At 69.8% G+C, this 56005-nt stretch carries 56 protein-coding genes, 1 tRNA gene, 6 pseudogenes and 1 riboswitch (1 of these 64 cut by a window edge); of the genes and pseudogenes, 27 read left to right on the top strand and 36 right to left on the bottom strand.

All coding sequences use genetic code 11. The features are described from left to right. Together SNR22_RS19915 and SNR22_RS19910 are read left to right on the top strand one after the other, a co-directional pair. A protein-coding gene (locus SNR22_RS19915; RefSeq protein WP_320068127.1) for a cytochrome P450 crosses the window boundary here: on the top strand, positions 1-226 show its 3' portion. Its footprint begins 977 nt before the window's first position; 226 of the gene's 1203 nt are visible here — the last part of the coding sequence; the start codon falls outside the window, past its left edge; it ends in the stop codon at positions 224-226. Between the two features lie 17 nt (positions 227-243). Beyond that, the gene (locus SNR22_RS19910) at positions 244-492 is read left to right on the top strand and encodes a ferredoxin (protein ID WP_320068126.1); all 249 of its coding nucleotides are present in this window, start codon (positions 244-246) and stop codon (positions 490-492) included. Between the two features lie 90 nt (positions 493-582). On the opposite strand, the gene SNR22_RS19905 is transcribed toward SNR22_RS19910, so the two are convergent. From SNR22_RS19905 to SNR22_RS19885, 5 genes are all read right to left on the bottom strand, one after another. After that, on the bottom strand, positions 583-990 hold the full coding sequence (locus SNR22_RS19905) for a pyridoxamine 5'-phosphate oxidase family protein (protein WP_320068125.1): 408 nt from the start codon (positions 988-990) through the stop codon (positions 583-585). Position 991: 1 nt separating this feature from the next. Further along, entirely contained in the window at positions 992-1327 is a 336-nt protein-coding gene (locus SNR22_RS19900) for a YkvA family protein (protein WP_320068124.1), read from the bottom strand. A gap of 76 nt (positions 1328-1403) precedes the next feature. After that, entirely contained in the window at positions 1404-2303 is a 900-nt protein-coding gene (locus SNR22_RS19895; protein WP_320068123.1) for a hypothetical protein, read from the bottom strand. Positions 2304-2426: 123 nt separating this feature from the next. Continuing rightward, positions 2427-2840: a hypothetical protein gene (locus SNR22_RS19890; RefSeq protein ID WP_320068122.1), complete on the bottom strand. Its 414-nt coding sequence runs from the start codon at positions 2838-2840 to the stop codon at positions 2427-2429. A 143-nt stretch (positions 2841-2983) separates the two neighbouring features. Next, positions 2984-3322: a helix-turn-helix transcriptional regulator gene (locus SNR22_RS19885; protein ID WP_413775661.1), complete on the bottom strand. Its 339-nt coding sequence runs from the start codon at positions 3320-3322 to the stop codon at positions 2984-2986. 214 nt (positions 3323-3536) lie between these two features. On the opposite strand from SNR22_RS19885, the gene SNR22_RS19880 reads away from it, so the two are divergent. Further along, positions 3537-4313, top strand: a complete 777-nt coding sequence (locus SNR22_RS19880; RefSeq protein ID WP_320068120.1) for a carbonic anhydrase — start codon at positions 3537-3539, stop codon at positions 4311-4313. A gap of 94 nt (positions 4314-4407) precedes the next feature. Here SNR22_RS19880 and SNR22_RS19875 read toward each other — a convergent pair whose 3' ends face one another. Both SNR22_RS19875 and SNR22_RS19870 read right to left on the bottom strand, forming a co-directional pair. Beyond that, the gene (locus tag SNR22_RS19875) at positions 4408-5430 is read right to left on the bottom strand and encodes a hypothetical protein (RefSeq protein ID WP_320068119.1); all 1023 of its coding nucleotides are present in this window, start codon (positions 5428-5430) and stop codon (positions 4408-4410) included. A gap of 3 nt (positions 5431-5433) precedes the next feature. Next, positions 5434-5565, bottom strand: a riboswitch (cyclic di-AMP (ydaO/yuaA leader). Between the two features lie 129 nt (positions 5566-5694). Then, a complete protein-coding gene (locus SNR22_RS19870; RefSeq protein WP_320068118.1) occupies positions 5695-6045 on the bottom strand; it encodes a hypothetical protein in 351 nt (116 codons plus the stop codon). 115 nt (positions 6046-6160) lie between these two features. Here SNR22_RS19870 and SNR22_RS19865 point away from each other — a divergent pair, with 115 nt between their 5' ends. Together SNR22_RS19865 and SNR22_RS19860 are read left to right on the top strand one after the other, a co-directional pair. Further along, positions 6161-6883 (top strand): hypothetical protein, encoded by a 723-nt coding sequence (locus SNR22_RS19865; RefSeq protein ID WP_320068117.1) that lies wholly within the window; start codon positions 6161-6163, stop codon positions 6881-6883. Positions 6884-6971: 88 nt separating this feature from the next. Further along, complete coding sequence (locus SNR22_RS19860) at positions 6972-7601, top strand: DUF305 domain-containing protein (protein ID WP_320068116.1); 630 nt, start codon at positions 6972-6974, stop codon at positions 7599-7601. 67 nt (positions 7602-7668) lie between these two features. Here the strand turns inward: SNR22_RS19860 and SNR22_RS19855 are convergent, their stop codons facing one another. Beyond that, positions 7669-7971, bottom strand: coding sequence for a metal-sensitive transcriptional regulator (locus SNR22_RS19855; protein WP_320068115.1), 303 nt, complete (start codon positions 7969-7971; stop codon positions 7669-7671). A gap of 147 nt (positions 7972-8118) precedes the next feature. Here SNR22_RS19855 and SNR22_RS19850 point away from each other — a divergent pair, with 147 nt between their 5' ends. From SNR22_RS19850 to SNR22_RS19830, 5 genes are all read left to right on the top strand, one after another. Beyond that, on the top strand, positions 8119-8328 hold the full coding sequence (locus SNR22_RS19850) for a copper ion binding protein (RefSeq protein ID WP_320068114.1): 210 nt from the start codon (positions 8119-8121) through the stop codon (positions 8326-8328). A gap of 29 nt (positions 8329-8357) precedes the next feature. Next, the gene (locus tag SNR22_RS19845; RefSeq protein ID WP_320068113.1) at positions 8358-9353 is read left to right on the top strand and encodes a hypothetical protein; all 996 of its coding nucleotides are present in this window, start codon (positions 8358-8360) and stop codon (positions 9351-9353) included. A 13-nt stretch (positions 9354-9366) separates the two neighbouring features. Next, entirely contained in the window at positions 9367-11625 is a 2259-nt protein-coding gene (locus tag SNR22_RS19840) for a heavy metal translocating P-type ATPase (RefSeq protein ID WP_320068112.1), read from the top strand. 170 nt (positions 11626-11795) lie between these two features. Further along, positions 11796-11969, top strand: coding sequence for a CsbD family protein (locus tag SNR22_RS19835; protein ID WP_320068111.1), 174 nt, complete (start codon positions 11796-11798; stop codon positions 11967-11969). A 173-nt stretch (positions 11970-12142) separates the two neighbouring features. After that, positions 12143-12637, top strand: a complete 495-nt coding sequence (locus SNR22_RS19830) for a hypothetical protein (RefSeq protein ID WP_320068110.1) — start codon at positions 12143-12145, stop codon at positions 12635-12637. Positions 12638-12701: 64 nt separating this feature from the next. Here SNR22_RS19830 and SNR22_RS19825 read toward each other — a convergent pair whose 3' ends face one another. Next, positions 12702-13973, bottom strand: coding sequence for a DUF2786 domain-containing protein (locus SNR22_RS19825; protein ID WP_320068109.1), 1272 nt, complete (start codon positions 13971-13973; stop codon positions 12702-12704). Between the two features lie 280 nt (positions 13974-14253). Between SNR22_RS19825 and SNR22_RS19820 the strand changes: the two genes are divergently transcribed. Further along, positions 14254-14610 (top strand): STAS domain-containing protein, encoded by a 357-nt coding sequence (locus SNR22_RS19820; RefSeq protein ID WP_320068108.1) that lies wholly within the window; start codon positions 14254-14256, stop codon positions 14608-14610. A 130-nt stretch (positions 14611-14740) separates the two neighbouring features. On the opposite strand, the gene SNR22_RS19815 is transcribed toward SNR22_RS19820, so the two are convergent. Then, entirely contained in the window at positions 14741-15190 is a 450-nt protein-coding gene (locus SNR22_RS19815; protein WP_320068107.1) for an ATP-binding protein, read from the bottom strand. Between the two features lie 63 nt (positions 15191-15253). Then, positions 15254-15563: pseudogene (locus SNR22_RS19810) on the bottom strand (SDR family oxidoreductase); the annotation flags it as partial. Between the two features lie 150 nt (positions 15564-15713). Here SNR22_RS19810 and SNR22_RS19805 point away from each other — a divergent pair. The 3 genes from SNR22_RS19805 (at position 15714) to ileS (ending at position 21176) form a co-directional block, all read left to right on the top strand. After that, on the top strand, positions 15714-17234 hold the full coding sequence (locus SNR22_RS19805; RefSeq protein WP_320068106.1) for a glycosyltransferase family 2 protein: 1521 nt from the start codon (positions 15714-15716) through the stop codon (positions 17232-17234). An 88-nt stretch (positions 17235-17322) separates the two neighbouring features. Then, positions 17323-17658, top strand: a complete 336-nt coding sequence (locus SNR22_RS19800; RefSeq protein ID WP_320068105.1) for a YnfA family protein — start codon at positions 17323-17325, stop codon at positions 17656-17658. A gap of 395 nt (positions 17659-18053) precedes the next feature. Next, positions 18054-21176: an isoleucine--tRNA ligase gene (gene ileS, locus SNR22_RS19795; protein ID WP_320068104.1), complete on the top strand. Its 3123-nt coding sequence runs from the start codon at positions 18054-18056 to the stop codon at positions 21174-21176. Here ileS and SNR22_RS19790 read toward each other — a convergent pair. The 4 genes from SNR22_RS19790 to SNR22_RS19775 are packed head-to-tail and all read right to left on the bottom strand — an operon-like array spanning position 21130 to position 23391. After that, entirely contained in the window at positions 21130-21738 is a 609-nt protein-coding gene (locus SNR22_RS19790) for a hypothetical protein (RefSeq protein WP_320068103.1), read from the bottom strand. The genes ileS and SNR22_RS19790 overlap by 47 nt on opposite strands. Then, positions 21735-22472, bottom strand: coding sequence for a hypothetical protein (locus SNR22_RS19785; RefSeq protein WP_320068102.1), 738 nt, complete (start codon positions 22470-22472; stop codon positions 21735-21737). The genes SNR22_RS19790 and SNR22_RS19785 overlap by 4 nt, the downstream gene beginning before the upstream one ends. Beyond that, positions 22448-23122: an ABC transporter ATP-binding protein gene (locus tag SNR22_RS19780; protein WP_320068101.1), complete on the bottom strand. Its 675-nt coding sequence runs from the start codon at positions 23120-23122 to the stop codon at positions 22448-22450. Before SNR22_RS19780 ends, SNR22_RS19785 begins: the two co-directional genes overlap by 25 nt. Next, on the bottom strand, positions 23119-23391 hold the full coding sequence (locus tag SNR22_RS19775; protein ID WP_320068100.1) for a hypothetical protein: 273 nt from the start codon (positions 23389-23391) through the stop codon (positions 23119-23121). The genes SNR22_RS19780 and SNR22_RS19775 overlap by 4 nt, the downstream gene beginning before the upstream one ends. Before the next feature lie 55 nt (positions 23392-23446). Between SNR22_RS19775 and SNR22_RS19770 the strand changes: the two are divergent. Further along, positions 23447-24575: pseudogene (locus SNR22_RS19770) on the top strand (IS3 family transposase); the annotation flags it as partial. A 168-nt stretch (positions 24576-24743) separates the two neighbouring features. Here the strand turns inward: SNR22_RS19770 and SNR22_RS19765 are convergent. Next, positions 24744-25145 carry a VOC family protein gene (locus tag SNR22_RS19765; RefSeq protein WP_320068244.1) on the bottom strand — a complete coding sequence of 134 codons (402 nt, stop codon included), beginning with the start codon at positions 25143-25145 and terminating at the stop codon, positions 24744-24746. 563 nt (positions 25146-25708) lie between these two features. Here SNR22_RS19765 and SNR22_RS19755 point away from each other — a divergent pair. Continuing rightward, positions 25709-25781: transfer RNA gene (locus tag SNR22_RS19755), tRNA-Arg, on the top strand. 225 nt (positions 25782-26006) lie between these two features. Here the strand turns inward: SNR22_RS19755 and SNR22_RS19750 are convergent. From SNR22_RS19750 to SNR22_RS19700, 11 genes are all read right to left on the bottom strand, one after another. Beyond that, positions 26007-27389, bottom strand: a complete 1383-nt coding sequence (locus SNR22_RS19750; protein ID WP_320068099.1) for a site-specific integrase — start codon at positions 27387-27389, stop codon at positions 26007-26009. Further along, entirely contained in the window at positions 27386-27571 is a 186-nt protein-coding gene (locus tag SNR22_RS19745) for a helix-turn-helix domain-containing protein (protein WP_320068098.1), read from the bottom strand. The genes SNR22_RS19750 and SNR22_RS19745 overlap by 4 nt, the downstream gene beginning before the upstream one ends. Before the next feature lie 20 nt (positions 27572-27591). Beyond that, entirely contained in the window at positions 27592-29385 is a 1794-nt protein-coding gene (locus SNR22_RS19740; RefSeq protein ID WP_320068097.1) for a replication initiator, read from the bottom strand. Further along, positions 29382-30014: a DUF2637 domain-containing protein gene (locus tag SNR22_RS19735; RefSeq protein ID WP_320068096.1), complete on the bottom strand. Its 633-nt coding sequence runs from the start codon at positions 30012-30014 to the stop codon at positions 29382-29384. The genes SNR22_RS19740 and SNR22_RS19735 overlap by 4 nt, the downstream gene beginning before the upstream one ends. Beyond that, the gene (locus SNR22_RS19730; protein WP_320068095.1) at positions 30011-31447 is read right to left on the bottom strand and encodes an FtsK/SpoIIIE domain-containing protein; all 1437 of its coding nucleotides are present in this window, start codon (positions 31445-31447) and stop codon (positions 30011-30013) included. Before SNR22_RS19730 ends, SNR22_RS19735 begins: the two co-directional genes overlap by 4 nt. Next, positions 31438-31665, bottom strand: coding sequence for a hypothetical protein (locus SNR22_RS19725; RefSeq protein ID WP_320068094.1), 228 nt, complete (start codon positions 31663-31665; stop codon positions 31438-31440). The genes SNR22_RS19730 and SNR22_RS19725 overlap by 10 nt, the downstream gene beginning before the upstream one ends. Before the next feature lie 166 nt (positions 31666-31831). Then, a complete protein-coding gene (locus SNR22_RS19720; protein ID WP_320068093.1) occupies positions 31832-32260 on the bottom strand; it encodes a hypothetical protein in 429 nt (142 codons plus the stop codon). Positions 32261-32638: 378 nt separating this feature from the next. Next, the gene (locus tag SNR22_RS19715; RefSeq protein WP_320068092.1) at positions 32639-33364 is read right to left on the bottom strand and encodes a GntR family transcriptional regulator; all 726 of its coding nucleotides are present in this window, start codon (positions 33362-33364) and stop codon (positions 32639-32641) included. Positions 33365-33440: 76 nt separating this feature from the next. Continuing rightward, positions 33441-33716, bottom strand: a complete 276-nt coding sequence (locus SNR22_RS19710; RefSeq protein WP_320068091.1) for a hypothetical protein — start codon at positions 33714-33716, stop codon at positions 33441-33443. A gap of 5 nt (positions 33717-33721) precedes the next feature. After that, a complete protein-coding gene (locus SNR22_RS19705; protein ID WP_320068090.1) occupies positions 33722-33955 on the bottom strand; it encodes a hypothetical protein in 234 nt (77 codons plus the stop codon). Continuing rightward, on the bottom strand, positions 33948-34205 hold the full coding sequence (locus SNR22_RS19700) for a hypothetical protein (protein WP_320068089.1): 258 nt from the start codon (positions 34203-34205) through the stop codon (positions 33948-33950). Before SNR22_RS19700 ends, SNR22_RS19705 begins: the two co-directional genes overlap by 8 nt. Before the next feature lie 383 nt (positions 34206-34588). Between SNR22_RS19700 and SNR22_RS19695 the strand changes: the two genes are divergently transcribed. From SNR22_RS19695 to SNR22_RS19685, 3 genes are all read left to right on the top strand, one after another. Beyond that, entirely contained in the window at positions 34589-35812 is a 1224-nt protein-coding gene (locus tag SNR22_RS19695; RefSeq protein ID WP_320068088.1) for a helix-turn-helix domain-containing protein, read from the top strand. Positions 35813-35836: 24 nt separating this feature from the next. Continuing rightward, positions 35837-36304: an NUDIX hydrolase gene (locus SNR22_RS19690; RefSeq protein WP_320068087.1), complete on the top strand. Its 468-nt coding sequence runs from the start codon at positions 35837-35839 to the stop codon at positions 36302-36304. A gap of 125 nt (positions 36305-36429) precedes the next feature. Beyond that, positions 36430-37422, top strand: coding sequence for a DUF262 domain-containing protein (locus SNR22_RS19685; RefSeq protein WP_320068086.1), 993 nt, complete (start codon positions 36430-36432; stop codon positions 37420-37422). A gap of 1260 nt (positions 37423-38682) precedes the next feature. Here SNR22_RS19685 and SNR22_RS19680 read toward each other — a convergent pair. Beyond that, a complete protein-coding gene (locus SNR22_RS19680) occupies positions 38683-39459 on the bottom strand; it encodes a hypothetical protein (RefSeq protein ID WP_320068085.1) in 777 nt (258 codons plus the stop codon). 379 nt (positions 39460-39838) lie between these two features. Here SNR22_RS19680 and SNR22_RS19675 point away from each other — a divergent pair, with 379 nt between their 5' ends. Then, positions 39839-40342 carry a hypothetical protein gene (locus SNR22_RS19675; protein ID WP_320068084.1) on the top strand — a complete coding sequence of 168 codons (504 nt, stop codon included), beginning with the start codon at positions 39839-39841 and terminating at the stop codon, positions 40340-40342. An 87-nt stretch (positions 40343-40429) separates the two neighbouring features. Here the strand turns inward: SNR22_RS19675 and SNR22_RS19670 are convergent, their stop codons facing one another. From SNR22_RS19670 to SNR22_RS19660, 3 genes are all read right to left on the bottom strand, one after another. Further along, on the bottom strand, positions 40430-40942 hold the full coding sequence (locus SNR22_RS19670; protein ID WP_320068083.1) for a hypothetical protein: 513 nt from the start codon (positions 40940-40942) through the stop codon (positions 40430-40432). A gap of 2 nt (positions 40943-40944) precedes the next feature. Next, positions 40945-41310 carry a hypothetical protein gene (locus SNR22_RS19665; protein ID WP_320068082.1) on the bottom strand — a complete coding sequence of 122 codons (366 nt, stop codon included), beginning with the start codon at positions 41308-41310 and terminating at the stop codon, positions 40945-40947. Between the two features lie 264 nt (positions 41311-41574). Beyond that, positions 41575-42165, bottom strand: a complete 591-nt coding sequence (locus SNR22_RS19660) for an SLATT domain-containing protein (RefSeq protein WP_320068243.1) — start codon at positions 42163-42165, stop codon at positions 41575-41577. A gap of 1252 nt (positions 42166-43417) precedes the next feature. On the opposite strand from SNR22_RS19660, the gene SNR22_RS29420 reads away from it, so the two are divergent. Next, positions 43418-43642: an aminotransferase class I/II-fold pyridoxal phosphate-dependent enzyme gene (locus SNR22_RS29420; protein ID WP_413775666.1), complete on the top strand. Its 225-nt coding sequence runs from the start codon at positions 43418-43420 to the stop codon at positions 43640-43642. Next, a pseudogene (locus tag SNR22_RS19655) lies at positions 43603-43882 on the top strand (tryptophan--tRNA ligase); the annotation flags it as partial. The gene SNR22_RS29420 and the pseudogene SNR22_RS19655, both read left to right, overlap by 40 nt. Positions 43883-43932: 50 nt before the next feature. On the opposite strand, the gene SNR22_RS19650 reads toward SNR22_RS19655, so the two are convergent. Both SNR22_RS19650 and SNR22_RS19645 read right to left on the bottom strand, forming a co-directional pair. Continuing rightward, positions 43933-44496: a dihydrofolate reductase family protein gene (locus SNR22_RS19650; protein WP_320068081.1), complete on the bottom strand. Its 564-nt coding sequence runs from the start codon at positions 44494-44496 to the stop codon at positions 43933-43935. 738 nt (positions 44497-45234) lie between these two features. Continuing rightward, positions 45235-46497, bottom strand: a complete 1263-nt coding sequence (locus SNR22_RS19645; RefSeq protein ID WP_320068080.1) for a glycosyltransferase family 2 protein — start codon at positions 46495-46497, stop codon at positions 45235-45237. 135 nt (positions 46498-46632) lie between these two features. Here SNR22_RS19645 and SNR22_RS19640 point away from each other — a divergent pair, with 135 nt between their 5' ends. From SNR22_RS19640 to SNR22_RS19630, 3 genes and pseudogenes are all read left to right on the top strand, one after another. Further along, a complete protein-coding gene (locus tag SNR22_RS19640; protein ID WP_320068079.1) occupies positions 46633-48240 on the top strand; it encodes an amidohydrolase in 1608 nt (535 codons plus the stop codon). Between the two features lie 103 nt (positions 48241-48343). Further along, positions 48344-49129, top strand: a pseudogene (locus SNR22_RS19635) (AraC family transcriptional regulator); the annotation flags it as partial. A 151-nt stretch (positions 49130-49280) separates the two neighbouring features. Beyond that, the gene (locus tag SNR22_RS19630) at positions 49281-51047 is read left to right on the top strand and encodes an adenylyl cyclase (RefSeq protein ID WP_320068078.1); all 1767 of its coding nucleotides are present in this window, start codon (positions 49281-49283) and stop codon (positions 51045-51047) included. An 80-nt stretch (positions 51048-51127) separates the two neighbouring features. Here the strand turns inward: SNR22_RS19630 and SNR22_RS19625 are convergent, their stop codons facing one another. After that, positions 51128-51727, bottom strand: coding sequence for an ATP-dependent Clp protease proteolytic subunit (locus tag SNR22_RS19625; protein WP_320068077.1), 600 nt, complete (start codon positions 51725-51727; stop codon positions 51128-51130). 381 nt (positions 51728-52108) lie between these two features. Then, positions 52109-52360 (bottom strand): annotated as a pseudogene (locus SNR22_RS19620) (helix-turn-helix domain-containing protein); the annotation flags it as partial. A 184-nt stretch (positions 52361-52544) separates the two neighbouring features. On the opposite strand from SNR22_RS19620, the gene SNR22_RS19615 reads away from it, so the two are divergent. Together SNR22_RS19615 and SNR22_RS19610 are read left to right on the top strand one after the other, a co-directional pair. Then, positions 52545-53561, top strand: coding sequence for a potassium channel family protein (locus SNR22_RS19615; protein WP_320068076.1), 1017 nt, complete (start codon positions 52545-52547; stop codon positions 53559-53561). Between the two features lie 332 nt (positions 53562-53893). Further along, entirely contained in the window at positions 53894-55666 is a 1773-nt protein-coding gene (locus SNR22_RS19610) for a trypsin-like serine protease (protein WP_320068075.1), read from the top strand. Positions 55667-55776: 110 nt separating this feature from the next. On the opposite strand, the pseudogene SNR22_RS19605 reads toward SNR22_RS19610, so the two are convergent. Next, positions 55777-56005: pseudogene (locus tag SNR22_RS19605) on the bottom strand (2-oxoacid:ferredoxin oxidoreductase subunit beta); the annotation flags it as partial.

Here is a 56005-nt window from a genome sequence, read left to right as displayed (position 1 = left end):
CGCCGACCGGATCGACCTGGGGCGGGAGGCCAACCCGCACCTCGGGTTCGGACACGGCGTGCACCACTGCATCGGCGCCCAGCTCGCCCGGATGGAGCTCCAAGTGGTGCTGGAGACCCTGCTGGACCGGACCCCGCAGCTGCGGCTGGCGGTGCCCGAGTCGGAGCTGACCTGGAAGAGCGGGCTGCTGGTGCGCGGCCTGACCGCGATGCCGGTGGCCTGGTGAGGCGGAAGGAAAATCAGGTGAACGCGGAGGAGGAGACGACCGCCGCCGGGTGGCGGTTGCACGTGGACCCGACCCGGTGCATCGGCGTGGGGATCTGCGCCGGGGCTGCGCCCGAACACTTCGTGCTGGTGGAAGGGCTGTCCCGGCCGGTGGCCGACCGGGTGGCGCCGGCCCCGGCGGTGATCTACGCCGCCGACTCCTGCCCGATGGAGGCGATTCTCGTCTCAGATGTGGACACTCGTCGGCGGATCGCCCCCGGGTCCTGACCCGACGGTACGCACGAACACCGACCGCCACGCCCCGTCGTGGGCGTGGCGGTCGCCGTACGCGAGGGCCGGCTTCGGTCGGTCAGACGGTCAGAGGCTGCCGAGAATCCGGGTCACGGTGATCTCGATGACCACCCGACTCGGGTTGGGACGTGGGGTGCGGTAACGCTCGGCGTACCGGCGCTCGGCCTCGGCGACCGATGCCGGGTCGGCGCGTACCACCGCCCGCCCCTCGACGGTCAGCCAGCGCCGTCCGTCGACGTGACAGACCGCCACCGGGGTGCCGACCGTGCCGGCCGACGCGACGTGCCGGGCCTTCGCGGACGTCCCCGAGGTGATCACCCGGGCCAGGCCGGCGTCGGCGTCGAGGGTCATCCCGACCGGTACGACGTGCGGCGTCCCGTCGGTGCGCAGGGTGGTGAGGGTGGCCAGGTGCCGTTCGCGGCAGAACGCCGTGACCCGCTCGTCACGGATGTCCAACCGATGGTCGCCCGGCATGTCAGGACACCGGGCGACGGGTGTCCTCGTCGCGGGGCTCCGCCTGGCCGGGTAGTTGCCGTTGGGCGGCGCGGTGCTCCCGGACGAGCTTGCCCAGGTAGAGCAGGGCGGCGGCGAGCACGCCGATGTCGTCCAGGTAGATCGGGTCGGGGAGCACGTCGATCGGGAAGATCGTGTAGACCATCGCGCCCCAGAAGGCGACCTTGCCGCCGACGCCCAGCGTGCCGAGCATCTGGCGGGTGCGGAACACCCGGATGGCGAGCAGGACGGCACCGACCAGCGTCGCCAGGACGACGAGCCCGACCAGCACCGCTAAGATCCACTGCTCCTGCGACATGTCGCCACGCTAGCCCAGAACCCAAGATCCCGCTGTCGGGTGCTGCCGTTTCAGGGGCGGGGAATTGCCGGTGGCGTCACGCCGTGACGGCGGCGCGGCCCCGGGCGACGGCGGCACGGCCCCGGCCAGCGGGCGGCGTCTCGCGGGCGACGGCGGCGCGGCCCCGGGCGACGGTCGGCAGGTCACGGGTGGCGGTGGGCGTCTCGCGACTGACCACCGGCATCTCGCGGGTCTGCTCGGCCGCCGGCGGCTGTTCGTCGCTCACCCCGGGCAGCAGGGACTGCTCCTGCGCGGCGGGCGCGGTCGCGGCGTACGCCTCCTCCCGGAGGCTGCGCGAGGCGACGGTGGCCTGCTCGGCGGCCCGCCAGGCGGCTTGCTCCCGATCCCGGGCGACCTGCTGCCGGGCGCGCAGGTGGTCCCGCACGGCGCGGCGCAGCATCAGTTCCTGGTCGACCGGGTGCAGCCGGGGGTTCCAGCCGTTGCGGTGGGCGAAGACGTCACTGAGCTGCTCCTCGGACAACTCCCGACGCCAGTACGCGTTCAGTGCGGCCCGGTGCAGGTAACGCTCGCGGTCGGCGTACTCGGCGGGGGTGCGCTCGGTGTGCGGGCAGCGGTGGGCGGCGGCGGTGGCCAGCCGGCGGACGTCGGCCTCCGCAGCCTCGGACGCCTGCCAGACGGCCTCGACCTCATCCTGGGTGGACAACCACTCGGCTCGCAGCCGCTGGGCGGTGGCCGCCGCCCGCTGCGCTGCGGTCGCCACCTCCTCGGCGTAGCGGCGGCGTTCCCGGTCCGCCGCCGCCTGCTCCAGCGGGCTCGGCATGGCGGCCTCGCGGAACCGCCCGCCGATCACGGAGCGCAGGAGGTTCGGCCGGACGACCAGACAGGTCACCGCGACGGCGACGACGCCGAGGAGGGCCAGCCAGATGGCGGCGGCCAGGGGTACGTCGATCAGGACGGAGGAGAGCGCGGTCTGCATGAGGGGCACCTCGGGTGGGACGACATGGACTGACGGCTGGGGCCCGCCGTGCTCCCGGAAACCATGGCCGGCCGGGGGGAGGCCCGCCCGGACGGCCCGTGATCGACGCGAGGCGGCCCGGGGTCAGTGCCGGGGTGGTCCGCGTCGGACGAGGGTGCCGCCCGTCGGGTCGACGGCGGGGCGGTCGAGCGGAACGATCCCCACACCGACGCCGGCCGGCGGGGTCGGCGCCGGGCGCCGGGTGCCACCGAGGGCCCGCGGCGCAGACTGGTCGGCGCGTAGCGCGGCGGCCGGGCCGGGCCCGGGGCGCAGCACGTCCACCCGGCTGGTCACCACGATGGGACTGGTCGCCTCGGCGGCGGAGGCGGGGGCGGCGGAGGCCAGGGCGGACCCGCCGCCGAGGCCGACGGCGAGGACCAGGGCGGTCAGCGCGAGGCGACCCAACTCCCTGATGCGCCGCAGCGTCGCCTGCCACTGCGGGCGGGACCCGCGCAGCGCCACCGGCCGGGAAGGGCGGGTGAACGCTGCGGGCTGCATCACACCAACCTATCCCCGTCCGGTCCGGACCGCAGCTCCGGCGAGCGCAGGCCGGGGGTGAGCCGGGCCACGGCCCGTCGCTGCGGACGGAGGCCTTCCGGCGGGGCAGGACCGTGGACCGCTGACCGTGGTCGGTGCCGCGGTCAGGAGCCGGTGCCCTCTTCGGCCTGGTCGCCGGTGAAGAGGGCGAGCAGGTCGCCGACCTGGCGGTCGGACTCGGCCGGGTGGCGGAAGTGGCCCCTCGGGTTGACCGTGTACTCGTTGCGCCGGCCCACCCGGGTACGCCGGAGGTAGCCGCCGGCCTCCAGGTCCGCCACGATCGCCTGGGCGGCCCGTTCGGTCACGCCCACCTCGTCCGCGACGTCGCGCAGCCGGGCGGTGGGATTTCGGGCGATGGCGAGCAGCACGTGCGAGTGGTTGGTGAGGAACGTCCAGTTCCGGGTGGCCCCGCTCGCGCCTGCGGTCGTCGTCATGTCCGACATGCTAGGGCGGTCCCGGCGCGCCCACGGCCCGGGGCGGCTGAACCCCCGCCTCCGCCCGCGGCTGACGGTAGGCTGCTGCCCCGGGTGCACGCCCTTCCCGAACGCAAGACCGTCCCGACGTATGAAATGTGTATCACGTAATGCTTGACGTGCCTTTGGCTGCGTGTGACCGTGGGGGAGCTGGTCTTACGGCCGAAGGGCGAGGTGGTGGGGCATGAGTCATTTCAGTGCATCGATGGCCGAGTCGAGCGTGGGGCGGGCCGATCCGCTACCGGACGCCGGCCGCCCGGGCAACCACCGGGGCCCGGTCGCCCCGGGGCGGGCCGTCGTCGAGCTGCTCGACGGCAACCGCCGGTTCGTCAACGGTGTGCCACGTCACCCGAACCAGGACGCCGGCCACCGCGCCGCCGTCGCCGACGGCCAGCATCCGTTCGCGGTGATCGTCGGCTGCTCCGACTCCCGGCTGGCCGCCGAGATCATCTTCGACCGGGGACTGGGCGACCTCTTCGTGGTCCGCACCGCCGGGCACACCATCGGCCCCGAGGTGCTCGGCAGCGTCGAGTACGCGGTGACCGAGCTGGGCGTACCCCTGGTCGTGGTGCTCGGCCACGACTCCTGCGGCGCCGTTCAGGTCGCCAGGGCGGCGGTCAGCAGCGGCAAGCCGCCCGCCGGCCATCTGGGGGCCGTAGTGGACGCCGTGGTGCCGAGCCTGCGCAGGGCCGCCGAGCGCGGGGTCGAGGACATCAACGGGATCGTGGACATCCACATCGCACAGACCGTCGAGGCGATGCTCGCCCGCTCGTCCATGCTGGCGGCCGAGGTCGCCGCCGGGCGGTGCACGGTGGTCGGGATGTCGTACCGGCTCAACGCGGGCGAGGTGCGGACGGTGGCCGCAGTACCGGCCGTCAGCGACGCCTCGGTGGTCAGCGACGCCTCGGTGGCCGCCCCGGCCGTCCCCCCGGCCCGGGGTGCGGCCCCGGCTGCGGCCTGAGGCGCTCCGCGGCCTGAGGCGCTCCGCGGGCCGCGACCCGGCGAGGGCCGCCCCGCACGGCGGCGGGACGGCCCTCGATCGCGTGGTGGGCTCGTCAGAGCAGCGACATGTGCACGTGGTCCGTGTGGTTGGAGGGCCCGCTGTAGGACTTCCAGCCGGTCGCCGGGAACCAGATCTGCCGGTTCCAGATGACGTAGTAGATGCCGAGCCGGTCGGCGTTGCGGATGAGGAACGCGGCGAGGTTGTTGCCGTACATCCGGGTGTCGTTGTTGTGCCAGGAGGAGAACCCGCTGTTCTGCAGCGACCAGTCGCAGGCCCGGCCCTTGGGGTGTTCCCACGGCCCACCCGGTCGGTAGCAGCCGACGAAGCGTTTGAAGCCGGCCTTCTTGGTCTCCTTGTACGCGTGCAGTGTGCGCGGCGTGATGCAGCCGGAGGTGGTCGGGTCGTCCGCGCTGCACGACTCGGAGCGCCAGTCGCCGTCCGAGCCCAGGCCCGGCGCGATCTTTGCGACCGGGGACGTGGCGTTGACCAGGCCGCCGGTGAAACCCTCGCCGCCGACCAGCGCGAGGGACTTCTCGGCGTCGTACTTCTTCTTCGCCATGATCGAGGTCTGCTTCTGCTGCTCGCGGATCTCGGCGTCGAGCGCGAGCTTGGCCTGCTCCGCGCGCTCCTTGGCCTCGTTGACCTCGGCGAGCTTCCGGGCGTTGATCATGTTGAGCTGGTCGAGGGCGGTGGCGCGCTTGACGAACGAGTCCGGGCCGCCGCTGTCCAGCAGCACCGTCAGCGGGCCGATCCGCCCGGTCCGGTACGACCGGGCGGCCATCTCGCTGACCTGCGGGATGAGCGCGGTCAGTTCCTGTTCGGCCTGCTTCACCTCCTTGGTGCGCTGAAGCTGGAGCTTCTTGGACTTCTCGAGCTTCGTCTTGGCCTGGGTGTATTCCCGGTTGGCCGCCTCGATGACGTCAGTGATCAGCTTGGGCTCGTCGTCCTCCTCGTGCCCCGAGGGTTTGGGGGTGGAGGGCGCGGCGAACGCTGGGGCTGCCGGTCCGGCGAGAATCGCGAACGCGGCGAACACGGCCACCACAGGTGTCAACCAGCGGCGCAGGGGTGCCGTCACAGTGTTCCCTTCCATCGACCGCCGACCGGGTTAGCTGACGGGTTCGGGGCGGAAGTGGCCCCTACCGCTGTCGCGGATTCACCCCAGTTACCTGGTTCCCCGGTTCGCCTCTCGGCGATTGGGCGGCGGCACCGCAGGCGCCGCTGCGCGCCTTCGGCGGTGACCGGCAGCGAGGTTACCCGAGAGTCCGCCTGGGGATCTACGTCCGGATACCAACTAAAGGCGTCATTTCGTAATCGCTGTCGGTAATCAGTGACGTGGTTCTCACGCGCGACGCCACTGCCGGTCACGCTGCGGAGTGTCACCATGTGCTGTCCGTGCTCCTTTCTTGATCGGCCCAGGGGGCCGAGGGGTGGTGGGGTCGGGCCGGGCCGCCCGGGCCGTCCGGCCGGCCGCGCTGACCACCACCGCCAGCCAGGCCAGCGGGGTGCCGCGCTGATGCTCGGCGATGTTGTATGTGTCCGACGACGGGTCGGTCAGCTCGACCTGCTGTCCCGCGTCCGGCCCCTGTCCCATCCGGACGGTGACCGCGCCGTACGGGCCGTCCTGCGCGCCCGGCCCAGCCCGTCCTGCGGCGTCTCCGGCTGCGGCGGGCACGTTTGCCCGGGTGCCCACGCCGTCACGCCCGGCGGGCCGGGGCGGTGTGGCAGCGGTCCGGCCGCCGGGTCGGGCGCCACCCGGCGGGGTGCGCGGGGCGGGCGATGCGGAGTCCGGACGACCATCGCCCGGAATGATAGCCATTCTCGCCTGGGAACGCAGGTCGCGCACACATCCGGCCCGATCGTTGCGCCGGGACGTGGCGGCCCGGGACCGGGGGGGCGGTGTCGTGGGGTTCGGCGCGGACAGCCCGGTCTGGCCGGCTAGCGTGGACGGGGTGCGGACGGCGACGGTGCTGACTGCCGGGCGGTGGGCCCGGCTCGTGCTGCTGCTCTGCACCCTGGTCGGGCTGGCCGGGATGCACACCCTCGGCCACGCCGGCGGGGGCCATGGTGGTGGCCACGACCGGCCCGGGCCTGCCGGCGCACATCCGGCCGCCTCCGCCACTTTCAGGGTCTCCGCCGTGACGGACGTGATGGGCATGGCCTTCCCCGTCGGCCACGCCACGGGCGCGGCCCCATCCGTCGGCCACGCCACGGGCGGCGCCGTGTTCCTCGTCGGCCTGATGCGGGTCGGTCCGGTGCGGGTGCCGTCCGGTGGCTGCCCGGTGGACGGGTGCCCGACGGCGTGGCTGCCCGCCGGCGATCCTGGTGCCGGCCCGCCCGGTTGGAGCATCTGCCTGGCGGTGTTCGGCGCGCTCGCGGTGGCGCTGCTCGTGGCCGTGCTCCTGCTCGGCGGGGTGCGGTCGGCCGGCCTGTCCGCCCGTCGGCCCGGCGGGCCGTCCGCCGGTCCGCGTGCCCCACCGCCCCGGCCGATCGGCCTGTGGCTGGCCGAGATCTCGGTGTCGCGTACGTAGGACGCCCGACGCGGGCGCCGGCCTCTGCTGCCGGCGGCCGGGTCCCCGTCCTGCCTGCGTACGCACTCGACACCGAAGGATCCAGACCGTGACCAATCGTACGATCGCGCGCCGCGCCGCCCTGGCCGGCGGGGCGCTCACCGCCGCCCTGGCCCTGACCGCCTGCGGTTCCGCCGACCACGCCTCCTCCGGCCACGACACGCCGCCTGCCGCGACCAGCGGCGTACCGGCGAGCGGGTCTGCCACGTTCGGCGACGCCGACGTGATGTTCGCCCAGATGATGATTCCGCACCACCGGCAGGCGGTGGAGATGGCCGAGCTGGCCGACTCCCGGGCCGCCGACGCCGAGGTCAAGCGCCTCGCCGTTCAGATCAAGGGTGCCCAGGGGCCGGAGATCGCGACCATGACCGGCTGGCTCGCGGGATGGGGACGCGCCGTCCCGTCGGACGGGCCTGGGCACGGGATGCCGGGGATGGACCACGGCATGCCCGGGATGATGTCCGACGCGGACATGACCAGGCTGGCAGGCGCGACCGGCTCGGAGTTCGACCGGCAGTTCCTGACCATGATGATCGCCCACCACGAGGGTGCGATCACCATGGCGAAGGAGGCGTTGGCGAAGGGTACGAACGCCGACGCCAAGGCGATGGCCCAGGAGATTGTCGCCGCCCAGCAGGGCGAGATCGATGACATGAACAAGATCCTCGCCCGGCTCTGACGCCAGCGGCCGGTGGTGGGGGACGGGTCTCTCCGGCTCGTCCCCCGGCCGGGGATGGTGGGTGCGGTCAGCCGCGCTTCATGAGGCGGCCGACGGAGGCCATCATCTCGGTGGCCATCTCGTCGGCCCGACCCTCGGCGGCACCCTCGCGCATGCAGTGCCGGGCGTGCCCGTCGAGCAGGCCCAGGGCGACCTTGTCCAGGGCGGCCTGGATCGCGGAGATCTGGGTGAGCACGTCGATGCAGTACCGGTCCTCGTCGACCATCTTCTCGATGCCACGGACCTGGCCCTCCACGCGGCGGAGCCGCGCGAGCAGCTGATCCTTGCTGGCGGTGTACCCCCGGGTCGGGGCGGGCGTCGGTGTGGTCATGACATCCAGGATAGCCTACCCCCTGGGGGTATGCTACGGTCCTTGGTGACGGCGATACCCCCCACGGGTATTGGATGCCGGAGATGGCTGTGGTCCGCCTCACGATTACCCCCCGGGGGTATGGTGGGCCGGGAGAGGAGAGTTGCGATGGTTACCACCACGTACCAGGTGCAGGGGATGACCTGCGGGCACTGCGTCAGCTCAGTCAGCACCGAGGTCGGCGCGATCGAGGGCGTCAGCGACGTCCAGGTGGAGCTGGCCTCCGGCCGGGTCACCGTCACCAGCGAGGGCCCGCTGTCCACCGACACCGTGCGCGCCGCCGTCGACGAGGCCGGGTACGACCTCGTCGGCGTGTGACGCCGCCCTGCACAGAACCGAGGTACCCGATGAACACGACGACGAAGCTGAGCGGTTTCGCACTCGGCCTCGCGGCAGTGTTCGGCGCGGCGTACGGGGTCGGCCAGCTGGCCGACCCCGTCACCCCGGCCGCCGAGACCCGCCACGACGCCGGTGATCCCACCCACGGCAGTGCCGCGCAGCCCTCTGGCAGCGCAGGCTCCTCCACCGACGACGCCGCAGCTCACCTGCCAGGCGGGCTGCTCGTCTCCGACCGGGGCTACACCCTCGCCCCGGTGGTCGCGCCGGCCGGCGAGTTCGCCTTCCGGATCACCGGCGCCGATGGTGCCCCCGTCACCCGTTACGACGTCGCGCACGACAAGCGGATGCACCTGATCGTCGCCCGGCGGGACCTCTCCGGCTTCCGGCACGTCCACCCGGAGCTGGCCCCGGACGGCACCTGGCGGATCGCGTCCCCGCTCGGCGGCCCGGGCGTCTGGCGGGCGTTCGCCGACTTCACCCCCACCGGCGGCCCGGCGCTGACCCTCGGCGTCGACGTCACCGTCCCCGGGTCCCTCGACGCCCGGCCGCTGCCCACACCGGCAACCAGCACCACGGTCGACGGCTACACCGTCTCCCTGGCCGGATCGCCGCAGCCGGGCCGGGCCGCCGAGCTGACCCTGACGATCAGCCGCGGCGGTACGCCGGTCACCGACCTGCAGCCCTACCTCGGCGCGTATGGGCACCTGGTGGCGCTGCGCCAGGGGGACCTGGCGTACCTGCACGTGCACCCGGAGGGCGCGCCCGGCGACGGGCGGACCCCGGCCGGGCCGGCGGTGACCTTCTCCGCCGAGTTCCCCTCGGCCGGCGCCTACCGGCTCTACCTCGACTTCCGGCACGGCGACGCGGTGCACACGGCCGAGTTCACGGTCGTCGTGGGCGTCACCGCCGTGCCCGACGGCCCAGCGACGAGCACGCCGGCCGTCACCACCAGCCCGACCGCCACCGGTGCCCCGAGCGCCGGTGCCGGGCACGGGCACGACTGACAGGAGGGCAGCGATGACCTCGTCCACGCGACCGCTGCCGGTCGCACCGAACCGGATCAACCTGACGATCGGCGGCATGACCTGCGCGTCCTGCGCCGCCCGGATCGAGAAGAAGCTCAATCGGATGGACGGGGTGACCGCCACGGTCAACTACGCCACCGAGAAGGCCACCGTCTCCTACGCCGACGACGTCACCACCGACGACCTGATCGCCACGGTGGAGAAGACCGGCTACACCGCGGTCCTGCCGCCCCCGCCCGCGCCGGCCGGCGCGGAGCAGACCGCCGCCGAACCGGTGAACGAGCTGCGCGGGCTGCGCACCCGGCTGTGGGTGTCGGCCGTGCTGGCCGTGCCGGTGATCGTGTTGGCCATGGTTCCGGCCTGGCAGTTCGACTACTGGCAGTGGCTGTCGCTGACCCTGGCCGCCCCGGTCGTGGTCTACGGCGGCCTGCCGTTCCACCGGGCGGCGTTCATCAATCTGCGGCACGGCGCGGCAACCATGGACACCCTCGTCTCGCTGGGCACCCTGGCCGCGTTCGGCTGGTCGCTCTGGGCGCTCTTCCTCGGCGACGCCGGGATGCCCGGGATGACCCACCCGTTCAGCCTCGGCATCACCCGCACCGACGGCGCCGGCAACATCTACCTGGAGGCGGCGGCCGGGGTGACCGTGTTCCTCCTCGCCGGCCGATACTTCGAGGCCCGCTCGAAGCGGACCGCCGGGGCGGCACTGCGTGCCCTGCTGGAGTTGGGTGCCCGGGACGTCGCGGTGCTGCGCGACGGGGTGGAGATCCGGGTCCCGGTGGACCAGCTCGCCGTGGGGGACCGGTTCGTGGTCCGCCCCGGCGAGAAGATCGCCACCGACGGGGTGGTCGACGACGGCACCTCGGCCGTCGACGCCAGCATGCTCACCGGTGAGTCCGTCCCGGTCGAGGTCGGCCCTGGTGACGCCGTGGTCGGCGCCACCGTGAACGCGGGCGGCCGGCTGGTGGTCACCGCCACCCGGATCGGCGGCGACACCCAGCTCGCGCAGATGGCGAAGCTGGTCGAGCAGGCCCAGACCGGCAAGGCGGCCGTGCAGCGGCTGGCCGACCGGATCTCCGGGGTGTTCGTCCCGATCGTGATCGCGCTCGCCGTCGGCACGCTGGGCTGGTGGCTCGGCTCGGGGGCCGGCCCGACCGCCGCGTTCACCGCCGCCGTGGCGGTGCTGATCATCGCCTGCCCGTGCGCCCTCGGCCTGGCCACCCCGACCGCGTTGCTGGTCGGCACCGGGCGGGGCGCCCAGCTCGGCATCCTGATCAAGGGCCCGGAGGTGCTGGAATCCACCCGGCAGGTGGACACCGTGCTGCTGGACAAGACCGGCACCGTCACCACCGGGAAGATGACCCTGGTCGACGTGCTTCCCGCCGACGGCACCGACGCCGCCGAGTTGCTCCGGCTGGCCGGGGCGCTGGAGGCCGCCAGCGAGCACCCGATCGCCCGGGCCGTCGCTGCCGGGGCCGCCGACGCGGGGCCGCTCGCCACGGTCACCGGCTTCGCCAACGCCGAGGGGCTCGGCGTCACCGGGACCGTCGACGGCCGCGAGGTGATTGTGGGGCGGCTCCGGTTGCTGCGCGAGCGCGGACTCGACGTACCGGAGGAGGTCGAACGGGCGGCGACCGGCGCCGAGGCCGCCGGCCGGACGGCGGTGCTGGCCGGCTGGTACGGGCGGGCCCGGGGTGTCCTCGCGGTGGCCGACGTGGTCAAGCCGACCAGCGCGGCGGCGGTCGCCGGGCTGCGCGCCCTCGGCCTGACCCCGGTGCTGCTCACCGGCGACAACGCCACGGTGGCGAAGGCGGTGGCCGCCGAGGTCGGCATCGACGAGGTGACCGCCGAGGTGCTGCCCGCCGACAAGGTGGACGTGGTGAAGCGGCTCCAGGCGCAGGGCCGGACCGTGGCCATGGTCGGCGACGGGATCAACGACGCCGCCGCCCTGGCCCAGGCCGACCTGGGGCTGGCCATGGGCACCGGCACCGACGTGGCGATCGAGGCCAGCGACCTGACTCTGGTCCGGGGTGACCTGACCGCCGCCGTGGACGCGATCCGGCTCTCCCGCCGCACCCTGGCGATCATCAAGGGCAACCTGTTCTGGGCCTTCGCCTACAACGTGGCCGCCTTGCCGTTGGCCGCCGCAGGCCTGCTCAACCCCATGATCGCCGGTGCCGCGATGGCCTTCTCCTCGGTCTTCGTCGTCGCCAACAGCCTCCGCCTACGCCGCTTCCGGTCGGCGGCCTGACCGGGCCCGTCGCGCGCACCCCGGCCGGCCGGCCGGAGCGGACCGCGCCGGGGCCTGCGACGGTGGTCACGTTGGGTGAGTATTTGCCGGTGGCGACGGTTGGAGGGCCGGAAGGCGGGGTACATCCACCTCGTCGAAGAACTGAGCAAGCCGCAACGCTGGAGGTTCACATGGGTATCGACGACAAGATCGCCAACACGTCCGAGGACGCCGCCGGCAAGCTGAAGGAAGGCGCCGGCCGGGCCACCGACAACGAGCGCCTGGAGGCCGAGGGTCGCAACGACCAGGCCGGCGCCAAGCTCAAGCAGGCCGGCGAGAAAATCAAGGATGCCTTCAAGAGCTAAAAAGCTCGTACGCGCGCCGGGCCGGCCCTTCGCCGGTCCGGCGTTTTGCGTGCCGGTGGCCGCCCCCTCAACGGGCGCCCCGGGAGGTGGACCGCCGGGCCCCGGTTCGTGACAGGCTCCGGCATGCTGGGACGGTCCACAACCCGAACGGGGAGAACATGTCTCGTCATGCCGTGACCTTGCTTCGTGTCACCGCCCTGGTGACCCTGGCCGCGTTCGCCGCCGGCTGCCAGTCGGCCGAGGACGGCGCAGGGGAACCGGCCGCCGCGCCGCCCACGACGGCCTCGGCCGAGCAGCCCACCGGCGCAGCCCCGGAGCCGTCGGGATCCTCGGGCGGGGTCACGGCCGCCAACACGGACCAGGTGTGCCGGGCGGTCGACAAGCTGCTCCTGGCCGGAAGCAAGGAGATCGCCGCGGAGTCGGCGGCTGCCACCCGGGCAGAGGAGACCAGCGAGCAGCTCAATGCCCGGCTCAAGGCGACCCTCGACGACCTCGCCGACGACGTCCGCGAGCAGGCGTCGCGGGCCGAGGACCGCGAGATCGAGGCGCTGCTCACCGACACCGCGAAGCAGCTCGACGCGGGTGCCCGGTCGACCAGCCCGGTGAAGTGGCTGGGTTCGACCTACGTCGACATCCCGCCGAAGCTGACCCGGGAGTGCCGCTTCTGACCGGCCCGGTCACCGCCGGCCGTTCACCGGCTGCACGGGCAGCACCGGCGTCACGGGCGGGCCGTCAGCGGGCCGGCCGGCCAACCCCGGCGTCACGGGCTGGCCGGCCGCGCAACGGCCGGGGCGCGCGTGACGCCGGGTCCAGGGACGCCCGGTCGGCGGCGGAGGTGCCGGAGGACCAGCCCTCCTCGTCGGCGATCGTGAGCCGCTTGCTGGTGATCCCGGGGAAGAGGTCGTCCAGCCGTTCCCGCACCGCGTCCGTGCGGGCCGCGAGCACCGGCAGTAGCCGTTCCGCACCTGGTTCCTGGGCCGCCTCCCGGCTCGCCTCGTCGGTGGCCGAGCGCAGCCGCTCGCCGATCCGCAGCGCGAACGCGTTCAGGAAGGACTCGTCGTACCCCTTCGTGCGCCGGCTGCTGCCCTTCGACCGGCGCTCGGTCCGGCCGCGCAGCATCGCGGCGGTGGCCTGCACCAGCAACGAGGTGTAGAGCAGCTCGACGGCCGCCAGCTCTGCCGGGAAGCCGAGCACGGTGGCGAACCCGAGGTCGTCGGACCAGATCGACTCGCACCGGTTCGCCGCTGCCACCTCCTGCACCAGCAGCGCCTTCGCCCCCGGATACGGCGGCTCCGTGCCGAGCCGCACGCCGCCGGGCACGTCGGTCCGCTCGGCGGTCGCCTCCACCAGGGCCACGTCGATGCTGTGCCGGGCCATCAACTCCTGCGCCTTCCCGGTCAGCGCCTCCGCCTCGGCCGGGAAGGTGGTCGACTCGGCCTTGGCCAGCAGGGCCCGTACCCGGTCGAGCATCCGGGAACCGCTGCCGCCTCGCGGCGTCACCATCGCCGCGCCGGCCGTGCCGGGCGGCGGGCGGAGCACCGCGATCGGTGGCAACCCCTCCACCAGCGCCAGCACGTCGACCACGTCGCGCAGGGCGGCGATCCGGTCGGTGCCCTCCCGGGCCGCCCAGGCCGTCAGATACCGGCGGTCGTCGTCCCACCACAGGGCCGCGTCGAGGCCGGCGAGCTGGTCGTCCCACCACGCGGGCACCGGGTCGGGCTGGTCCCGGCGCTGTGCGGCGGTCAGGTCGACCACCAGCCGCCCCGCCGGCGGGCCGAGCCGGCGGGCCGCGATCCGGGCCAGGTCCACCGGCTGCCAACCCCGCCCCCAGAGCCGGCCCACGCCGCGCAGCAGGCGAGCCATCAGGGCGGTGTCCACCGCGGCCGGGCCGTCCGCGATGCCGGCACCGACCACGAGCCGGTCCAGCTGCCGCTCCGCAGCGCGTACGTCAGTGCCGCGCGCCGCCGCGAGGGCATCGGCGACCAGCTCATCGGGGTCCGGCACGGGTGTCCCTCCGTCGTTCCTGTTTCCGGTGTCCGGCCGGTGACCCGCGGGGCCGGCAGGGCGCCGGTCCGCTCGGAAACCGTACCGCCGGGCCGCCCCGGGGCGGACGTGAGCGCCACCACCTCGCGGAAAAGCCCGCCTGCCCGGCCGGACCGGGCGTGGGGATGCGACGGACATGGGGCGGCGGTTACCCTGGGGCGAGCCGGCACCCGCCTCCCGCACGGAGGAACCGCTGCCGGTAACCGATCAGGGGAGTGGTTTGTTGGGCCCCGCCACACCAATGTCTGCTTCTTCGTCGACGCCGAGTCACCTGTCGATCACCCCGCTCGCGGTCGTCGAGAACCGGGGGCGGCTGGCCGTGGCCGGCGAAATCGATCTTGCTACCTCCGGTGAACTGACCGCGGCCCTGGCCGACGCGTTGGAGGGCCCGCCGCTCGCCGTGCTGGAGGTCGACTTCGGCGGGGTCCGGTTCCTCGACTCCTCCGGCATCCTGGCCCTGGTGCGCGCCCACGGCCGGGCCGCCCAGCAGGGCTGCCGGCTCACCGTCACCGACGTGCAGCCCACCGTACGCCGGGTCCTGGAGATCACCGGCGTGCTGACCACGCTGGGCCTGGACGTCACGTCCCCGGCCTGCTGACCGTTCCCGGCCTGCTGACCACGTCCCCGGCCTGCTGACGGCCGATACCCGGCTCTGGTCCCGTCGGCCGTGCCCGGTCAGGACCGGACGCAGGCCCGTCCGGCAGCCCTCCGCAGCGCGGCCGGTTCGCTCACCGCTGGCCTTCCTGGCCCTCCCCGCGCGGGAAGGACGCCCAGATGTGCTTCGTGCCGTTCGTGGCGTACCAGCCGACATTCAGGGAGAAGGCCCGGGCGAGCTGGAGGCCGCGGCCTCCAGCGTCCAGCGGACGGGCGTCGGCCAACTCGGGCACGGTATCGAGGTCGTGGTCGGTGACGTCGAGGATGAACACGTCGTCGTCGCGGAGCAGCCGCACCGTGGTCGGCGGCAGCCCGTGCATCAGGGCGTTGGTGGCCAGCTCGGTGGCGACCAGCACGACCCGCTCGGGGATGCCGTCGAGTTCCTCGCCCTCGGCGAGGGCGAGCCCGGTGAGCGCCTCGTGCAGGGCCGCGCGGAGGCCGCGCAACTCCGCACCGCTGGCCAGCGCCCAGCGCTGCAGTTCGGTGGCGTGGGGCGGTGGCGCCGAGGTTCGCAACGATCCCATGATCTCGCTTTACCCCCGGCGCTCGCCGCTCACACGACCCCTCCGTCGAGATCCGCTCGGCAATCACGCCAGCGGTCTGCCGCCGGTCACCCCGAGTACCTCGCCGGTGACGTAGCTGGACTCCTGGGAGGCAAAGAAGACGTACGCCGGGGCCAGCTCGGCTGGCCGGCCCGTCCCAGCGGCGTGTCGGCGCCGAACGACTCGATCTTCTCCTCGGGCATGGTGGCCGGGATCAGCGGGGTCCAGATCGGACCGGCGCCACACAGTTGACCCGGATGCCCCGATCGGCCAGGTTCTGCGCCAATCCCTTGGTGAAGTTGACGATGCCCACCTTGGTGGTGGCGTAGTCCAGCAGGTCGGGGGAGGGCTGGTACGGCACTTGGTCGGGGCGCATCTGACCGATATCCGACTCCGGGCGTTTTGCGTAACGGCTTCGACATCCGAGGGACAACACGAGGTGTCTTCGGAAGTCCATGATGAGCGCCGTGTTCCAACGGTTCTCGTTCCGACGGGGAGGACGACGTTGACCGACAGCCCGATTGTTCCGAAAGTCAGCGTGGTGGTGCCGGCCTACAACCCCGGTCCGCATGTGGAGAAGCTGATCACCTCGCTGCTGTGCCAGTCACTGCCGCCGGCCGAGTTCGAGGCGGTGTTCGTCGACGACGGCTCGACCGATTCGACGCCCGCCCGGCTGGACGAGCTGGCCGCCGCGCATCCGCACATCCGCGTGCTGCACATCGACAACTCCGGCTGGCCGTCCCGGCCGCGCAACGTCGGCGTCGCCGCCGCCCGGGGCGAGTACGTCTTCTTCGCCGATGACGACGACTGGTTCGGCGACGAGGCGCTGGAACGTCTCTACGCCCGCGCTGCCGCCCACGACGCCGACATCGTGGTCGGCAAGATGGCCGGACACGGCCGCTCGGTGCCGCGCGAACTGTTCCGCCGGGACCGCGCCGACGCGACCCTGGCCAACTCGCCGCTGATCGACAGCCTGACCGCGCACAAGCTGTTCCGCCGGTCCTTCCTCGATGAGCACGAGCTCCGGTTCCCGGAGGGCCCCCGCCGGCTGGAGGACCACGCCATGGTGACCCGGGCGCTGTTGCTGTCCCGGCGCACCTGCGTCCTGGCCGACTACGTCTGCTATCACCACCTTCGACGTGGGGACGCCGGGAATCTGACCGCCAGGAAACTGGACCCGGCCGGCTACTACGCCAACCTCCGCGAGGTGCTGGACATCGTCGACGCGCACACCGAGCCGGGCCCGCTGCGCGACCGGCTGCACCGGCGCTGGCTGCGCAACGAGATGATCAGCCGGCTGCGGGGGAATCGGCTGTTGCAGGCCCCGGAGGACTGGGTCGCCCAGGTGGCGCTGGAGTGCGGGAAGGTGATCCGGGAGCGCTTCGCGCCGGGCGTGGCGGCCGGGCTGCCGCCGTTGAACCGGGCGATCGCGTCCCTCACCGCACAGGACCGGCTGGCCGAGTTGCGTGGGCTCGCCGAGTGGGAGGCGGGGGTCCGGGTCCGGGCGCGGGTGGGCGAGCACCTGCTGACCGGATCGGTCCTCACCCTGACCGTCACCGCCCACCTGGAGTCCGGCGACCAGCCGGTCACCCTCGCCGTCCGTGACGGACGGCACCGGCTCGTGCTGCCCGTCGACGGCGTCGACCCCGACCTGCTCGACGTCACCGACAGCCGGTCCAAGACGCGGCTCGACGTCATCGTCCGCCGCAAGGACGGCGGGGAGGAGTTCTTCCTGCCGGTCGACCAGCACGTCGAGGAGAAGCCGGTCGCCGCGGCCGGGCCGGGGCGGGTGCATTTCGTGCACCGCGCCACCGCCCGGCTCGACGTCGCCACCCTCAACTCGGGTCGGACCGAGGGCACCTGGATCCTGAAGGCGCGGCTCACCGAGAACGGCTGGACCGAGGACGCCCGGCTGACCCTGAGCTTCTGGTGCGCCGCCGACGGCGCGGCCCCGACCCTGGTGCTTCCGAGGGCAGGGGCGCGTACCCGTCTCCGCCGGGCCCTGAAGCGCCTGCTCGGTCGCTGACCGCCGGCCCGGTCCCGACGGGGTCGCCCCGCGCACCGCCGGTCGCGGTGCACGGGGGCGACGAGACGGCCAGGGTACGGTCCGCCAGGTGACCGTCCTCCGTTCCCTGCTGCTCTTCGTACTCGCCGCGCTCGCCGAGATCGGCGGTGCCTGGTTGGTGTGGCAGGGCTGGCGCGAACACCGCGGCCTCTGGTGGGTCGCCGGGGGCGTCCTCGCGCTGGGCGCCTACGGCTTCGTGGCGACCTTCCAGCCCGACCCGAACTTCGGCCGCATCCTGGCCGCCTACGGCGGGGTGTTCGTCGCCGGCTCGCTCGCCTGGGGCATGCTCGTCGACGGCTTCCGCCCCGACCGGTGGGACCTGGCCGGCGCGGCCATCTGCCTGGTCGGCGTCGCCGTCATCATGTACGCCCCACGCGGCGCCTGACCCGGGCACCCGGCGGTCGCGGTGGCACTGTCGGCGGCAATGCGTCCGGCGGTCGGCCCTGACCAGCTCCGGACGGCCGGGCCCGACCGCCGTGGCGGGTGGCGGCCGGCGGGCCTGGCGCCTCGGCCCGTGGGCTAGAATTGGGGGCGCAAGGCGCAGATGGGGACGAGTACCGTCGCACGCAGCCAGGAGCGACCCGGGGTCGGTGGAAGCCCGGGGGTGTTGCGCGACGGGAAGATCACCCCGGAGCCGTCGGAGGAAAGGCCGCGAGGCCGAGTAGAACCGACCGCAACCAAACGAGAGGGCCGCACGCGCGGCCAAGGAGGGTGGTACCGCGGGGCCGAGAGGTCTCGTCCCTCTGCCGGAGCATTGGCACGACGCCCGACGGAGGAACGATGTACCGCAACGTACCGACCCAGATCGACCTGCCCGGCCTCGAACACGAGATCCTGCACTTCTGGCAGGCCAACAGCATCTTCGCGCGCAGCCTCGAACAGTCCGACGGCCGCCCGGAGTGGATCTTCTACGAGGGTCCGCCCACCGCCAACGGCATGCCGGGCACCCACCACATCGAGGCGCGGGCCTTCAAGGACGTCTTCCCACGCTACAAGACGATGAAGGGCTTCCACGTGGCCCGCAAGGCGGGCTGGGACTGCCACGGGTTGCCGGTCGAGCTCGCCGTCGAGAAGGAGCTGGGCTTCGCCGGCAAGCAGGACATCGAGAAGTTCGGTGTCGCCGAGTTCAACGCCCGTTGCCGCGAGTCGGTCACCCGGCACACCGACGCCTTCGCCGAGCTGACGACCCGGATGGGCTACTGGGTCGACATGGACGACGCCTACCGGACGATGGACCCGGAGTACATCGAGTCGGTCTGGTGGTCGCTGAAGCAGATCTTCGACAAGGGCCTGCTGGTCGAGGACTTCCGGGTCGCGCCGTGGTGCCCCCGGGACGAGACCGGGCTCTCCGACCACGAGCTCGCCCAGGGGTACGAGACGGTCGTCGACCCGTCGGTGTACGTCCGCTTCCCGCTCACCTCGGGTCCGCTGGCCGGGCGGGCGTCGTTGTTGGTCTGGACCACCACCCCCTGGACCCTGGTGTCGAACGTCGCGGTCGCCGTGCACCCCGACGTGACGTACGTGGTGGCCACCGACGGCAACGAGCAGTTGGTCGTCGCCGAGCCGCTGCTGGCCCAGGCGCTCGGCGACGGCTGGGACCTCACCGGGGAGTCGTTCAAGGGCGATGAGCTGGAGCGGTGGGGCTACCGGGCACCGTTCGACCTGCTCGACATCCCCGACGCGCACATCGTCATCCTGGCGTCGTACGTGACCACCGACAGCGGCTCCGGCCTGGTCCACCAGGCCCCGGCGTTCGGCGCGGACGACCTGGTCAACTGCCGGGCGTACGGACTGCCGATGGTGAACCCGGTGCTGCCGAACGGCCGCTTCGAGCCCGATCTTCCCCTCGTCGGCGGCCTCTTCTTCAAGGACGCGGACCGACCGCTGATCGACGACCTGACCGCCCGGGGGCTGCTCTTCCGCAACACCCCGTACGAGCACAGCTACCCGCACTGCTGGCGCTGCCACACCGCGCTGATCTACTACGCCCAGCCCTCCTGGTACGTCCGGACGACCGAGGTGCGCGACGCGCTGCTGCGTGAGAACGAGCGCACCAACTGGCATCCGGCCACCATCAAGCACGGCCGGTACGGCGACTGGCTGAACAACAACGTCGACTGGGCGCTGTCGCGGCGACGCTACTGGGGCACCCCGCTGCCGATCTGGCGGTGCGCGAACGAGCACCTGACCTGCGTCGGCTCGCTGGCCGAGCTCAGTGAGCTGACCGGCTCGGACGTGACCGGGCTCGACCCGCACCGGCCGTTCATCGACGACGTCACGTTCACCTGCCACTGCGGGGAGACGGCCCGGCGGGTCCCCGAGGTGATCGACGGCTGGTACGACTCGGGTGCCATGCCGTTCGCGCAGTTCGGCTATCCGTACCAGAACGTCGAGCTCTTCGAGAAGCGGTACCCGGCGCAGTTCATCTCCGAGGCCATCGACCAGACCCGTGGGTGGTTCTACACCCTGATGGCGATCGGCACGCTGGTGTTCGACCGGTCGCCGTACGAGAACGTGGTCTGCCTCGGTCACATCCTGGCCGAGGACGGCCGGAAGATGTCCAAGCACCTGGGCAACATCCTGGAGCCGATCCCGCTGATGGACCGGCACGGCGCGGACGCGGTGCGCTGGTTCATGGTCGCCGTCGGCTCGCCCTGGTCGGCGCGGCGGGTCGGGCACACCGCCCTGCAGGAGGTGGTCCGCAAGATCCTGCTGACCTACTGGAACACGGTCTCCTTCCAGACCCTTTACGGCACAACCGCCGGCTGGTCCCCGTCGGCGGCCGACCCGGCCCCGGCGGACCGGACGGTGCTGGACCGCTGGCTGCTCTCCGAGCTGAACGCCCTGGTCCAGCAGGTCGACGCCGCGATGGCGGCCTTCGACACCCAGCAGGTCGGTCGGCTGCTGGCCACCTTCATCGACGACATGTCCAACTGGTACGTCCGGCGCAGCCGGCGGCGGTTCTGGCGCGGCGACCCGGCGGCGCTGGCGACCCTGCACGAGGCGCTGCGCACCGTCACGCTGCTGCTGGCGCCGATCACCCCGTTCATCACCGAGCGGGTCTGGCAGGACCTGGTCGTGCCGGTCGCCCCGGACGCGGCGGCCTCGGTGCACCTGGCGGCGTACCCGGTGGCGGACGAGGCGCTGATCGATCCGGCCCTGTCGCGGCAGATGGGCCTGGTCCGTCGCCTGGTCGAGCTGGGCCGCGCCGCCCGTGCCGACTCGGGGATGAAGGTCCGCCAGCCGCTGTCGCGCGCCCTGGCCTCGGCGCAGGGCTTCGCGGAGCTCGACGCGGACCTGCTGGGGGAGATCGCCGCCGAGCTGAACGTCGGCTCGGTCACCGCCGTGGGCGCGGCCGGGGGATCCCTGGTGGACACCACGGCGAAGGCCAACTTCCGTACCCTGGGCAAGCGGTTCGGCAAGGCCGTGCAGCAGGTGGCCCGGTCGATCGCGGCGGCCGACGCGGCCGTCCTGCGGGACTCCCTGCGGGAGTCGGGAACGGCGACGGTGGAGGTGGACGGCGAACCGGTCACTCTCGGCCCGGACGAGGTGGTCATCGTCGACACCCCGCGTGAGGGGTGGGCGGTGGCCAGCGACGCCGGCGCCACCCTGGCGTTGGATCTGCACCTGACGCCCGAGTTGCGTCGGGCCGGGGTGGCCCGGGACGTGATCCGGCAGGTTCAGGAGGCCCGCAAGTCCAGCGGCCTCGACGTCACCGACCGGATCGCGCTGCGCTATGTGGCGACCCGGGAAGAGACGGTGCTGGCCCTCGCCGAGCACCGCGATCTGGTCGCGGAGGAGGTGCTGGCGGTCGACTGCGCCGACGGTGAGCCGGCGTGGGCCGACGCCGAGGCGTTCACCGACGAAGCGCTGGGCCTGACCTTCTGGCTGCGTAGGGCCTGACCCGGCCGACCCCCGGCCCGCCTTGGGCGGGCCGGGGGTACCACCGACGCGTCAGGTCACCGCCCCGGCGGCGGCGCTCACCAGTTCTGGGCGAGGTAGAGCTCGGTGCCGATGGCGCCCTGGCACCGGTTGGCCTCCTCGCCCCGCTCTGTACCACGGCCGCGCCGGTGCTCTGGCACTGCGCCCAGCGATCGGCGCCGGACGACAGCGCGATCAGGACGACGAAGAAGACGGCCGGCACGACACACTCGACGGTCGCGGTGACGAAGCGGGTCCGCCACAACCAGGACGGCCGCAGGAGGTAACGCTCGCCGAGCCCGGCGAAGAGCTCCTCCTCCCAGGTGCCGACGGCCGCGCTCAGCGCCAGCAGAGGGACGAAGTAGACGTACTGGGCCGCCAACAGGCCGACGTCCAGGGAGGTGCCCTTCGCGGTCGTGAACATGGCGGCGAGCAGCAGGACGTTGAGTATGCTGAGCGGACCGATCCGCAGCAGATACTCCGTCAGCCCCTCCTGACGGACCCGGTTACGCAGGACGAGGGTAGCCAACATCCACCTGTTCACCGAGTCTCTGCTCCATCTGTCAGGCTCTCCTCGATCCGGCTCATCATCCGACCGCTCAGCGCCTTCCAGAGGAGGCCGGTCCACGCGGCCGTGACCGCCAGGAAGCCGGCGAAGGCCACGGCGGCGGCCTGCGGGCCGGTGGCCGCGACGAACCGGAGGATCCAGCCGGTGGGCAGGACCAGCGACACCAGCTCGGAGCCGGCGAAGGGCAGCACGGAGAGCCCGATGAACAGCAGCCCGAGCCGTAGCCACGCCACCACCCCGATGGGCGCCTTGAACTGGCACAGCACCAACGTCGACTGGTAGCAGACGGCCATCAGCGACACGTAGGCCATCAGGATGACCAGCAGGCTGCGCGGCCCGACGAGCCCCGGAAAGCGGGCGTACGCCGCCAGGAACGGCACAACGATCGCCGGCGACGAGACGACCGCGGAGGCGGCGGAGCGGATGAGCAGGAGGGTGGAAATCGGCACGGCGCCGAGCACCACCTTCTCGATGGTGCCGTACCGGAACTCGTTCTGCACGCTCGACATCGCCGACAGCAACACGATGGCCGTGCAGGTCATCAGCGCCGCACGGGCGGCGAGCACGAGCGCCTCGGCCGGCGTCTGCGCGGTCTGGTACAGCGCCAGAGCCAGCAGGGCGGTCTGAATGGTGATCCCGATCAGGAACGAGGACGTGGCGAGCCGGTCGATCCACTGAACCCGGATCAGGAAGAGCGCGAACTTGAACACATCACTTTCCCGTCCCTGAGGTGCAGCGTGCGGTCGACCACCCGGGAGAGGAAGTCGGCGTCGTGGCTCACCACCACCCGGGCGACCCGGCCGCCCGCCTCACCGAGCAGGCCCTGCAGCAGCGCCATGCCGTCACTGTCCAGGCCGTTGGTGGGTTCGTCGAGGATCCAGACCGTCGCGGGCTCGAACAGGACCGCGGCGAGGTGTAGCCGCTGCCGCATCCCCAGGGAGAAGCGGGCGTAGGTGACGTCGCCGCTCTCGGTGAGGCCCACCCTGTCGAGCAGTGCGGCGATCTCCCCACGGGACAGCATCCTGCCCTTCATGCCGGAGGAGAACCGCAGGTTCTCCTCGGCCGTCAACCGCGGATAGAAGCCCTGCGGGGCGCCCGCGCAGTAGTTGAGGCCGGCCCGGTACGCCCGCAGGCTCCGCGCGACGGGCACGCCCCGGAAGAGCACCCGGCCCCGGGTTGGACGCAGCAGCGTCGCGAGGACCTTGAGCAGGGTGCTCTTCCCGGAGCCGTTGCTGCCCACGATGCCGACCGCCTCGCCGGCCGCCACGGTCAGCGAGACGCCGCGCAGGACGTCGCCGCGCTCGTTCTTGCGGTGCGGGTAGCGGTATCCGACGTCGTCGAGTTCGAGGAGCGCCGTCACGACGACAGGTGCCGCTCAAGCCAGGTGACGCGCTTGCGCAGTTCGAGCGGGACGTGCGGGCGGTAGCCGCCGACATCGTCACCAGCCTCGCCGGCGCGGGGACCGAACAGGGGAACGTCGCCGTCGGGCAGCTTGATCAGGTGATTGGGGTGGATGTAGTCGCGCATGATGATCCGACGGGTGCGGTCGAGCCCGGCGAGCCAGGCGGGATTGCTGTGTTCCCGGTCGCTCGTGACGATCCAGGTGGGGCCGTACTGGGTCTGCTGCACCGATGGGTGACATCTGAGATGGCTTGCCCTGTGGGTGGGCTGGAAGGGTGTCGCTGTGCCCAAGCCTTACCCCCGAGAGCTCCGTGATGACGTCGTGCGTGTCGCTCGTGACCGCGAGGCGGGAGTGACGGTCGAGCAGATCGCGAAGGACTTCGGAGTCCACCCGATGACGTTGTTCAAGTGGCTGCGCCAGGCTGACGTTGACGCCGGAGTCAAACCGGGTGTCAGCGGCGGCGAGTCAGCCGAGCTGCGCGAGGCCCGCAAACGGATCCGGTTGCTGGAGCAGGAGAACGAGGTCCTGCGTCGGGCTGCGGCGTATCTGTCGCAGGCGAACCTGCCGGGAAAAGGCTCTACCCGCTCGTGAGCGAGCTGGCCGCCGGCGGAATCCCCGTCGCGGTGGCGTGCCGGGTATTGAACATCGCTCGTCAGCCCTACTACCGGTGGCTCGCCCGGCCCGTCGGCGACGCCGAACTCGTCGCCGCTTACCGCGTGAACGCCCTGGTCGAGGCCCGCCGCGATGACCCGGAGTTCGGCTACCGGTTCCTGGTCGATGAGGCCTGCGCTGCCGGTCAGCCGATGGCCGATCGCACCGCCTGGAAGATCTGCTCCAGCAACGGCTGGTGGAGCGCGTTCGGCAAGCGCAAGAAGCGGGGCAAGGGTGGCAAGGTCGGTCCACCGGTTCACGACGACCTCGTCAAGCGAGACTTCACCGCCGACGGCCCGAACCGCTTGTGGCTAGCCGATATGCCGAACACCGCACCGGCGAGGGCAAGCTCTATCTGTGCGCAATCAAGGACGTGTGGTCGAACCGGATCGTCGGCTACTCCATCGGCTCACGGATGAAGTCCCGGCTGGCCGTCAACGCGCTGCACAACGCCGTAGCCCGACGCGGCCGGGTGACCGGCTGCGTGCTGCACACCGACCGCGGGTCGCAATTTCGCAGCCGGGAATTTGTCCACGCCCTGCACCAGCATCACCTGATCGGGTCGATGGGAAGAGTCGGCGCCGCCGGCGACAACGCCGCCATGGAATCGTTCTTCGGCCTGCTGCAGAACAACGTCCTTGACCTCTGGACCTGGACGACCCGGCAGCAGCTCAGGACCGCGATCGTGACCTGGATCGAACGGACCTACCACCGCCGCCGACGACAGCGATCCCTGGCCCGGTTGACCCCAATCGAGTACACCTATCGGTGCAGCAGACCCGCACGGCGTCGATCCCAGGACCAGCCGTACGCCTACCGCAACAACGGCGAGTCGCGGTCATGTTCGTGCACGTCCTAACGGGAGCCTGACCGACGCCGGCTCCATGTGCTGGATGGAGGCCCCGGGATGGCGGCGGAAAGTCGCCGGTCAACTGCGGTTGGACCAGGCGCGGGTGGACAGGACCAGGCGGTAGCCGTCCGGGTCCTCGATGGTGACGCCCCAGCGGTCCCAGTACGGCCCTTGGGAGACCACCCGGCCGCCCGACTCGGTGAGCCGCGCCGTGAGGGCGTCGTCGACCGGCCCGCCCAGGTAGAGCACGAGCAGGTCCTCACTGGTGGGTGCCGGTTTCACGGTGGGGTCGGCATTGCCCACGAGTTCCAGGTGCCAGTTCGCGTCGCGCCGACCGATGATCAGCAGGTCATGCTCGCCGGGGCCGTCGGCAGCGATTCGGTAGAGCAGGTCGAGGCCGAGTCCATGGACGTAGAACCGCTCCGCGGCCGCCAGGTCTGTGCACGGCCTCGCGATTCGTACCGCCACCTCGGCGATCATCCCGTCCTCCATCGTGTCGTCGTTCGTAGGCCTCGTGCCGACATTCTCCTCCATGCCTCTTGTTAAGTCCTCAGAGGACGTCTGGTCCACGTAATTTGCCGGTTATATGGGTTTGGTCGTATCGCCAGGTCGGGGTGGTTTCGGTGGTGAGGTGTGTGGCGAGGTTGCCGATCATGGCAAGGATGATCATGCTGACGAAGTTGTCGGGTCGGGTTTCGTAGTCGTGTACGAGTCGGCGGTGGTGCATGAGCCAGCCGAGGGTGCTCGGCGTTTGACCACGCTGAAGCCCTTGGGATCATGGCCTTATTCGTTACCATTTTTGAGCTCGGGAAGAGCTTTATGATCATCGATGATGTGCGCGGTGTGTGCGCTCCAGCGGATGCCAACCGGGGTCAACCGGTGCCAACGCGGGTCACTGCGGCCGATCGCCGGCCGCAAACCGGGTTCGTGTGCTCCGGGTGCGGTCCTGGGCTGGGCGAACGGGGGTGCCGGGAACGTGGGTGAACGTGGGCCACTCCCTGCCGCCCCAGGTGAACCCCCAGGTCGCTAGACTAGGCCCTCGCGCCCTCGTAGCTCAGGGGATAGAGCATCGGTTTCCTAAACCGTGTGTCGCAGGTTCGAATCCTGCCGGGGGCACCTCGAAGATCAGCAAAAACACCATCTGAGCAGCGGAAACGCTTCCGCATCGATGAGCCGACTTGTGCAGCCGGACGCCACCCGAAGCCGCCGTTTGTCGCCGTCCGTGCAAAATACGTGCAATGATCTTGGACGTTCGAGCAGCCCCGTTTTCCCAGCTCAGGACCGCTGCAACGCGGAGGGGCCGCAGCGTCGCCACGGCCCCTCGCATCCCACAGGTGATCATCATCGGCTGAGCGTTGCCTCGATGCGTTCGTTCATCCGGCTGCGGTCGCCGTCGAGGCACTTCGCGTACACCTTGAGCAGCACGTCGACCGAGTGCCCGGCCCGCTGCGCGACCTCGGGTGCCGGCAGCCCGGCGTTGAGCCAGAGCGACACCCCGGCGTGCCGCAGGTCGTAGGGCCGCCCGGCCAGGGGAGACGCCGCCCGGTCCGGGGTCAGGCTCAGCGTCCGCGCCTCCTCCCAGACCCGGGAGTACGTCGACGACGCCACCACGTTGCCCCGGTCACTGCGAAACAGCCGCCCGTCGACGCCGGCACCGAACCGGTCGACGTGCGCCCGCAGGATCGTCACCAGCTCCGGCGGGATCGGCACTTCCCGCGCTTCCGTGTCGCCCCGGTGCTTCAACCCTCGGTCGTCGTGCACCTCACCACTGTCGGTGTAGCGCTTCCCCGCCGCCGGCCGTGACTTCTCCACCGTCAGCAGCCCCCATCCGGTCACCGGAAGATGGCAGTCCCGCTCCCGCAGGCCCAGCGCCTCACTCGGCCGCAGCGCCGCGAAGTAGAGGCAGGCGTAGAAGGCGACCAGGCGCTCACCGCGCCGCCCGTTCTTCCCGCGCCGGCCGACGTACGACACCCCGGTCAGCAGCTCGCGCGCCTGGCGAATGTTCACCACGACCCGGCGGTCCACCTCCCCGGACACCTTCCGCCGAGACGACCGCACCCGCAGCTTGTCGACCGGGTTGAACTCCAACAGCTCCAGCTCGACGGCGTACTGAAGGACGTTGTAGAAGACCGAGCGTCGCCGCCTGGTCGTCGACGCCGCCGCCGGCCGCCCGGCCAGGGTCAGCCCCAAGGTGTCCAGCGCCGGCCGCACCACCGCGGCTTCCGCCAACGCCGACAACGGCAGGGACGCCTTGCCGAGCCACCGCAGCGCGGCAGCGACTTCCGCCGGCCGGTCGAGTTGCCGAGACGCGGGCGGAAACTCCCACTCCCGCAACGCCCGCCGCAGCAACGCCGAATCCGGCCGCCCGGCCAGGTCCCGCACCAGTACGGCCGTCGCGGTCGCCAGCGCATCCGTCGTGCTCTCCCGCGACTTGGCCGCCGCGCCCGGCCACTTCATGTCGACATACCGGCGGACGAAGTCGAGCCAGCTCACGGACTCCACCGGCGCCACCATCGACTCAGGCATCCCGGAATCACCGTCGAACGCCTCACCCCGGTTCGCCGCCTGCATCAGGTCGGAGCGGAAATTGTCCGCCAGCGCGCGGGTGCCGAACGTCCGGGATTTCGGCCCCGTCCCCACCACCCAACGCACGGTGTACGACTTCTTGCGGCCCGCCAGGGCGTTGACCTGAATGCCCCGGATCCGCACCTCCCGCGACTTCACGCCGCCTCCCGGTGCTGTTCCAGCCACGACCTCAGGTCGCGCCGCTCGATGCGCAGCTCACCGTTGGGCAGCTTGATGCAGTCGGGGGCGATGCCCAGCTCGCGCCAGCGGTAAAAGGTTCGCCGCGATACGCCGTTGAGCGCGGCGAGGACTTCGGGAACGGTCAACAGCTCACTTTCCATGAGGGGTTCTTTCCTTCGGATCAAGCAGCAGGGGTGAGGACAGCAGCGGTTGCCGAAACGGCGGCGGCTGTTCGTATCCGGGCGGTGTCGAGGTCAGCGCGCCAGCGGATGCGGGCGGATATCGATCGCAGGAGCCGGTGCTCCAGGGGCGGCACGTCGGGGTCTTCGGGTCGGGCGAGTTCGAATCGGTACCGCTTCGGCCCGTCCGCTTCGTCGGCGGCCTGGTCGTGTTCGTCGGTGTCGGCCATGCCGCCGGCGAGGATGGCGCGGATCCAGGACCGGTTGTCGGCGCGGTGGTCGGCGAGGGTTTTGCCGGACCACTGCCGGGAGACCAGCACACGCCGGCCGGTGAAGCCGAGGGTGGAGCGTTGGTGGACCTTCCCGGTGCACCGTCCGGGGGTCAAGCCGGCCTTGACCCCGTCGGGCTGGACGCCGTAGAGCAGCCAGTTCGCGCACGTCGGCGAGCACGGCAGGATCGACAGTTCCGCGTGCAGCCGGTCGAAGTGCGCCTTCTGCGGGTCGCTGCGGGGCTTGGCCTGGTCGGTCAGGTCCTTCGTGACGTACTTCGTCACGTACCGGATGGACCGTTCGGCATCCCGGGTGCCCTGGTCGATGCCGCGTGCGTCGATGCGGCCGAGGCGGGCGACGTAGGCGGGGCGGCTGTCGGGTTCTTCCAGGGCGTTGAGGGCTTCACCCCAGGTGGGCAACGGGTCGCGGGTTTTCGGGTTGACGTATGCCTGTTGGTCGACGTCCCAGACCGGCGGCTTGTCGACCGGGTAGGCGAGTTCGTCGAAGCGTGGCCACCACACTTGGTGGTAGGTGGCGGCGGCGATCTGTTTGAGGAGCCGCCGGGGCAGGGTGCCCCGGATGGCGAAGTGCGCGTGTGGGGCGAGGCGGCGTTGTAGCTCGACCGCTCCGGCGTACTGGACGTTCCAGCCGGCGGCGCGGCGGACGTTCTGCCACCACCGGTCGAGGACCCGGGCGAAGTGGATCGAGTCGAGGGCGGCGCGCCGGTAGTCGTAGCTGGTGGGGTCGACGGGGGTGCTGAGGACGTCGTCGTACGGGCCGTGTCGTTGTCCGCACTCGCACGGGGCGGTGTAGGCGCCGCGCCGCAGGTGGGAGTGCACCGGCCCGTGCGAGCCCAGCGTCAGCGTGATGAGCATCGACGGCCGGTAGGCCTTGCCGGCCTTGTCGGAGTAGGCGCGGCCGACGGTGCGCGGGTCGACGGGCAGGCGGGGTAGGTCGGGGGAGTCCTGCCGTCGCCGGGTCGACCGCTTACGGCGGGGTCGTTCCTCGCGTTCTTTCGGGGTCAGGTGCCCGCGCAGGCTGGTTTCGCCGAGAGCTTCGTCCAGGTCCGCTATCGCAGCGTCGATCTCCGTCAGGTGGCCGGCCCGCTCGTCGGGGGTCATGGGCTGGTATTGGACGGCTTCGCGTTCGAATTCCAGGTGCGCGCGGACGCGGACGAGGGCGAGGACGTCTTCACCGGGTTGATCGGGGCGCACGGCGGGTTCGTCGGCGAGGTGCCAGCCCTCCCGGATCTGCTGGATGCGTAGCCGCCGGCCCCGCTCCGCGCACGGCTTGCACTTCGCCGCCAGGGTCGCCCCGCAGGGCACTTCCACGACTTCGGTGAGACCGGTGGCGGTGTCGGTGCGGCGCAGGGCGAGGGGGCGGACGCAGACGCCGTTCTGTTCGGCGAGTTGCTTGAGCGCGTCCTTGGCCAGCGGCCGGCGCATCCGGTCCGCCCGCGACCCCGGCCGAGGCTGTTCTATCGCCGCCACCGCCGGTGTGGTGGGGATGAGTGGCAGTTGGTTCATCGGTCACTCTCCGGCCCGTACAGCGCGCCGTTGCGGGGTGCGAACGCCGCCGCCGACACGGGCACCAGCCCCGGCCGCTGCACTGCCACCCCGGGGCGGATGGGCGTGACGTTGGCCGACTGGTCCTCATCGACGGCGTCGACGGTGACGGGCCGGTGATCCTCGCTCGGGTCGTAGCCGGGCGGGACGTCACCCCAGCCGCCGGCATCGGCCGGCTGGTCGAGGGGCGCCGGGGTCGGGGTGGCGGGGGTGGTGGAGAAGGCGAGCTTGGACAGGCCGAGGAACGCCAGCGCGGGCACGGCCGACAGCAGCCAGCCGGACAGGCTTGGCTTCGCGACGGCGAGTTGCGCGGCCAGGGACAGGGCGACGGCGCAGACGAGCAGGAACAGCGGGTAGCCAACGGAACCGCCGGTGCGGCGGCGTCTGCGGATGGTGAGCAGCGCGGCCAGGGGGAGGAGTTCGGAGATCGCGGCGTTGGCCCAGCCGAACCAGTCTCCGGTACCGGTCGGGGAGTTGTTCATGGTCCAGTCGTGGACGTGGGTGAACGACGCCGCCCCGGCCAGTCCGCCGACGGTGAGGACGATGAGCACCAGGACCACGCCCTCCACCCGTTCGGTGTCTGTCTTCATCGGGTCACCTCCTGCCCGTCGTCGGTGTCGGTGTCGCTGAGCCGGCGGTAGTCGCGGCCAAGGTGGCGGATGTCGTCGTCGGTGAGGTAGGCGAACCGCACGCGGACGGGTTCGCGGACGCCGTCGAGGACGACGAACCCGATCCCGGGGGCGGATTCGGAGATCCGGTCGCACAGGGCGCCCCGGTCGCGTGCGCCGTCGCCGAGAACCAAATCCACCTGCTCCGCTTCGGTCAGGCGAAGGCCGATGCGGGTGGGGAACAGGTCCCGGAACGGCAACACGTCCTTCCGCGGGTCCTGCAACGCGGCGATCACGTGCACACCGACCGCCCGCCCCTGCGACAGCAACAGGCCGAGAGATTCCTTGATCCGGTCGCGGACCTTCCGATCCGTGATGTACGCCGTCAACGCCGCCAGCTCATCGACTACCAGGACGATCAGCGGCTCATCCGGCGTCGGCGTGTGCTGACGGGTGACCCCGCGCAGCCGCGCCGCCCGCAGGCGCATGCGTTTGACGGCTTCCTCTAGGACGCCGGCCATGCTGTCGGGGTCGTCGTAGGAGAACCGGGCGAACAGCGGCACCCCGGCCGCCAACTCCATCCCGCCCTTCGGGTCGAACGCCCACACCTCCACCAACCCGGAGCGGATACCGCCGGCCAGGGAGCGGATCAGTGACCACAGGACCGAGCCCTTGCCCGACCCCGTCGCCCCCGCGATGAGCACATGCGAGCCGGTCAGCCGCAGCCGGTAAGGCTGCCCGTCCTCACACACCCCGAGCGTCAACCCGTCGAGGTCCGGCACCTCGGCCACCGGCATGGGTGCCACCGTGCCGGCCAGGGGGTCACGGCGTAGAAACCGGATCACCACCCGATCCGGGCGGGCCGTGGACCGGGCTTGCCCGGTGCGCAGGCGGAAGGCGTAGGCGAGGCGTTCCGCGGCCTGCCCCCAGTCCTCCGGAATCTGCCCCGGCAACATCCGTACCGTCAGCTCGTCGCCGTGGCGGTCGCAGCGCACCCGCAGCAGTTGCGGCACGTACCGGTCACCGGCGAACGCCGTCGCCAGCCCACAGGTGGCCATCACCGCCGCCCACCGCCGCCGGTAGACGACCAGGGCGCGGACCCGGCTGACGAACGGATACCAGCCGAACCGCAGCCACGACGTCGGATGCCACCGCCACCACCCGGCGCAGCCGACTACCACCGTTGAGACGACGCCTGCCAGGACCAGGCCCCCGAACTCTGCCCGCACCCACAGGGTGAGCGCGGCCGGGGCGGTGAGCCACCAGTACCGGACCGCGAGGACGGTGATCCGGAGCAGGCCCCGGGCCAGCCACCAGAACACCAGCAACCAGCCAGGAACCCGCCACGCCGGTAGGCGCATGTTCATCGGCGCCACCGGGATCTTGTCCCCGGGGATGACGTTGATCAGAGGCACAGGTCACCGCCCCGGTCAGGGCGGGCCAGAGTCGAGACGCACGAGCGGCAGGACATCCGTTGCAGGTCGAAGCGGCGGGGCTTGACCCACCGGAAGCAGTGCGGGCAAAGGATTGCGCACACCCGGGCCGCAGCCGGCGGCAGCCGCAGCGCCGACCGTAGGGCGGCTTCCACCTCCCGGTAGGCGTGCCGAAGGCCGACCAGACGGGTACGGGTCATCAGGACCACCGCCCCGACAAGCAGCAGCCGTCCGAGGTGATGGGGGTAGGGGTAGCTACGGTGGGCATCACGCCCTCCTTCATCAGGTGAGGGATGGGGAGAGCGCGGGGCGGGTCGGGACTCTTGGCGGGGAAACGACCCGCCCCGCGCGCACAACGACAACCGGTCAGGCAGCGACCGAACCCGGCATCACCGACGCGGGGCGGATGGCCGTGGCGCGCAGGGAGTACGCCATCCGGGAGCGGCAGTCACCCGACGAGCGGCCCGGCTTGCACCGCTGGGAGTCGACGTACGGGGTCAGGGTCAGGCCCTCGAACTCGACAGCCGGCGGGTAACCCGGCACCGTCGACGGCGGCGGCACCGGCTGCTGCGCCGCAACGACCTTGACCTTCGCCTCAGTCGACCGGCCGAACTTCCCGGCCTCCGGGTCGAGGTCCATCACCCGGACCACCCAGACCCGCTCCCCGGTCTCCTTGTCCCGCGCCTGGTTATCCGCCTCACCACGACGCTCAAAATCGAGCTGCGGAGAGACACCCAGGCAGAGCGCCCCGGCGGGGAAGACGTACTCGGACGGGACCGGCACCTTCAACGTCATCGGAACCACTTGGACAGCCTCCTAGCCTCACCAGTCGTCTTCCTGACAACCGGTTGATCTAACAAGTTACGTCAGCTTGTAAGCACAAGCAAGGTTGAAGGTGAATCGATTGCACAATGTGGAGAGCCGGTCCCGGATGTCCAGGACCGGCGCGGAGGAGGATGTAAAGCCAGAGCGGGTGACAGCCGAGCGTTTGACGCTGGGGGACACCGCGGATCGGTGGGTCCACTTGCAACGGCCAGTGCTGACCGAACGCGGGCAGACCTACTGGATCGACCGAACGACATGCGAACTGTGCGTCGATCGGGGAGACGGGCAAGTCACGCGGACTGCCGGAGAGATGTGCCGCTGAGCCGCCCGCCGGGCTGACGCAGCGGATCAGGACAGGGCGTAGGTGTCCTCGATCTCGTGGCGGCTGCCCGGCATCACCAGCACTGACGTCATGATCGGGTCGCCGGATGCCTGGTGAACGGTGATGACGACGCTCATCACCGACTCATCGGCCGGCACGTCCAGGGCCTCAGCCTCGACCCCACTCACTCGGCGGGCGGTCATCCGCTCGGTGGCGTAGTCGGCCCGCAGGCCCTTGTTGCGGGCGATGAGGCCGAGCAAGCCGCCCGAGATCGGGTCCGGCTTGGTGATGTCGGTACCGACCGCGATGTCCACCGGCACGAACGTGGCCACCAAGTCCACCGGCCCCGCCTCCGAAACAGTCCGGCGGCGCCGCTCGTAGACCGGCGTCCCCTCCGGGATCTTCAACTCTGCCGCGACGCGCGGCGAGGCGAGCACCGGGCCGACGTGCAGGATCTCCGTCTCCCCGGTCTCGTCCAGCTCGACAGCGTCGCGGGCGTAGTCCGGTGACGCGCGGCCGGAGACGGGTCGGCCGCGGACGAAGCTGCCCTTGCCCTGCTGCGACTCGATCCAGCCGTCCTGCTTGAGGATGCCCAGCGCCTTGAGCACCGTCGGACGGGATACCCCGAACTCCGTACAGAGCTGGCTCTCCGACGGCAGTGCCGCACCGGGCGCGTAGTCGCCGTCCTCGATGCGCTTCCGCAGCGTGTTCAACACGCGCAGGTACTTCGGCGTCGGAATCTCGTACGCCATTGCGGGCCACCCCACCTATGAACGCTGCATGAATCTCAGCAGCTTATGAGTTGTGTGCATGACAGAACAAGTTTGCTCAGCCGTCCGGCGTCGCACGCTCCACCGCTGCGGCCAGCCAGCCTGACCAGGAAGACGAGGCGCCGATGTGCTCCGGCTGCGACGCGCCCGGCCAGCGGCGCGGCAGGCAGCCGTACCGGCCGAACACCCGCAATGCCGCCTGCCGTGGAGAGCACGGTCCTTCCTCGCCGCAGCCGGCGCAGCGCCCGTCCGCGCTCGACGGCGTGTGCTGGTCAAACTGCACCTGCGCCGCCCGGAGCTGGTCACGCGTCGCACCGGACAGGTATACGGTCACCGGGCTTACCCTTCGGGCAGCAGCATGCTCGCGCGTACCAGGATCTGCGTCTGCGGACCCCGGCGGCCGGACGGGCCAAGCCGGACACCTTCGACCCAGATCCACTCATCGTGCGGCGGACGGTTGACCACCAGCCGAACCCCGGTCACCCACAACGTCACCGGCCCGTCCGACGGCAGGAGACGATCCGTTGCATCAATCTTCAGCACCGCGCCGAGTTGTATCCGGACGTCAAACACCGCGTCTCCTCATCACCGGCGCCACGTTTCGCGGCGGCGCACTGTCGGCCTTTCGTCGCTGAATCTGAAGGCCGGCGATCTGCACGAAGACCTCCCGCCGCGCCAACGCCTTCCTGGTCGCCATGTCGATGGAGTAGCCGGTGAGCCACACCCAGCCGTAGTACGTCGGCGTGTCGTCCACCGAACTCACCCGCAACCACAGCGCGCGATCGCCGGCGAACTGCACCGACGCCCGGACGTCGATCAGCACCAGGTCACCCGGCACCGGCACACCTGGCCGGCCCGGCGCAGGCGTGCGAGGCGCCGGGGCGGGCGGGCCATTCATGGGCCGTCGTTCGGGTCGCGGCCCCACACCAGCACCCACCCCGGGCCAGCCTCAGCAGGTCGCCGAGCGACCGGAACCCGCGCAGTCCAGGCAGGACCGCCGGGCCAGGGAACGAGTGCGCTCCGACCCCTGCCCCATTCCTCGGATGGCAGTGCGGGCAAGGGTGTACTTCCAGCCCGCGCCCGAGCAGGATTGGCAGTTAGTCGATACGTTCAGCCCCGTCATGAAGACAGGTTGTGGCACAAACCGCCCAGCGACCCGGAAAATCCTTCCGGGGTCGCGGCCGGCCGAGAGGAGACAATGAACCGGTGCGCGGGGAAACCAACACTCTGACCATCGGCGAACGCGTCGCCTGGTACCGCTACCGACGCGGCCTGTCCCAGGAAGTCCTAGCCGGACTTGTCGGCCGTACCGCCGACTGGTTGGGCAAGATCGAAAACAACCGGATCGAGCTGGACCGGCTCTCCGTCATCAAGTCCCTCGCGGAAGTCCTGGACATCTCCCTCGGCGACCTGCTCGGCGAACCTTCACTGCTCGACTGGACCGGCGACAGCGGCACCGAAACCGTCCCCAGCCTCCGCGCCGCCCTGATGAACTACCGCGCCCTCGGTCCGTTCGGCGGCAACATGGACGCAGAGCCGTCGAGCGTCGCTGTGCTCAGGAAGGAGGTGGGCACCCTCTGGGACGCCTACCAGGACTCACGATTCGGATACGTCACCGGCCGGCTCCCTGACCTGCTCGACCGCGTCCAGGCCGCCACCGACAACCATGACGGCGACGACCAGGACCAAGCCCGCCGGCTACTCGGCCTCACGTATCAGCTCGCCGCTACCCAGCTCACCAAGCTTGGGGAGAGCGACCTCGCATGGATCGCCGCCGACCGCGGCTTGGCCGCCGTCCGCCCCACTGGCGACCCGCTCATCACCGGCTCCCTGTTCCGCTCCGTCGGCCACGCCCTGCACGCCACCGGCCGCTACGCCGAAGCCGTACGCCTCACCGAGGATGCCGCCGGCTACCTTGAACCCCACCTGAAACAGGCCACGCCAGCGCTGCTCTCCGTCTACGGCACCTTGTTCCTGTCCGGCTCGATGGCCGCCGCCCGCTCCAACGACGCCGCCACCACCCGCACCTTCCTCGCCGCCGCCGACCACGCCGCAGGCCAGCTCGGAGCCGACGCTAACCACCTCTGGACCGCGTTCGGCCCGACCAACGTCGCCATTCACCGCGTCGCCACCGCCGCCGAGCTGGGAGACCTGCAAGTCGCCATCGACCTCGGGCCGCACGTCGACACCGCCGGCCTACCGACGGAACGTCGGGTACGACACGCCCTCGAAGTCGCCCGCGCCTACAGCTCATGGAACCGCGCCGACGACGCCCAAGCCGTCCTACTCGACGCCGAACAGATGGCACCCGAGCAGGTCCGCCACCACTTCCTCAGCCGCCAACTCGCCCTGACCTGGATCCGCCGGCAGCGCGGCAAGCCCTCGGCCGAACTGGTCGGGCTGGCCCGACGACTCAAGGTGCTCGACTGAACCCAGCCCATCTAGGCTGCCCTGGTGACGGCCAACGAGATGCCACCCATGGCAACCCCACGCGTCGCCGCCGGCGCCCTCTTCTTCAACGACGATGGCCACGTGCTCCTGGTGAAGCCCAGTTATAAGAATCGCTGGGATATACCGGGCGGGTACGTCGAACCCGGCGAATCGCCACGCGCTGCCTGCATACGCGAGGTCAATGAAGAATTGGGCCTCAGTATCAATCTCGGCTCGATGCTTGTGGTGGACTGGGCACCCGCTTCGGGCGAAGGTGACAAAATCCTCTTCATCTTCGACGCGGGCACCCTATGTGCTGACGATCAACAGAACATTGATTTCCTTGACGGGGAAATTACGGAATGGCGCTTCGTGAATAACGAGCAACTGGAAAGACTCGCACCTCCTCGACTAATGCTTAGAGTAAAAGCCGCAATTGCGGCGCGCAGAGATCGTCGGCCAGCCTATGCGGAGCATGGAGTTTGCCGATAAGTAGAGCGGCGAAGTAGAACTTCCTGTCATGCGGAGCACTCAGGACGATTTCGGTTAGGTGGCTGCCTAAATTGCTGGACAATGAAGGATTTCCGCGAGACGAAGTATCAAGCCATTCACTTGACATGTCCATCAAGTATGTGGTTGACCTATTGCAAACGGGAGCACTAGATTTAGATCCTTCCTTTCAGCGAAGAAGCATCTGGAATAGAGACCAGAAGAGTCGTTTCATAGAAACCCTCCTAATGGGTCTTCCCGTTCCCTCGTTCTACTTCGCCGAAGAGCCTCATGGCCGACTTTCTGTGATTGATGGAAAACAGCGACTCCTGGCCATACTGGAGTTTATGAACGGTAGCCTCAAACTCTCGTCCATCGGTCATGCCTACAATCTTAATGGGATGTCATTCGACGAAGTTCCGCTACCCAATCAGCGACGATTCCTCACACGTGGGGCACTGCGGGTTATCGTTCTTCGCGAAGACTCTCCTGACTGGGCCAAGCGCACACTCTTCGTTCGGCTCAATACGGCCGGAGAAGAACTTACACGGCAAGAAATAAGAAACGCGCTATTTCCGGGCCGGTTGAACGACGCCCTTAACGAGATGGCGAACGCTGAATTCCTCCTGCGTCAGTTCTCGAACGCCCCGCATAGCCATTCAAGAATGGGAGACGTGGAGCTCCCGCTGAGGTTCCTTGCACTTTCAGAAGAGGAGCGCTTCCCCGAAAGGCTTACGGCGGATTTACTGGATCGCTTCATGAGTGAACACTGGAACATCTCCACTGATCTGGTAGTCAAGTACGTTCAGCGTTTCAGGCGCTCGCTTTCCGCCTGTGAAGCAATCTGGGGCGACAACGCCTTCAAACGATTCCAGCGTGGAAGATGGAGCGGCCCCCCTACGATTTCGATATTTGATGTAGAAATGGTTGCCTGCTCTCAGGTGTCGGATCGTGTTATTCAAGAAGCTGTGGGCCGTAAGAACTCACTACACGAGATGCTTGAACGAGCTTTCAATCATTCCGCGTTTGAGTCAAAGATGCCACTAAGCCCTAAGCTGGCCCAGAAGCGAGCACGAATCCTAGCCGCTGCACTTGAGGATTTTTCCCGAGGGCTGCAGTGAGTGCAATAGACAACCTGCTCACACGACTGGACTCTATAGACAGAGCCGTTGCCGCCATAAACGATGGTGACGTAACGGAAGCACCGATTGTGGATCATCTAGTTAGAGGGATTGCAATCAACGGACTCGTGTCGGTCGAGCAATTCCTCAAAGAGCGAACAGTTGAATGGGCGTCAATTATTACCGCCGCCCGAATCCCGCCGGCCAATCTTCCCGGCGGGACCGCACCATACGAGAGTAGACTAATAGAGGTACTGCCGCGCAGGATCCAGGACATAGAATACGCCAGCACGGCACAACGATCAGCCCTACTTGAAGAAGTCGGAAAGTCTCTAACATCGCTATACTCTGGAATACTGGCACCTCATCCACTCGCCTTCATGTGGACAGGATCGAATCTGCGAGCTGGCGACGTAGAGATTATGGTAGCACTAATCGTGGGCTGCTCGCATGACAAAGTCTGGGGAAGACTCACTCGGATTTGGCAACTTGTTGATAAGTACTTTCCGGGCAACACAAGCCTGAGAAGCGTCCTGGAACAATTGGCCGAGTTTCGCCATGCTGCAGCACATAAGGAATCACCTGCAATTCCCCTTCCAAATTTACGAGCAACATCAAGAAACGCTAAACTCGTCTGTCTGTGCGTTGACGTCGCAGTCTCAATCGGCTTGCGGGACCTCATGCGACCAGTCGCCCCCCCTAAAGGAGGCGGCCAACCTTCGATACCGATAAGACGAATAGTTAAGAATGGCTCGAAATGGTCAGAATACAGTCCTGGGAGAGCCCAAGCGTTGAAGCGCCACTCGTCGCTCACTGAAGCAATTCAGGCTGCAGGCGAACGCGCGCGCAGGTCTGGTGAACTAGTTCTCGCGTTAGACAGCAGCGACGATATCATTGACTGGAGATTTCAGATCACTTGAGCCGTAGCCCGGCCCAAAGGGCACTATCCGATCTTCACAGTCCCACTGCCGAAACGCTCTCATTAAGATCAAGGCGCCGCGCTCCGCGCGCCGCGGGAGCGGTAGGCCGCCCGCCGGAGAGCCGCCCCGGACGCCTGCGGCGCCGGGGCGGAAAGCCCCCGAACACCGCCGGTCGGCCGCTCCCGCGCCATGCAGGCTTAGCCGGGTTGGTGCATCAGCCGCCAGGAGCAGAGCATGGTGGTACGGAAGCCGGCGGGGCTGGCCGTAGTCGTGGTCGGGGCTTCCGGCTGCCGCGCCAGTCCAACCCCTGGACTGGCTTGCCACCGAGCCGCTCTGGTACCTAGCCGCCGAAGGCTTCGGCCATCAGGGCAAGCCGGTCCTGCGACGCTCCTGAGTGGCGTGGGCTATGTACGCCGAGGCAGACAGGTAGGCCGTTCCGTTCGCCCCAGTCGCTGTCGCCCCAGAACCGATGGCTCGCAATCAGTAGCTCCCGCGCAACGTTGTCCTGTCGGTGCTTGGCTCCGACGGCGGTGACGGCTGATGTCACGACATCATGAGCCTCGGGTGGGATACCGGAATCACCTGCGGCGGGTAGGAGCAGGAGGAGACGTTCGGCCGGGCCGTGCTTCGAGTTTGGTTGGCTCGCAGTCTTGACCAGCTCCGACCAGGAGAGCGCCGGCCCCTGGAAACCACCTTCTAGGGCCGCAGCGGTGATCGCCGTGTCAGACCCGGCCGGCTGAACCAGGTAGTCCCACCCCGAATCGCCGTCGGAGTTGCGGAAGAGGATGTGCAGGCGGTGGCCTCGGGCCAGATCCAGGGAGATGAAGGGCCAGTTGTCGTGCTGATGCATCTCCTCCGCGTAGACCTCGACATCCGCTGGGTCGGCGTCAAAGGCCACCGCAGCGGCCCAGGAGCCGCCCGGCGCGAGTAGGAAGGCTGGCCAGAACAAGGGGTCATCCAGCCACGGCGTGGCGTCTACAAGAACCGACGTGTCAACTGGCGGTTGGAAGCCATCGAGGTAGCCACGGAGAGGCATCCGGCCATCCTCGCAGACCGTGGTGGTCACGCTGATCCACGTCGTGACCTCGTCCGCGTCGCAGAGCTGCTGCGTTCGCACGTGCCCCCTACGTGCCCGTCGCTGTGGGAAGCCACGGGGAACCTCGTTCAACCATGGGCTGCATGACCAGGAACGCGATGCGTTGACCTTGGGTCATGCCCGCGCCCCAGCGAGTTCCCAAGCTGATGGCTCGCCCGTCACTTCGCGCTGCGGGTCACCCTGCGGGCGGCCTCCGGCCGTCCTCGGGCACCCGCAGCGCACTTGGAGGGATCCGGAGCGAGAACCGTGCCAGCCACGTGCCATAGGCCGGTGCCGTAGACGGTCGCCAGCGGGCAGGTACGGGCACCGCGACACCGCCGACGACCAGGCACTCCGGGCAGATCAGGTCACTGGATCACGACCTTCCAAACTGGCGGTCTGGCGCTGCTATGGTGCGGCCGTGCCGGATGCCGAGACCGTTGCCGTTCTACTTCGCCCGCTCCTGGGACGACGCCTGCTTGCGGTGACCGAGGCGCGGTATTGGTACGACGAGGGGCCAGTGGCGGGGACTGCCGGTCTGCTGCATTTCTGGCTGCACTTCGAGGGAACGCCAGCCATCATGGCCCACGGCTGCGGTAACCTGCTGAAGCTCACCCAGGAAGAGCCCTACTCGTCGTACGACATGCAGGAGTACGGACGGACCGTGGTCGGACCGGTCCAGCCCGCCGAGCTGCTCAACGAGGTGGTTGGGCAATGCCTTGTTGATGTGGGCCTTGTCCAGGGATACAGCACGGTTCCGGCTGTCGGCGGGATCCTGCTCCGCTTCAAGCGGGACGAGCTGCTCGTCGCGACCCTGGCCGACGAGTGGATCTGCCAACCGGGCCTGATCCCGGCCGAACTCCGGGAGTACCTGTCGCTCATCGGTTGGCTGAGCAGTGCCGCGCCCGCTGCCGAAGGGCAGTGACGTCGGATGCGAGGGCTTGCCGAGGTCACGGACTATGCGCGGATCGATCTTGGTGATGGGGCGGCACGCGTGAACCGTTGCAGCAGGTCAGAGGGCAGCGCCCGGGCTGAGCCGTACTCCATTCCTAAACCGTGTGTCGCAGGTTCGAATCCTGCCGGGGGCACCTCGAAGATCAGCAAAAACACCATCTGAGCAGCGGAAACGCTTCCGCGTCGATGAGCCGACTTGTGCAGCCGGACGCCGCCCGAAGCCGCCGTTTGTCGCCGTCCGTGCAAACGACACCCCGGCGTGCCGCAGGTCGTAGGGCCGGCCGGCGATTGGAGAGGCCGCCCGGTCCGGGGTCAGGCTCAGCGTCCGCGCCTCCTCCCAGACCCGGGAGTACGTCGACGACGCCACCACGTTGCCTCGCTCGCTGCGGAACAGCCGCCCGTCGGCGCCGACGCCGAACCGGTCGATGTGCGCCCGCAGGATCGCCACCAGTTCCGCCAGGACCGGCACCTCCCGCGCTTCCGTGTCGCCCCGGTGCTTGAGTCCTCGGTCGTCGTGCACCTCACCGATGTCGGTGTAGCGCTTCCCGGCCGCCGGCCGTGACTTCTCCACCGTCAGCAGGCCCCAGCCGGTGCCGGAAGATGGCAGTTCCGCTCCCGTAGGCCCAGCGCCTCATTCGGCCGCAGCGCCGCGAAGCAGAGGCAGGCGTAGAAGGCGACCAGGCGCTCACCGCGTCGGCCGTTCTTCCCGCGCCGGCCGACGTACGACACCCCGGTCAGCAGCTCGCGCGCCTGGCGGATGTTGACCACGACCCGGCGGTCCACCTCCCCGGACACCTTCCGCCGGGTCGACCGCACCCGCAGCTTGTCGACCGGGTTGAACTCCAACAGCTCCAGCTCGACGGTGTACTGAAGGACGGCCGGTATCGCGCGCCGCAGCCCGCCGCACCAGACGGCTGTCCAAGTGCCCGAAGCCGGCACCTGTGTGCTGCCGCTACCGTGATGCCCGTGAGGACCTACGAGGCGGGCGCAACGGCCGTGGACATCCTGCTCGCCAGCGCTGCTGTCGCTCTGGTCGGGTGTGCTGCCTGGTTGGTCATCCACAGCCAGCGCGCGTCAACGGTTCGGCTGTTCGGGCGGACCGTGCATTAGCAGGTCAGCCAGGATTTCGACCTGACCGAGACGGCAGTGCACGCGCACTAGGTTAGATGGAGCGGTCGCCGACCTAAGACTCTAGAAGCCGGCCTAGATGCCATTGAAGAACCAGGTGCCGAATGGTATCAGTATCAGAATAGGCACCACTAAGCTGGCGTATGGGAGCAAGGTCACCGACGAATATGCCGCAGAAACCGCGAGATTGCGAAGTCGCTTCGCCTTGCTTCTGGCTCCACCCTGGCTTGACGATTGCACTCTATGGAAGTCGCGACTGGTGTGGTTCTCCGATGAGGCGACTGCGACCTCATACTCCCACTGCAACTTCTCACCTTTATCTTGCCGATCCGGCCCCACATATTCCTTGAGGTTTTCAGTCGCAACAGAGATTTGCTGAATCCTCTTGTAGTTTTCTTCCATTGCCCGCGCTCTAGTTCCATAACCGGCACCCGAAACAACAAGCGAAGCGACCAGCGAAAGTATGGATAAAGCAACCATGAGGACGTCTCCGCCAACACCGTACATATCCCGCTTTGCTAGCAGTCCAACAGAGGCAATTGCCGTCGATGTCGACAAAGAAACTAGAGCGAGATTCCATGCAGTGTTTGCGTGACTGAGGCGACGAGAGGCGTTTAGTCGACACAGATAGGTCGTGTAACTTCTTTTTTCTAGACGCTCCAACATTGGAGAGAGAGCGTCAGGTAGTGACTCGGCCACTAGTCTCCTTGCACGACCTTAAAATAAACGTAACCCGCAGTGCTGTGGATGCGAGCATTGCCCCGGCAATTAATCCGAGACAAACGGCATGGGCGTACCAACACGGCATATTACTACTGCCACTCAAGCGATGGAGCTGAGCAAGTGGCCGAGTCGCCTGGCACCTTACCATCAAGCGCTACCCTGACGTTCCTTGCCCAGTCACTAGAGACTCCGTGCGAAACCCAAGGGGAGGCCAGGAGAGACCCACTAGGCAGTGGGTTCTCACCATATGCTCACACGGACTTTTGATGGCAAATATCCTTCAGTGTGTCGACGCCGAATATTTGTACCAACAGTTGCCAGGTTGGCGCCTGGCGTTGACCTCTGAGGATCCGTCTTCAGTAGTAGCCTGCGTGACCCTGAGGCGATGGATGCTGAGTGACCCACTGAGTGACGACCGGTGTAGACACTCTGACGGTCGTGGGCGGCATGGGCGCAGGAGACACACGAGATACCACCAACCATCGTCAACCGTGGCGGCCCAAGACGGCGTGCTAGCAGGCGTCGATCGCCGGTGCCGCCTGCTAGGTACGCCCGGGGCTTTCAGCTTTGCTTCAATACCCGCTTCAATACAACAACGGCCGAAACGCTCTCTTTAGGATCAAGACGCCGCGCGAGAGCGGCGCGCTACGTGCTGCCCTGCGGGCGGCCTTCGGCCGTCCTCGGGCACCCGCAGCGTTACCGACTCTCGTCTCTAATCCGGCGGGCGGCAGCGAGATTGTTCCGTGATGTCAGCGTGTCCGGGTGCTCCTCACCGAGCCGCGCGATGGCAGTAGCTACAGTCTCCTCGGGCCGGCTCGGGCCCCAGCGACCCCCCGTACCCACGGCCCTCCGGCGGCGGCTCAGACCCCGGACCCGGCGCCTCCGGGAGCACTGGCGGCGCCGGGTCCGGGGCGGGGGGTGCCGGAACGGCGGGAGCGGGCGCTGGTGCCTCCGGCGCGGTTGCTGCCGGAGCCGGCGCGGGGGCGGCGGCGGGAGCAGGCGCTGCTGCTGCCGGGCCCGTCGGCTTGGCCGCCGCCGCAGTGTCCACGGCGGCCAAGGCCGGACCTGCGGCGGTGCGTAAGGTCGGCGGAACCGCCTCCGGGGCGACGGGTGGTGGTCCGACTTGCTGGCCGCAGTCGCGCCTCAACTGACCAGCGGGGCGAAGCTGATCATCGACAACATCTACGGTGAGTTCATGGCACATCCCCTCGCGCTGACACCGCAACTCCTTGGGGAGCGCGACGAACTCGTGGTGTGCCGATCGCTGTCCAAGGCACACTGCCTTCTCGGTGCCAGAATCGGGTACGCACACACCAGCGCCGGATACGCCGACAGGCTGCGTCAACACCGACTTCCGTACGCCGTCAGCGCACTGGCCGCGCACTCTCGGACGAGCCGGCCGAGGTTCGCCGCAAGGTGATGGGCATGTACACCGACCCGAAGCGCGTCCGCGCGGATGTGCCCGGCACCGTCGAGGGCAACCCGGTGTTCCAGTACCACGACGTCTTCAACCCCAACCGGGCCGAGGTGGATGACCTCAAGAGCCGCTACCGTGCGGGCAGGGTTGGCGACGTAGAGGTCAATGGGCCTCACCGGCGTCTACACGCAGCTCCGCCGCAAGGCCGAACGGTCCCGTAAGCCCTCCGTCACCACTACGTAGAAGAGGACCTGGGCGACGGCCCTGACAAGCTCCTTGTGCAGGAACCGCGCTCAGCGCTTCGTTTCGTACCTGGTCAGGATCACGCCGCCGGGAAACGTCCGCGTCTCCACCAGGTTCAGGTTCACCCAGCCGTCCAGCGCACTGAAGAACGGTGTGCCGCCGCCCACGAGGACCGGATGGGTGACAATCTCGTACTCGTCGATCAGCCCGGCCCGCATGGCCGCCCCGGCGAGCGTTGCGCCACCGACCCTCATCGGCCCGCCGTCCTCGTCCTTGAGCCGGGTGATCTCGGCGATCGCGTCGCCAGTGACCAGGCGAGTGTTCCAGTCGACCTTGTCGATCGTTGAGGAGAACACCACCTTCGGCGTGTCCCGCCAGTTTCGCGCGAACTCGATCTGCGCCGGGGTGGCGCCCGGCTGCTGGTCGCCGGTCGGCCAGTAGGCGCTCATGTTCTCCCACAGTTGGCGCCCATACAGAAACAGGCTGATCCCCCGCTCCTGATCGAGCCACCACTGGAACAGCTCATCGTTCGGCCCGCTCCAGCCGAGGTCGTCGCCGGGCGCGGAAATATAGCCGTCCAGGGTCAGGTTCATGCCGTAGATCAGTTTCCGCATAGCGCCATACCTTCCGTCAGTCGGTCTCGGAAGACTAGACCAGCCGAGCGGAGGGAACTGGTCGGTGCGCAATCTGTTCGTACGGACCGGCTCCTGACCCTCGCTGAAGACTTCCAAGCCGCTCATCCCGTACACCTTGGTTCGTGCCATTAGGGAGGGTAAACCACGGTCACTCGCGGGCATTGGTCGAGGCACTTTCACGCGGCGAAGATGCCTTCATGATGGCTTCGCTCGATTTCCCAAGCTGCCAGTCTCTGACCTCAGCCTGACCCCCGCACGATGCCGCGCAGGCACTGGAGAATGCACAGCGGTCCTGTGCCGGGCAGTACCTCCGCAGGCTGTGCCGGCTTCACGAGCGACGCAAGGCCGCCGCCGAAGAGCCCGGCGATGCGGAATCGCGTTCCGACGACAGGGCCGAGCCCAGGACACCGCAGCGGTCATGATCGGGCGTCAGCGCACCGTCGTTGACCAGGCACTCAGATCCAGCGCGGAGCCGCTCCGTCGAGGATCATCCTCGACCTCCGTGGGGACAGCGTTGGTAGACAACGGCGGATACCGTCGCAGCCATGGGAGCACTCAAGCCATGGCACCTGATCGTTCTGACCCTTTGCTGTTTCCTGCCGGCGGCGGCGGCGGTCGTGGGTGGAGTCTGGGCGGTGCGACGAAGCCGAGCCCGTCGCTGAGGCGGGGGAGGGTGCTTGCGGCCTGCCTGCGGGTCACCTCCCGTGCCGATCGAGGCTAGGGTCGTACCTCGATCACCCACAGCGAATCGGTCACCGCGATCTCTCGGACGGCGAACGGCGAGGTCTGGAGGGCACCCAGCACGTCGGCGGGACGCGCCACGGGGTGCTCGTCGGGCGGCGCGACGGTGCCGGCCAGGTAGAGCGTTCCGGCGAGGCGCAGGCTCTCCCGGATAAGGCTGCCCAGGTCGGCGACGGTGAGGACCCGCCAGTTCTCCCAGTGGACCACGTCGTCGAAGGAGCCATCCGGCCACGGAGTCTTCAGGCCGAGGAGGGGCTTGTTGCTCTCCGTGCGTCCGGACGTCACGTCCAGCGTCGCCGTGGGGCGGTGTCGGAGCAGGTGGGCGCCGCGTCCGGCCCAGAGGCGGCGGCCGGCCGCCGGGAGGGAGCGCTCCAGCTCCGGGGCCAGTTGGGCGCTCGCGTCGACGGCCCGCTCCAGGAATGCCGCGTACGTGGGCAGGTTCAGCACCTGGTCGCGGGGGTATTCGCCGAGCCGCTCCACCTCGTAGTGCTCGTGTTTGCGGGTGAGGTATTCCAGGCCCGAGCGCGCGTTCTCCCAGTTTTTCCCGAAGTCGGCGTAGTGCGGAACGTGGTAGCAGGTCGCCGTGGGGTCGTAGACGAAGCGGCCGTGGGCCCTCTCCCAGTGCAGGTAGAGGCGGTACGCCAGCTCGGTGTCCTCCCAACCCCAGCGGTCGAAGGCCTCGTCGAAGCCACCGACCTCGACAAAGGTCCTTCGCGACAGAGAGAAGTTGTGCGAGACCATGAACACCCACGGCGAGGAGTCGACGGCGCTCTCGGTCTCCACCTCGAACCCGATGCGCGCGTCGTCCAGGTGGGGCGGCACGACGTCGGGAAGCGTGCCCGGATCGGTGAACCGGCCCGCCGTGCGCCAGTCCGACTCGACGCGGCGGCCGAGGACCACGCGATCGGGTCCGTCGGCGTGCCGGGCGACGTGCCGCTCGAGCAACTCGGGGTGCGCCACCGAGTCGGCGTCGAGGAACAACACGTGCTCCCCGGTGGCGACGGCCACACCGGTGTTGCGAGCCGCGGCGCGGCCGCGGTTGACCAGGTGTCGCTCACACCGGACGGGCAACACGTCGGCGAACTGCGCCACCAGCTCCGCCACCGGTTCGGGGGAGCAGTCGTCGACAACGATCACCTCGAACTGCTCCGTGGGAAGGCTCTGGACCGTCAGCGAGGAGAGCGTGTGACGCAGCGCGTACGGATTCTGGTACCCGGGAACTACGACCGAAAGCGCCACGGGTAGATCCTCGCCGGACAGCAGTGGCACCACAATGCCTGCGCCAAGCTGCATCCTGCGGGCGGCACCCCGGGTCGGGAAGCCGGTCCTCTAGCATGATTGGCCCCTGTCCCACCGTCGCGTCAGGCAGCCCCAATGACCGGTACGATTTTTGAGAATGCCCGGATCCACACGCTCGACTCCGCCCGGCCACGGGCCGAGGCCATGCTGGTGCGCGGTGAGCGGATCGTCGCCGTCGGGAACCGCGACGAGTGCCGGGATCGGGCTGGCGGCGGAGCGCGTCGGGTCGACCTCGGCGGGATGACCGTGCTGCCCGGGTTGATCGACAGCCACATCCACTCCGCGCTCTACGTGCGCGGCCTGGAGCAGGTGGACCTGCGGGGCACCGCCAGCCTCGACGAGGCGCTGGGGCGGATCGGGCGGCACGCCGCCACCCTGTCGCCCGACGCCTGGCTCTTCGGCGGCCGCTGGGACAGCCACAAGTGGGCCCGGCCGGTGCAGCCGACCCGGGCCGACCTGGACCGGGTCTGCCCGGACCGTCCCGCCCTGCTGCCCAGCATCGACGGGCACACCACCTGGGTCAACACGGCCGCGCTGCGGCGGCTCGGCATCGACGCCGACACCCCCGACCCGGTCGGTGGGCAGATCGTCCGCGATGAACGCGGCGAGCCGACGGGCATCCTGCGGGAGGCGGCCGGGGACGCCGCGTACGACATCCTGCGCTCCTCCGTGGCCGGTGACCTGGTCCAGCAGTTGCGCACCCACCTGCCCCGGTTGCTCTCCGTCGGCCTCACCAGCATCCACGACCTCGACGGGCAGGACTGCCGGGCCGCCTACGAGACCCTGTACGCCCGGGGCGAGTTGCCGTTGCGGGTGCACAAGTCGATCCCGTCGACCGTGTTGGACGAGGCGATCGACCTGGGCTGGGCGACCGGCGACGGGGACCGTTGGCTGCGCACCGGGCCGGTGAAGATCTTCACCGACGGGGCGCTCGGGTCGCACACCTGCCTGATGAGCGAACCGTACGACGGCGAGCCGGACAACCACGGCATCGCGGTCACCCCGGCGGAGGAGTTCGAGCGCCTGGTGGCGAAGGCGGCCGGGGCGGGCATCGCCGTGGCGGCGCACGCCATCGGCGACGCGGCCAACGCGATGGTGCTGCGGGCGTACGCCCACTGGCAGGAGGCGGCGGGCTCCCACCCGGAGACCGCCCGGGCGGCACGGCGGCTGCGGCACCGCATCGAGCACACCCAGCACCTGCGGCCGGAGGACGTGTCGCTGCTCGCCCGGCTGGGCGTGACCGCGTCGATGCAGCCGACCCACTGCACCAGCGACATCCCGCTGACCAGCCGGATGCTCGCGGGCCGGGACCTCGCCTCGTACGCCTGGCGAAGCCTGCTGGACGCCGGCGCGACGGTGGCGTTCGGCTCGGACGCGCCGGTCGAGGACCCGGATCCGTTCCACGGCATCCACGCCGCGGTGACCCGGCAGCAGCCCGACGGAACCCCGCCCGGTGGTGTGGACCCGCACGAGCGGCTCAGCCTCGACGCGGCGCTGCGCTGCTTCACCGAAGCCGGCGCGTACGCCTCCTACGAGGAGCACCTGAAGGGGCGGCTGAGCCCCGGGATGCTCGCGGACTTCATCGCGCTGCCCACCGATCCGTACGAGGTCGAGCCGGCGGATCTGCGTGACCTCACGGTGGCGCTCACCGTGGTCGGCGGGGTCGTGCGCTGGCAGCGCTGACCTCGCGGCCGCTGCGGCACCCGACCGGTTCGGGCACAGGATGTCGGGTCCGGTGGGGGCGTCCTTTCCTAGCGTGGGGGGCAACAGGGAAGGAGGCCGGAGGGTGCTGGAACGGTTGAACGAGGCGATGGCGTACGTCGAGCGGCATCTCGACCAGCGGATCGAGGTGGCCGAGCTGGCCCGCGTCGCCGTCACGTCGGAGTACCACTTCCGTCGGATGTTCTCCGCGCTGGCCGGCATGCCGCTCTCCGAGTACGTCCGGCGTCGGCGGCTCACGGTCGCCGCGGCCGACGTGCTCGCGGGGGAGGCGACGCTGCTCGACATCGCGGTCCGCTACGGCTACGGCTCCGCCGAGGCGTTCGGCCGGGCGTTCCGGTCGGTGCACGGTGTGGGCCCGGGTGAGGTCCGGCGTGCCGGTGCCGTGCTGCGGTCCCAGCCCCGGATCTCCTTCCGCCTCATCATCGAAGGGAGCACCAGCATGCGTTACCGGGTCACCGAGAAGGACGCCTTCCACCTGGTCGGGCGGAAGGCCCGAGTCCCGCTCGTGCACGAGGGGATGAATCCGGCCATCGTCGCGTTCGTCAAGAGCATCGACGCCGGGACGGTCGAGCGGATCGAGGCCCTCTCCGACCAGGAACCGCGCGGGATCGTCAACGTCAGCGACAAGCTGGGGGACAACCGGGAGGAGGGCGTGGAGCTGGACTACTGGCACGGCGTGGTCACCGGTGCCACCCCGCCGGAGGGCCTGGACGCCATGCCGGTGCCCGCCGGCACCTGGGCGGTCTTCTCCAGCTCGGGCGAGTTCCCGCAGACCCTCCAGAACATCTGGCGGGATGTCTTCACCGAGTGGTTCCCGGCCAACCCGTACCGCAGCCGGGCGGGCCCGGAGCGACCCCCGGCCCCGGGGGGGGGGGGCGTGGGGGGGGGCGGGGGACCACCCCGGCCCCCCCCCCCCGCCCGGCGGGGCCCCGCCGGGCCGGCCGGCCGCCCCCCCCCCCCCCCGGTCCGGTCGCCCCCGCCCACCACCGACAGGCAGGCTGATGATCCCTCGCACCCGCCGCCACCTCGCCCTCGCCGCCACCACCGTTGCCCTGGTTGCCCTCACCCCGACGCCCGCCCTGGCCGACCCCGGCCGCTCCGGCGACCGGGATCCGGACCTCGGCCCGTACGTACACGTCTACGACCCGTCCACCCCGACCGCCGAGATCCAGGCCACCCTCGACGGGATCTTCGCGAAGCAGGAACGCAACGAGATGGGCACCGACCGGCACGCGGTGCTGTTCAAGCCCGGCCGGTACGACGTCGACGCGAAGCTCGGCTACTACACCACCGTCGCCGGCCTCGGCCGCTCCCCGGACGACGTCGACATCCACGGGGCGGTCCGGGTCATCGGCCAGCCCGACCCGAACTCACCGGCCGGCATCTCCGCCCTGACCAACTTCTGGCGCTCGGCGGAGAACCTCTCCGTCACCCCCACCGACTGGTCGAACCAGTGGGCGGTCTCCCAGGCGTCCCCGATGCGCCGGGTGCACGTACGCGGCACCCTCTGGCTGGAACCGGGCAACGGCGGATACTCCAGCGGCGGCTACATCGCCGACTCGAAGATCGACGGCATCACCATCAACGGCTCCCAGCAGCAGTGGCTGACCCGGGACAGCGAACTCGGCGGCGACTGGACCAACGGGGTCTGGAACCAGGTCTTCTCCGGCGTGACCGGTGCGCCCGCCCAGGGCTTCCCCGACCCGCCGTACACCACGCTGCCGACCAGCCCGGTGACCCGGGAGAAGCCGTACCTCTACGTCGACGAGCGTGACCGGTGGCGGGTGGCCGTCCCGGGCCTGCGGCACGACACGGCCGGCATCACCTGGGCGGCCGGTGGGCAGCCGACCCCGTCGCTGTCGCTGCGGGACTTCTACGTCGCCCGGCCGACCGACGGCGCCCAGCGGATCAACCGGGAGTTGGCGCGGGGCAAGCACCTCCTGCTCACCCCCGGCGTGTACCGGCTGGACCGGGCGCTGCGGGTCACCAGGCCGGGCACCGTCGTGCTCGGGCTCGGCATGCCCAGCCTCGCCCCGACCACGGGCGACGCCGCGCTGCGGGTCGCCGACGTCGACGGGGTACGCGTCGCCGGGCTGCTGGTCGATGCCGGCCAGCGCGAGTCCGACGTGCTCGTCGAGATCGGGCACCGCTCCGGTCACCGGAACCACGCCGCGAACCCGACCTCGCTGCAGGACGTCTTCTTCCGCATCGGCGGCCCCTGGGTCGGCCGGGCCCGGACCAGCCTCGTCGTGCACAGCGACGACACCCTGCTCGACAACATCTGGGCCTGGCGCGGCGACCACGGCAACGGCATCGGCTGGTCGGCGAACACCGCCGACACCGGCGTGGTGGTCACCGGCGACGACGTGACGGCGTACGGGCTCTTCGTCGAGCACTACCAGCGGTACCAGACGGTGTGGACCGGTGAGCGTGGCCGGACCGTCTTCTACCAGAGCGAACTGCCCTACGACCCGCCGAGCCAGGCGGCCTGGACCAGCCCGACCGGTCGCGGCTGGGCGTCGTACAAGGTCGCCGACTCCGTACGCCGGCACGAGGCGTGGGGGCTGGGCGTGTACTCGTACTTCAACCAGGGGGTCGACATCCGGGCGGCCCGGGCGATCGAGGCTCCCCACCGCCCGGGCGTGCGGTTCCACGACATGATCACCGTCTTCCTCGACGGCAGCGGCGGCATCGAACGCACGGTCAACGACGTCGGCACTCCGGTTGTCGGCTCGTTCGGCACCAGCCCGGTGATCAGCTACCCCTGACCCCGGTTCGGGGGGAGTCCGAGGTGACGGGACTCCCCCCAGCTACCGGCAGGCGCGTCGCCCCGGGCCGGCGGGCCCGCTCAGGTTGCCGACAGCTGATCGACCCGGGTGAGCACCCTGTCGATCAGGCCGTACTCGCGGGCCTGCTCGGCGGTGAACCACCGGTCCCGGTCCCAGTCCGCCTGGATCTCGTCCAGGTCGCGCCCGCTGTGCCGGGCGATCAGCTCCTGCATGGTGCGCTTGACGTGCAGCATGTTCTCCGCCTGGATGGTGATGTCGGCGGCCGTGCCGCCCATCCCGCCCGACGGCTGGTGCATCATGATCCGCGAGTGCGGTAGGGCGAACCGCTTCCCGGCCGCCCCCGAGCAGAGCAGGAACTGCCCCATCGAGCCGGCGAAGCCGAGCGCGAGGGTGGCCACGTCGTTGCGGATGTACCGCATGGTGTCGTAGACGGCCATCCCGGCGCTGACCGAGCCGCCCGGCGAGTTGATGTAGAGATGGATGTCCTGCTCGCTGTCCTCGGCGGCCAGCAGCAGGAGTTGCGCGCAGATCTGGTTCGCCGATTCGTCCGTGACCTCGGTGCCGAGGAAGACGATCCGCTCCCGCAGCAACCGCTGGAAGACCTGGTCGCCGAAGGACGGCTGCCCGCTCTCCAGCATCCGTACGTCGTACCTGATCATGTCGACCTCCACCGCGCCGGAGGGCGACTTGGATCGCCCGGGGACCGGCCCGTCCAGCCTGCGCCCGACTGCGGCGCCGGCCCCAGCGCTTCTGCCGGCGGCAGATTCGCTGATGGCAGAACTGCCGGTCGGCGGCATCCGGCCGACGTGCGGTGTGGGCGGGCATGCGGGGCCGGGCGGGCCGGTCTAGACGGTGACCGGCCGCCGCAGGCCCGTCACGACCCGCCCGCAGTGCACCAGCCCGGTGGTACGCGGGCCGGACGCCAGTGCCGCGCCGGGGAGCGCCCCGTGCAGGTCGCCGTGCCGTTCCAGCCGGGCCAGCCGATCACCGTACCGGGGTAGCGGCACCTCGGCCGGGCGCGTCGCCACGGCCGAGCGCGTCCCCACCGGGGTCCTCGGTTCCACCCGGCGTAGGTCGTCCCGGGCCTCCTCCAGCAGGTCGGAGAGGCGGATGCCGAGGGCGCGGCAGATGGCGGCCAGCACCTCCGACGACGCCTCCTTGCGGCCCCGCTCGACCTCGGACAGGTAGGGCAGCGACACGCCGGCCGCCTTGGCGACCTCGCGCAGGGTGCGGCCCTGCCGCATCCTGATCCGGCGTAGCACCCCGCCGATCACCCGTCGCAGCAACGACATGCCGGTCTCACTCTCGGTCGTACGTCCGCCGACAACCCCATCATGCCCGTCGCGCGGCCTCCGGGCAGTCCCCGTCCGGCGACCGATTGCCGACGTAGGCGTGCCGCGGCGCCCCGGGGTGCGAAATCTCGGGTACCGGCTATGTTGTCCACGTGCAGGCGACGGAGGCGGAGCAGGTCCGACGGTGATCCATTTTCCCGCGCAGCGGCGAGGCCCGCTGAGCGCGCTGAGCCTGCGTCTGGCCGCAGCCCTGGGCCTGGTCCTCGCCGTCGTCGCCGCGGTCTATCTGGGCCGGGACGGCTACCGCGACGTCAACGAGGACGGCCTCACCCTCCTCGACTGTTTCTACTACGCGGTCGTCTCCCTCTCCACCACCGGGTACGGCGACATCACCCCGTCCGCCCCGTCCGCGCGGCTGGTCAACGTCCTCTTCGTCACCCCGGCCCGGGTGCTCTTCCTGATCATCCTGGTCGGCACCACCCTGGAAGTCCTGACCGAGCAGTACCGGACCGGCCGGCGCCTGTCGCGGTGGAGGAGAAGCGTGAAGGACCACGTCATCATCTGCGGCTACGGCACCAAGGGCCGCAGCGCGGTCTCGGCGCTGGTGGAGAACGGCCTGGACAGATCCCGCATCGTGGTGGTCGAGCGCAGCCCCGCCGCGCTGCGGCAGGCCACCTCGGCCGGGCTGGTCGCGATCGAGGGATCGGCGACCCGTTCCTCCGTGTTGATCGAGGCGCACGTGAAGAACGCCAAGTCGGTGATCATCGCGACCGACAGTGACGATGCGTCGGTCCTGGTGGCGCTCACCGTCCGGCAGCTCACCGCCGGCCAGGTGCGCATCATCGCCGCGGTCCGGGAGGCCGAGAACGCGCCGCTGCTGAAGCAGAGCGGTGCCCACCATGTGATCGTTTCGTCCGCCACGGCGGGCCGGCTGCTCGGCCTGTCGACCTCCGCGCCGCCGCTGATCGACGTGGTGGAGGACCTGCTCACCCCGGGTCAGGGCATGGCGTTGGCCATGCGATCGGCCGAGCGTAGCGAGGTGGGCCGTTCACCGCGTGAGCTGGAATCCCTGGTCATCGCACTGGTCCGGCGGGGCAAGGTGGTCACGCTCTCGGACAAGGCCGGCGCGGTCATCGAGACCGGCGACATGCTCGTGCACGTCCGCGACGACCGCCCCCAACAAACGAGCGCGCCGGCCTGACGCCGACGGGCCGACGCCGCGTCCCGCGGCCTCGGCCACCGGGCCCGGCCGTTCGACCTGCTGCTACTGCGGTTTCGGTCAGCCAAGATTCATCCCGTCGGATCTTTTGCATTGGCGCGAAGCTTGCTACCGTTTGGCCGCTTGGAATTGCCAATGGGCGTGGCATCCGATTGTCGCTGGCGCCCCACTCGATTGGCTCAGGCACGGGGGATCCAACCGAACGCGCGGGTGCAGACACCATGCCCCGGGCCTCTTCATCTCTCCGTCTCGGTCGGCGCACCGCACGTCGGCAGTTTCGAGCACCTCGTTAATCGAACGACGGGAAAAAATTAGTGACTGAAGTGGCAAACACCGCAGGGACCCGGCGGCGGCGGGCGGCAGGCATCATCGCCGGCCTCGCCCTCGGCAGTGCAGCGGTCGTCGCGCCGGGAACGGTCGTGCAGGCGGCCACCTCGAACGACCACGTGCTCAAGCCGGCGAGCAGCCAGGGTGAGAGCCGGACGAACTCGTCGAAGAAGAACTTCCGGGCGGGCAAGTTCACCCCGCCCAGCCCCGGCGTCAAGGGGGCCCTGCTTCCCTCGAAGCGCATCGTCGGTGGCTCCGAGGTCAACGTCGCGAACCACCCGTACGTCGTGGGCATCCTGACCTACGCGTACGACGGCATCTACTGGTGCACCGGCACCGTCATCGCCCCGAACAAGGTGCTGACGGCGGCGCACTGCTCCGTGGACCGGGCGGGAACGACCCTGGTTCTCGCCGGGAAGAACCGGCTGCTCGAATCCAACGGCGACATCACGCCGGGCGGGTACGTCGGCGCGGTGGCCTCCACCTGGACCCACCAGGGCTACAACCTCGCCGCCCAGGAGGCCGGGACCGCGACGGCGATCCTGGACGACGTCTCGGTCCTGACCCTCAAGCAGAACCTCCCGTCGGCGTACCCGGCGATCACGCTGAGCGGTCAGGGTGACCAGGCGCCGTACGCGTCGGGCACGGCGGCGGAGATCCTCGGCTACGGTGTCGCCGACCTCGGCAACGAGGACACGAAGCTGCGCAAGGCGACCGTGACGATGAAGGCGAACGAAACGTGCGCCGGCGTCGCGGGCCAGGCGTACGACGCCAACCGGATGATCTGCGCGGGGCCGGACAACGGAGCGGACACCTGCAACGGTGACTCGGGTGGACCGCTTCTGGTCAACGGCAAGCAGGTCGGCATCACCGACTGGGGCTACGCCCCCTGTGGAAGCTACCCCGGCTACTACGAGCGGATCAGCTACTACGCCAACTCGATCAACGCGGACCGGACCCGTCCGCCGCTGGTCAACGCCGACTGGACCGGCGACGGCCACACCGACCTGATGGCCCGGGACACCGCAGGCAACCTGCGGCTGTACACGGGGCGTGGGTTCTCCAACGACGGCAATGGCGGCTTCTACTCCCAAGAGAACATCAGCTCGGGCTGGGCCAGCGCCAAGCGGGTCTTCCGGGTCTACAACTGGAACGGCGACCGGACTCCTTCGCTGATGGAGGTGGATTCCACCGGCGCGTTGTGGATCTACAACACCGACGGTCAGGGCTACCCGGTCGGAAACCCCACGAAGATCGGCACCGGCTGGGGCAACTTCACCGCCCTGATGGTGACGAACAACTGGATGGGCAACAACCTCCCGAGCCTGATGGTCCGTAAGTCCACCGGGGAGCTGTTCCGCTACACCAGCAACGGTGCCGGCGGCTGGCTGAACCCGGCGGGCACCCGGATCGGCACCGGCTGGAACGGGTTCAACCTGTTCCTCACCCCGGGCGCCTGGAAGGGTGACGGCAAGGAGGTCCTGATCGGTCGCAGCTCGACGGGCATCCTGAAGATGTACCAGACCGACCAGGCGGGCGGCTGGACCAACCCGGCCGGCACGCAGATCGGCAGCGGCTGGGGCGGCTTCAAGAACATCATCACGCCGGGCGACTGGAACGGCGACAACATGATGGACATGATGGGCGTCAACAGCGCCAACCAGATGCGCCTCTACACCACCGACGGCTACGGCAACTGGATCGACGCCAGCGGCAAGGTCATCTCCACCGGTTGGGGCAGCTTGAACCTGGTCTTCTGACCGACCGGGATTTCCCCGCACGGACGAAAGGGCCCGCAACCTGCGAAGGTTGCGGGCCCTTTCGGTGTCCGTGGGTGCGGCGGCGTCAACCGCGCGCCGTCAGCGGCCGCTCAGAGGATCGTCCAGGTGTCGCTGCTGGCGAGGAGTCCGGTGAGTTGTTGTTCTGGGGTTTCGGTGACTTCGGCTTTTGCCGCTTGGACCTGGTTTTGTACGACGCTGTCGTAGGTCGGGCGGTTGACTGAGCGGAATACGCCGATTGGGGTGTTGCTCAGGTCGAGGCCGGGGAGTCGGGATAGTGCGAATGCGTAGGCGGGGTCGTTGACGGTGGTGTCGTGTACG

Origin of the sequence: Micromonospora sp. RTGN7, assembly GCF_033804645.1 — a bacterium.
GTDB lineage: Bacteria > Actinomycetota > Actinomycetes > Mycobacteriales > Micromonosporaceae > Micromonospora.
This window is presented reverse-complemented; position numbering and strand designations above follow the sequence as displayed.

Coding starts and splice junctions, on each gene's coding strand:
- SNR22_RS19905 (WP_320068125.1), bottom strand. CDS start 990: ATGCCGGGCGACCATCGGTTGGACATCCGTGACGAGCGGGTCACGGCG.
- SNR22_RS19900 (WP_320068124.1), bottom strand. CDS start 1,327: ATGTCGCAGGAGCAGTGGATCTTAGCGGTGCTGGTCGGGCTCGTCGTC.
- SNR22_RS19895 (WP_320068123.1), bottom strand. CDS start 2,303: ATGCAGACCGCGCTCTCCTCCGTCCTGATCGACGTACCCCTGGCCGCC.
- SNR22_RS19890 (WP_320068122.1), bottom strand. CDS start 2,840: ATGCAGCCCGCAGCGTTCACCCGCCCTTCCCGGCCGGTGGCGCTGCGC.
- SNR22_RS19885 (WP_413775661.1), bottom strand. CDS start 3,322: ATGTCGGACATGACGACGACCGCAGGCGCGAGCGGGGCCACCCGGAAC.
- SNR22_RS19880 (WP_320068120.1), top strand. CDS start 3,537: ATGAGTCATTTCAGTGCATCGATGGCCGAGTCGAGCGTGGGGCGGGCC.
- SNR22_RS19865 (WP_320068117.1), top strand. CDS start 6,161: ATGATAGCCATTCTCGCCTGGGAACGCAGGTCGCGCACACATCCGGCC.
- SNR22_RS19855 (WP_320068115.1), bottom strand. CDS start 7,971: ATGACCACACCGACGCCCGCCCCGACCCGGGGGTACACCGCCAGCAAG.
- SNR22_RS19850 (WP_320068114.1), top strand. CDS start 8,119: ATGGTTACCACCACGTACCAGGTGCAGGGGATGACCTGCGGGCACTGC.
- SNR22_RS19845 (WP_320068113.1), top strand. CDS start 8,358: ATGAACACGACGACGAAGCTGAGCGGTTTCGCACTCGGCCTCGCGGCA.
- SNR22_RS19840 (WP_320068112.1), top strand. CDS start 9,367: ATGACCTCGTCCACGCGACCGCTGCCGGTCGCACCGAACCGGATCAAC.
- SNR22_RS19835 (WP_320068111.1), top strand. CDS start 11,796: ATGGGTATCGACGACAAGATCGCCAACACGTCCGAGGACGCCGCCGGC.
- SNR22_RS19820 (WP_320068108.1), top strand. CDS start 14,254: ATGTCTGCTTCTTCGTCGACGCCGAGTCACCTGTCGATCACCCCGCTC.
- SNR22_RS19815 (WP_320068107.1), bottom strand. CDS start 15,190: ATGGGATCGTTGCGAACCTCGGCGCCACCGCCCCACGCCACCGAACTG.
- ileS (WP_320068104.1), top strand. CDS start 18,054: ATGTACCGCAACGTACCGACCCAGATCGACCTGCCCGGCCTCGAACAC.
- SNR22_RS19765 (WP_320068244.1), bottom strand. CDS start 25,145: ATGATCGCCGAGGTGGCGGTACGAATCGCGAGGCCGTGCACAGACCTG.
- SNR22_RS19745 (WP_320068098.1), bottom strand. CDS start 27,571: ATGGAAAGTGAGCTGTTGACCGTTCCCGAAGTCCTCGCCGCGCTCAAC.
- SNR22_RS19740 (WP_320068097.1), bottom strand. CDS start 29,385: ATGAACCAACTGCCACTCATCCCCACCACACCGGCGGTGGCGGCGATA.
- SNR22_RS19735 (WP_320068096.1), bottom strand. CDS start 30,014: ATGAAGACAGACACCGAACGGGTGGAGGGCGTGGTCCTGGTGCTCATC.
- SNR22_RS19725 (WP_320068094.1), bottom strand. CDS start 31,665: ATGACCCGTACCCGTCTGGTCGGCCTTCGGCACGCCTACCGGGAGGTG.
- SNR22_RS19720 (WP_320068093.1), bottom strand. CDS start 32,260: ATGACGTTGAAGGTGCCGGTCCCGTCCGAGTACGTCTTCCCCGCCGGG.
- SNR22_RS19715 (WP_320068092.1), bottom strand. CDS start 33,364: ATGGCGTACGAGATTCCGACGCCGAAGTACCTGCGCGTGTTGAACACG.
- SNR22_RS19685 (WP_320068086.1), top strand. CDS start 36,430: ATGTCCATCAAGTATGTGGTTGACCTATTGCAAACGGGAGCACTAGAT.
- SNR22_RS19660 (WP_320068243.1), bottom strand. CDS start 42,165: ATGTTGGAGCGTCTAGAAAAAAGAAGTTACACGACCTATCTGTGTCGA.
- SNR22_RS29420 (WP_413775666.1), top strand. CDS start 43,418: ATGGCACATCCCCTCGCGCTGACACCGCAACTCCTTGGGGAGCGCGAC.
- SNR22_RS19650 (WP_320068081.1), bottom strand. CDS start 44,496: ATGCGGAAACTGATCTACGGCATGAACCTGACCCTGGACGGCTATATT.
- SNR22_RS19640 (WP_320068079.1), top strand. CDS start 46,633: ATGACCGGTACGATTTTTGAGAATGCCCGGATCCACACGCTCGACTCC.
- SNR22_RS19630 (WP_320068078.1), top strand. CDS start 49,281: ATGATCCCTCGCACCCGCCGCCACCTCGCCCTCGCCGCCACCACCGTT.
- SNR22_RS19625 (WP_320068077.1), bottom strand. CDS start 51,727: ATGATCAGGTACGACGTACGGATGCTGGAGAGCGGGCAGCCGTCCTTC.